At 63.2% G+C, this 57,062-nt stretch carries 51 protein-coding genes, 1 pseudogene and 1 riboswitch (2 of these 53 only partly in view); of the genes and pseudogenes, 24 read left to right on the top strand and 28 right to left on the bottom strand.

Going from position 1 to position 57,062, the window contains the following annotated elements; genetic code table 11:
- From BCA01S_RS20955 to BCA01S_RS20935, 5 genes are all read left to right on the top strand, one after another.
- A protein-coding gene (locus BCA01S_RS20955) for a YihY/virulence factor BrkB family protein (RefSeq protein ID WP_027778592.1) crosses the window boundary here: on the top strand, window positions 1-250 show its final stretch. It extends 653 nt beyond the left edge of the window; the window shows 250 of its 903 coding nt (coding positions 654-903); its start codon lies beyond the left edge, outside the window; the stop codon is at window positions 248-250.
- 136 nt (window positions 251-386) lie between these two features.
- On the top strand, window positions 387-1,190 hold the full coding sequence (locus tag BCA01S_RS20950) for an alpha/beta fold hydrolase (protein WP_027778591.1): 804 nt from the start codon (window positions 387-389) through the stop codon (window positions 1,188-1,190).
- Between the two features lie 4 nt (window positions 1,191-1,194).
- On the top strand, window positions 1,195-3,528 hold the full coding sequence (locus BCA01S_RS20945; protein WP_027778590.1) for a hybrid sensor histidine kinase/response regulator: 2,334 nt from the start codon (window positions 1,195-1,197) through the stop codon (window positions 3,526-3,528).
- A gap of 8 nt (window positions 3,529-3,536) precedes the next feature.
- Window positions 3,537-4,613 (top strand): cell division protein ZapE, encoded by a 1,077-nt coding sequence (gene zapE / locus BCA01S_RS20940; protein ID WP_027778589.1) that lies wholly within the window; start codon window positions 3,537-3,539, stop codon window positions 4,611-4,613.
- A 239-nt stretch (window positions 4,614-4,852) separates the two neighbouring features.
- Window positions 4,853-5,938, top strand: a complete 1,086-nt coding sequence (locus BCA01S_RS20935) for a hypothetical protein (protein WP_027778588.1) — start codon at window positions 4,853-4,855, stop codon at window positions 5,936-5,938.
- A gap of 138 nt (window positions 5,939-6,076) precedes the next feature.
- On the opposite strand, the gene tkt is transcribed toward BCA01S_RS20935, so the two are convergent.
- The 4 genes from tkt to BCA01S_RS20915 all read right to left on the bottom strand — a co-directional run bounded on the left by tkt (window position 6,077) and on the right by BCA01S_RS20915 (window position 9,574).
- Window positions 6,077-8,161, bottom strand: coding sequence for a transketolase (gene tkt, locus BCA01S_RS20930; RefSeq protein ID WP_027778587.1), 2,085 nt, complete (start codon window positions 8,159-8,161; stop codon window positions 6,077-6,079).
- A 197-nt stretch (window positions 8,162-8,358) separates the two neighbouring features.
- Window positions 8,359-8,904, bottom strand: coding sequence for a cupin domain-containing protein (locus BCA01S_RS20925; protein WP_027778586.1), 546 nt, complete (start codon window positions 8,902-8,904; stop codon window positions 8,359-8,361).
- A 211-nt stretch (window positions 8,905-9,115) separates the two neighbouring features.
- A complete protein-coding gene (locus BCA01S_RS38570) occupies window positions 9,116-9,286 on the bottom strand; it encodes a hypothetical protein (protein ID WP_020067861.1) in 171 nt (56 codons plus the stop codon).
- 27 nt (window positions 9,287-9,313) lie between these two features.
- Window positions 9,314-9,574, bottom strand: coding sequence for a hypothetical protein (locus BCA01S_RS20915; RefSeq protein ID WP_027778585.1), 261 nt, complete (start codon window positions 9,572-9,574; stop codon window positions 9,314-9,316).
- A gap of 187 nt (window positions 9,575-9,761) precedes the next feature.
- Between BCA01S_RS20915 and BCA01S_RS20910 the strand changes: the two genes are divergently transcribed.
- On the top strand, window positions 9,762-9,998 hold the full coding sequence (locus BCA01S_RS20910; protein ID WP_020067863.1) for a hypothetical protein: 237 nt from the start codon (window positions 9,762-9,764) through the stop codon (window positions 9,996-9,998).
- Window positions 9,999-10,018: 20 nt separating this feature from the next.
- Here BCA01S_RS20910 and BCA01S_RS20905 read toward each other — a convergent pair whose 3' ends face one another.
- Window positions 10,019-10,264, bottom strand: coding sequence for a DUF6723 family protein (locus BCA01S_RS20905; RefSeq protein ID WP_027778584.1), 246 nt, complete (start codon window positions 10,262-10,264; stop codon window positions 10,019-10,021).
- A gap of 186 nt (window positions 10,265-10,450) precedes the next feature.
- Between BCA01S_RS20905 and BCA01S_RS20900 the strand changes: the two genes are divergently transcribed.
- Window positions 10,451-10,663: a hypothetical protein gene (locus tag BCA01S_RS20900; protein ID WP_027778583.1), complete on the top strand. Its 213-nt coding sequence runs from the start codon at window positions 10,451-10,453 to the stop codon at window positions 10,661-10,663.
- A gap of 22 nt (window positions 10,664-10,685) precedes the next feature.
- On the opposite strand, the gene BCA01S_RS20895 is transcribed toward BCA01S_RS20900, so the two are convergent.
- The 5 genes from BCA01S_RS20895 to BCA01S_RS20875 form a co-directional block, all read right to left on the bottom strand.
- Window positions 10,686-12,002 carry a c-type cytochrome gene (locus BCA01S_RS20895; RefSeq protein WP_084166897.1) on the bottom strand — a complete coding sequence of 439 codons (1,317 nt, stop codon included), beginning with the start codon at window positions 12,000-12,002 and terminating at the stop codon, window positions 10,686-10,688.
- A gap of 2 nt (window positions 12,003-12,004) precedes the next feature.
- A complete protein-coding gene (locus BCA01S_RS20890; protein ID WP_027778581.1) occupies window positions 12,005-13,627 on the bottom strand; it encodes a GMC family oxidoreductase in 1,623 nt (540 codons plus the stop codon).
- Window positions 13,628-13,630: 3 nt separating this feature from the next.
- Window positions 13,631-14,080 (bottom strand): sugar dehydrogenase complex small subunit, encoded by a 450-nt coding sequence (locus tag BCA01S_RS20885; protein ID WP_088173701.1) that lies wholly within the window; start codon window positions 14,078-14,080, stop codon window positions 13,631-13,633.
- Between the two features lie 171 nt (window positions 14,081-14,251).
- Window positions 14,252-15,358, bottom strand: a complete 1,107-nt coding sequence (locus tag BCA01S_RS20880; RefSeq protein ID WP_027778579.1) for a porin — start codon at window positions 15,356-15,358, stop codon at window positions 14,252-14,254.
- Between the two features lie 242 nt (window positions 15,359-15,600).
- Window positions 15,601-16,281, bottom strand: a complete 681-nt coding sequence (locus tag BCA01S_RS20875) for a MarC family protein (RefSeq protein ID WP_027778578.1) — start codon at window positions 16,279-16,281, stop codon at window positions 15,601-15,603.
- A 387-nt stretch (window positions 16,282-16,668) separates the two neighbouring features.
- Between BCA01S_RS20875 and BCA01S_RS20865 the strand changes: the two genes are divergently transcribed.
- The 3 genes from BCA01S_RS20865 to glgA all read left to right on the top strand — a co-directional run bounded on the left by BCA01S_RS20865 (window position 16,669) and on the right by glgA (window position 20,212).
- On the top strand, window positions 16,669-16,884 hold the full coding sequence (locus BCA01S_RS20865) for a DUF3311 domain-containing protein (protein ID WP_027778577.1): 216 nt from the start codon (window positions 16,669-16,671) through the stop codon (window positions 16,882-16,884).
- A complete protein-coding gene (locus BCA01S_RS20860; RefSeq protein WP_027778576.1) occupies window positions 16,881-18,353 on the top strand; it encodes a sodium:solute symporter family protein in 1,473 nt (490 codons plus the stop codon). Before BCA01S_RS20865 ends, BCA01S_RS20860 begins: the two co-directional genes overlap by 4 nt.
- A gap of 272 nt (window positions 18,354-18,625) precedes the next feature.
- Window positions 18,626-20,212, top strand: coding sequence for a glycogen synthase GlgA (gene glgA / locus BCA01S_RS20855; protein WP_027778575.1), 1,587 nt, complete (start codon window positions 18,626-18,628; stop codon window positions 20,210-20,212).
- A 102-nt stretch (window positions 20,213-20,314) separates the two neighbouring features.
- Here glgA and BCA01S_RS20850 read toward each other — a convergent pair whose 3' ends face one another.
- The 6 genes from BCA01S_RS20850 to BCA01S_RS20820 form a co-directional block, all read right to left on the bottom strand.
- A complete protein-coding gene (locus BCA01S_RS20850) occupies window positions 20,315-21,475 on the bottom strand; it encodes a GGDEF domain-containing protein (RefSeq protein ID WP_027778574.1) in 1,161 nt (386 codons plus the stop codon).
- Window positions 21,435-22,256 carry a hypothetical protein gene (locus tag BCA01S_RS20845; RefSeq protein ID WP_027778573.1) on the bottom strand — a complete coding sequence of 274 codons (822 nt, stop codon included), beginning with the start codon at window positions 22,254-22,256 and terminating at the stop codon, window positions 21,435-21,437. The genes BCA01S_RS20850 and BCA01S_RS20845 overlap by 41 nt, the downstream gene beginning before the upstream one ends.
- A 716-nt stretch (window positions 22,257-22,972) precedes the next feature.
- Entirely contained in the window at window positions 22,973-25,141 is a 2,169-nt protein-coding gene (locus BCA01S_RS20835) for a M1 family metallopeptidase (protein ID WP_027778572.1), read from the bottom strand.
- A gap of 661 nt (window positions 25,142-25,802) precedes the next feature.
- Window positions 25,803-26,438, bottom strand: coding sequence for a glutathione S-transferase family protein (locus tag BCA01S_RS20830; protein ID WP_027778571.1), 636 nt, complete (start codon window positions 26,436-26,438; stop codon window positions 25,803-25,805).
- Between the two features lie 42 nt (window positions 26,439-26,480).
- Window positions 26,481-26,927 (bottom strand): SRPBCC family protein, encoded by a 447-nt coding sequence (locus BCA01S_RS20825; RefSeq protein ID WP_027778570.1) that lies wholly within the window; start codon window positions 26,925-26,927, stop codon window positions 26,481-26,483.
- Window positions 26,928-26,930: 3 nt separating this feature from the next.
- Window positions 26,931-27,263, bottom strand: coding sequence for an ArsR/SmtB family transcription factor (locus BCA01S_RS20820; RefSeq protein ID WP_020067880.1), 333 nt, complete (start codon window positions 27,261-27,263; stop codon window positions 26,931-26,933).
- Between the two features lie 129 nt (window positions 27,264-27,392).
- Between BCA01S_RS20820 and BCA01S_RS20815 the strand changes: the two genes are divergently transcribed.
- Window positions 27,393-28,166, top strand: a complete 774-nt coding sequence (locus BCA01S_RS20815) for a YkgJ family cysteine cluster protein (protein ID WP_042319059.1) — start codon at window positions 27,393-27,395, stop codon at window positions 28,164-28,166.
- A gap of 196 nt (window positions 28,167-28,362) precedes the next feature.
- Here BCA01S_RS20815 and BCA01S_RS20805 read toward each other — a convergent pair whose 3' ends face one another.
- Window positions 28,363-29,517, bottom strand: coding sequence for an epoxide hydrolase family protein (locus BCA01S_RS20805; protein WP_027778567.1), 1,155 nt, complete (start codon window positions 29,515-29,517; stop codon window positions 28,363-28,365).
- Between the two features lie 134 nt (window positions 29,518-29,651).
- Here BCA01S_RS20805 and BCA01S_RS20800 point away from each other — a divergent pair, with 134 nt between their 5' ends.
- Window positions 29,652-30,023 (top strand): CidA/LrgA family protein, encoded by a 372-nt coding sequence (locus BCA01S_RS20800; RefSeq protein ID WP_027778566.1) that lies wholly within the window; start codon window positions 29,652-29,654, stop codon window positions 30,021-30,023.
- Complete coding sequence (locus BCA01S_RS20795) at window positions 30,020-30,760, top strand: LrgB family protein (RefSeq protein ID WP_027778565.1); 741 nt, start codon at window positions 30,020-30,022, stop codon at window positions 30,758-30,760. The genes BCA01S_RS20800 and BCA01S_RS20795 overlap by 4 nt, the downstream gene beginning before the upstream one ends.
- Window positions 30,761-30,777: 17 nt before the next feature.
- Here BCA01S_RS20795 and BCA01S_RS37230 read toward each other — a convergent pair.
- Window positions 30,778-31,305, bottom strand: a pseudogene (locus tag BCA01S_RS37230) (porin); the annotation flags it as partial.
- 373 nt (window positions 31,306-31,678) lie between these two features.
- Between BCA01S_RS37230 and treA the strand changes: the two are divergent.
- Window positions 31,679-33,373: an alpha,alpha-trehalase TreA gene (gene treA, locus BCA01S_RS20785; protein ID WP_027778563.1), complete on the top strand. Its 1,695-nt coding sequence runs from the start codon at window positions 31,679-31,681 to the stop codon at window positions 33,371-33,373.
- A 146-nt stretch (window positions 33,374-33,519) separates the two neighbouring features.
- A complete protein-coding gene (locus BCA01S_RS20780; protein ID WP_027778562.1) occupies window positions 33,520-34,101 on the top strand; it encodes an alpha-ketoglutarate-dependent dioxygenase AlkB in 582 nt (193 codons plus the stop codon).
- Window positions 34,102-34,147: 46 nt separating this feature from the next.
- Here BCA01S_RS20780 and BCA01S_RS20775 read toward each other — a convergent pair whose 3' ends face one another.
- Both BCA01S_RS20775 and BCA01S_RS20770 read right to left on the bottom strand, forming a co-directional pair.
- Window positions 34,148-34,783 carry a carbonic anhydrase gene (locus BCA01S_RS20775; RefSeq protein WP_027778561.1) on the bottom strand — a complete coding sequence of 212 codons (636 nt, stop codon included), beginning with the start codon at window positions 34,781-34,783 and terminating at the stop codon, window positions 34,148-34,150.
- A 297-nt stretch (window positions 34,784-35,080) separates the two neighbouring features.
- Window positions 35,081-35,353 (bottom strand): DUF1488 family protein, encoded by a 273-nt coding sequence (locus BCA01S_RS20770; protein ID WP_006047020.1) that lies wholly within the window; start codon window positions 35,351-35,353, stop codon window positions 35,081-35,083.
- A gap of 212 nt (window positions 35,354-35,565) precedes the next feature.
- Here BCA01S_RS20770 and BCA01S_RS20765 point away from each other — a divergent pair, with 212 nt between their 5' ends.
- Window positions 35,566-37,059 (top strand): MDR family MFS transporter, encoded by a 1,494-nt coding sequence (locus BCA01S_RS20765; RefSeq protein WP_027778560.1) that lies wholly within the window; start codon window positions 35,566-35,568, stop codon window positions 37,057-37,059.
- A 74-nt stretch (window positions 37,060-37,133) separates the two neighbouring features.
- Here the strand turns inward: BCA01S_RS20765 and cobM are convergent, their stop codons facing one another.
- Genes cobM through BCA01S_RS20745 form a run of 4 tightly spaced genes read right to left on the bottom strand, consistent with a single transcriptional unit; the run spans window position 37,134 to window position 40,960 of the window.
- On the bottom strand, window positions 37,134-37,859 hold the full coding sequence (gene cobM / locus BCA01S_RS20760; RefSeq protein WP_027778559.1) for a precorrin-4 C(11)-methyltransferase: 726 nt from the start codon (window positions 37,857-37,859) through the stop codon (window positions 37,134-37,136).
- A 28-nt stretch (window positions 37,860-37,887) separates the two neighbouring features.
- Window positions 37,888-38,610 carry a cobalt-precorrin-6A reductase gene (locus BCA01S_RS20755; protein ID WP_027778558.1) on the bottom strand — a complete coding sequence of 241 codons (723 nt, stop codon included), beginning with the start codon at window positions 38,608-38,610 and terminating at the stop codon, window positions 37,888-37,890.
- Complete coding sequence (locus BCA01S_RS20750; protein WP_027778557.1) at window positions 38,607-39,695, bottom strand: cobalt-precorrin-5B (C(1))-methyltransferase; 1,089 nt, start codon at window positions 39,693-39,695, stop codon at window positions 38,607-38,609. Before BCA01S_RS20750 ends, BCA01S_RS20755 begins: the two co-directional genes overlap by 4 nt.
- 5 nt (window positions 39,696-39,700) lie before the next feature.
- Complete coding sequence (locus BCA01S_RS20745) at window positions 39,701-40,960, bottom strand: bifunctional cobalt-precorrin-7 (C(5))-methyltransferase/cobalt-precorrin-6B (C(15))-methyltransferase (protein WP_027778556.1); 1,260 nt, start codon at window positions 40,958-40,960, stop codon at window positions 39,701-39,703.
- A gap of 85 nt (window positions 40,961-41,045) precedes the next feature.
- Window positions 41,046-41,231, top strand: a riboswitch (cobalamin riboswitch).
- Between the two features lie 83 nt (window positions 41,232-41,314).
- Here BCA01S_RS20745 and cobG point away from each other — a divergent pair.
- From cobG to cobJ, 4 genes are read left to right on the top strand one after another with little or no spacing between them, the layout of a single operon-like run.
- The gene (gene cobG / locus BCA01S_RS20740; protein ID WP_169740538.1) at window positions 41,315-42,856 is read left to right on the top strand and encodes a precorrin-3B synthase; all 1,542 of its coding nucleotides are present in this window, start codon (window positions 41,315-41,317) and stop codon (window positions 42,854-42,856) included.
- A gap of 9 nt (window positions 42,857-42,865) precedes the next feature.
- Complete coding sequence (locus BCA01S_RS20735) at window positions 42,866-43,492, top strand: precorrin-8X methylmutase (protein ID WP_027778554.1); 627 nt, start codon at window positions 42,866-42,868, stop codon at window positions 43,490-43,492.
- A complete protein-coding gene (locus BCA01S_RS20730; RefSeq protein ID WP_027778553.1) occupies window positions 43,493-44,233 on the top strand; it encodes a precorrin-2 C(20)-methyltransferase in 741 nt (246 codons plus the stop codon).
- Window positions 44,230-45,987: a precorrin-3B C(17)-methyltransferase gene (cobJ, locus tag BCA01S_RS20725; RefSeq protein ID WP_027778552.1), complete on the top strand. Its 1,758-nt coding sequence runs from the start codon at window positions 44,230-44,232 to the stop codon at window positions 45,985-45,987. Before BCA01S_RS20730 ends, cobJ begins: the two co-directional genes overlap by 4 nt.
- A gap of 14 nt (window positions 45,988-46,001) precedes the next feature.
- Here the strand turns inward: cobJ and BCA01S_RS20720 are convergent, their stop codons facing one another.
- Window positions 46,002-48,626, bottom strand: coding sequence for an AAA family ATPase (locus BCA01S_RS20720; RefSeq protein ID WP_027778551.1), 2,625 nt, complete (start codon window positions 48,624-48,626; stop codon window positions 46,002-46,004).
- Window positions 48,623-49,765: a metallophosphoesterase family protein gene (locus BCA01S_RS20715; RefSeq protein WP_027778550.1), complete on the bottom strand. Its 1,143-nt coding sequence runs from the start codon at window positions 49,763-49,765 to the stop codon at window positions 48,623-48,625. The genes BCA01S_RS20720 and BCA01S_RS20715 overlap by 4 nt, the downstream gene beginning before the upstream one ends.
- A gap of 243 nt (window positions 49,766-50,008) precedes the next feature.
- Here BCA01S_RS20715 and BCA01S_RS20710 point away from each other — a divergent pair, with 243 nt between their 5' ends.
- The 4 genes from BCA01S_RS20710 to BCA01S_RS20695 all read left to right on the top strand — a co-directional run bounded on the left by BCA01S_RS20710 (window position 50,009) and on the right by BCA01S_RS20695 (window position 55,556).
- Complete coding sequence (locus tag BCA01S_RS20710; protein ID WP_042319054.1) at window positions 50,009-51,289, top strand: DUF445 domain-containing protein; 1,281 nt, start codon at window positions 50,009-50,011, stop codon at window positions 51,287-51,289.
- Between the two features lie 164 nt (window positions 51,290-51,453).
- Window positions 51,454-53,403, top strand: a complete 1,950-nt coding sequence (locus BCA01S_RS20705) for an AI-2E family transporter (RefSeq protein ID WP_027778548.1) — start codon at window positions 51,454-51,456, stop codon at window positions 53,401-53,403.
- Between the two features lie 189 nt (window positions 53,404-53,592).
- Window positions 53,593-55,365 (top strand): FAD-dependent oxidoreductase, encoded by a 1,773-nt coding sequence (locus BCA01S_RS20700; RefSeq protein WP_027778547.1) that lies wholly within the window; start codon window positions 53,593-53,595, stop codon window positions 55,363-55,365.
- Window positions 55,362-55,556, top strand: a complete 195-nt coding sequence (locus tag BCA01S_RS20695; protein WP_027778546.1) for a hypothetical protein — start codon at window positions 55,362-55,364, stop codon at window positions 55,554-55,556. The genes BCA01S_RS20700 and BCA01S_RS20695 overlap by 4 nt, the downstream gene beginning before the upstream one ends.
- Window positions 55,557-55,663: 107 nt before the next feature.
- Here the strand turns inward: BCA01S_RS20695 and BCA01S_RS20690 are convergent, their stop codons facing one another.
- On the bottom strand, window positions 55,664-56,638 hold the full coding sequence (locus BCA01S_RS20690) for a 2-dehydropantoate 2-reductase (protein ID WP_027778545.1): 975 nt from the start codon (window positions 56,636-56,638) through the stop codon (window positions 55,664-55,666).
- A 4-nt stretch (window positions 56,639-56,642) separates the two neighbouring features.
- Window positions 56,643-57,062 carry the 3' portion of a class II aldolase/adducin family protein gene (locus BCA01S_RS20685; protein WP_027778544.1) on the bottom strand. 372 nt of this gene lie beyond the right edge of the window, so only the last 420 of its 792 coding nucleotides appear in the window; its start codon lies beyond the right edge, outside the window; it ends in the stop codon at window positions 56,643-56,645.

Here is a 57,062-nt window from a genome sequence, read left to right as displayed (position 1 = left end):
GCATGCGCTGTTCGGCGGCATCGTCGCTGCGCTGTTGTGGGAGATCACGCGGCATGTGCTGGTCTGGTACTTCGCGACGCTTTCACAGGTTAGCGTGGTGTATGGTTCGCTCACCATGGCGATCGTCATTCTCTTCAGTCTGGAATGGCTCGCCACGTTGCTGCTTTTCGGCGCACAGGTGATTGCACAATACGAGCGCTTCGGCATCGAGCCGCAGAACGCGCCAAAGCAGCCGATAAAGACGGGATGAAACCTGCAAGCCGCAGCGCGGCGAATCGGCGCGGACGTGCAGTGGCGGCGGCGGCGCGAGACTGCGGTAACATTCTGACGGAGGCCGGACCGAGCGCATCCGCCGCTTCCATCCCGGCACGCTCCAGGACTCGACAATGAGCATCATCCAGCGCAACAACGTGAATATTTCCGGACGCGGCCCGAGCACCATGGTGTTCGCGCACGGCTTCGGCTGTGACCAGAGCATGTGGCGCCGCCTCGCACCGTCATTCCATGACGACTACCGCATCGTGCTATTCGATCACGTGGGCAGCGGCTCGTCGGACCTCGCCGCATACGACGTCGACAAATACGATTCGCTGCACGGCTATGCGCGCGACCTGATCGAGCTCGTGCGCGAAGTGGCCGACGAGCCGGTCGTGTTCGTCGGCCATTCGGTGAGTTGCATGATCGGCCTGCTCGCCGCGCTAGAAGCCCCGCAGCTTTTTTCCGCTCAGGCGATGGTGGCCCCCTCGCCCTGCTATGTGAACGTTGGCGATTACATCGGCGGCTTCACGCGCGAGGATATTGACGACCTGCTGCTCACGCTCGAGCACAACTACCTCGGCTGGTCCAGCGCAATGGCACCCGCTATCATGGGCGCGCCGGACCAGCCTGAGCTCGGCGTTGAATTAATTAACAGCTTTTGCCGGACCGATCCGCGGATCGCCGCCCAGTTTGCACGTGTCACGTTTCTCTCCGATCATCGCGGTCTGCTGCCTATGAACGTCACGCCCACGCTGATTCTGCAAGCAAGCGAAGACGTCGTCGCGCCGCGTCCGGTCGGCGAGTACATGCATCGCACGATGCGTAGCAGCACGCTTCGCGTCGTCGAGAACAATGGACACTGTCCGCACGTGAGCGCGCCTCGCGCGACTGCGGAGGCCATCAGCGCTTTCCTGCGGACGACGCCAACTTAACGCAATGCAAAGTACCGACCGCCACTTGCCGCTCGCCGACGCGTTGTTCGAGCACGCTGCCTGCGGCCTCGTCGTGACCGACACCGACGGGCGCATCGTGCGCGCCAACGCAACGTTTTGCGAATGGATCGGCTATGGCGCCGCGGAGCTTACGACCGGCATCAGCCTTCAGGACCTGCTGACAACGGGCGGCAAGGTGTTTTATCAGACGCATTGGGCGCCGCTTCTGCAAATGCAGGGCTCTGTCGCCGAGGTCAAGCTGAGCATGCTGCATCGCGACGGCCACACGGTGCCGACATTGCTCAATGCAGTGCGCCGCGTGCACGGCGAACATAGCTACATCGAAGTCGCGGTGCTCATCGTCGCAGATCGTCATAAGTACGAGCAGGAACTTGTGCTCGCGCGGCGTAATGCGGAGGCTTCGGTGGCCGCGCATCAGCGGGCGCAACGGGAATTGCAGGAAAGCCGCGACGTATTGAGTCTGGCCATGCGCGGCGCGCGCATGGGCGCGTGGTCGCACGAACCGAAGACCGGCAAGTTCTGGTGGAGCCGCGAACTGGAAGCGCTCGCGGGTTACGCCGAAGGACGCCTTGCCATTACAACGCGCGGTTTTTTCGAACTGATTCATCCGGGCGATCTGCTCGCGCTCAACGAAGCCGTCGATCATGCGGTGCGAACCCGCGACGACTACGTCGCCGAATTCCGCTTCCTGCATGCAAGCGGCGACTGGTGCTGGATGGAAGGCCGTGGCCGCGCCACTTACGACGAGCGTGGCGAGCCGCTGACGGTCTACGGGCTCGGCATCGACATCACCGAACGCAAGCAGGCGCAGACGGTGCTGCTGCGCCAGGCTGCAATCTTCGAGCACTTGAGCGATGCAATCGTGATCACCGATCTGCGCGGCAACATTACCGACTTCAATGTCGGCGGCGAACGCATGCTCGGTTACCGGCTGCGCGAGATTCTCGGCAAGCACGTCTCGATCTTTCATCCGCCTGAAGATGCGCTGCGCATTCGTCGCGAAGTGTTCGCGAGTCTCGGCGCGTACGGCACGTGGCGCGGCGAGTTGCCGTTCGTGCGGCGCGACGGTTCGCGCGGCGTTTGCGAAACCGTGGTCAAACCGCTCGCCAACGAGCGCGGCGACATTTACGGCGCGGTGAGCATCAATCGCGACATTACCGAGCGGCGGCATGCCGAGCAGCAACTCACGCGGCTTAACGCGGAGCTCTCGAACGCGGATCGCCGCAAGGACGAATTCCTCGCGACGCTTGCGCATGAGCTACGCAATCCGCTTGCGCCGATGCGCAATGTTCTCGAAATTCTGCGCGCGAAAGAATTCAGCGATCCGCAACTAAACTGGTCGCGCGACGTGTTCTCCCGTCAATTGCAGCACATGACCCATCTTGTCGACGATCTGCTCGAGGTCTCACGTATTACTCAAGGCAAACTCGAACTGCGCAAGCAGCGGCTCGAACTCGCGCGCGCGATGCAATCCGCGGTGGAAGCCGCGCGTGCGATCGTGCACGCGTCCGACCATCGTCTGAGCGTGACGCTATCTCCCGAGCCGCTTTTTCTTGATGCTGACCCGACCCGCCTTTCACAGATGATCCTCAATCTGCTGAACAACGCAGCGAAGTACACGCCGCCAGGCGGCAGCATTTCGCTCACCGCACATCGTGAAGGCAACCAGGCCGTGATTGCGGTGCGCGATTCGGGCATCGGCATTCCTCGCGAACATCTGAACAGCGTCTTCGAAATGTTCTCGCAACTCGCACCCGCGCTCGATCGCTCCCAAGGCGGACTCGGCATTGGACTCGCCCTCGTGCGCGGTCTTGCGGAATTGCACGGCGGCACGGTCGCGGCATTCAGCAACGGGCCCGGCGCCGGCAGCGAATTCGTAATCCGGCTGCCGCTGTCGAGTTCCGCCGATGCGCCCGCTGACAGCACGCAAGCCGACAAGCCGCCGGCCGCCGGACTGCGGATCGTGATTGTCGACGACAACGCGGACGCCGCCGACAGCCTCGCAATGGTGCTCGAACTGGAGGGCCACCAGGTGCGCACGGCGAGCGACGGGGTCGCGGGACTTGCTGTGATCGCCGAATTCGCCCCACAGGCGGTGATTCTTGACATCGGTCTGCCGCTCCTGAACGGCTATGAAGTCGCTCGACGGGTTCGCAACGACTATCCGGACGCCGGCATCCGCCTGATTGCGGTAACGGGCTGGGGTCAACAGCAGGACAAACAGACAGCGGTGGAGGCCGGCTTCGATCATCACTTCACGAAGCCGGTGGACCCGAGTGAACTGCAGCGCGTGCTCAGCGGACATCAGACCGAATGAGCGCGCGCATGTTCGAAGAAGCGGACATTACCAGCAGTCTCGCCGCGCGCGGCATCGTGCCGGATGCGAGGCAGCGCGACGCAATCGCGGCGCTCGGCGCTCTGGCTGGGTCCGCAGCAAGCTGCGTTGAATCGCGATATCAGGGTGTGTATTGCCATGGACTGCCTGGACGCGGCAAGAGTCTCGTGGTCGATACCGCGTTCGAACTCGCGGATTGCCAGAAGCGGCGCCTGCATTTTCACGAGTTTCTCCGCGAGATGAACCAGCGCCTCGTGAACAAACCGCGTGGCGACGACAGGCTCGGCTCCGTGTCGAAGCAATGGCTCGATGGCATAGAGTTGCTATGCTTCGACGAATTCCACGTGCACGATATCGCGGACGCGTTTCTGATGGGCCGCTTTCTCGACACGGCGATCAGGCTCGGCACGCGCATCATGCTGACATCGAACTATGCGCCCGACGGCCTTTTATCCGACCCCGAGTTTCACGAGCGTTTCCTGCCCACCATCGAGCAGATCAAGCGGCATTTCCGCGTGATCCATTTCGACGGCGCGCGCGACTATCGCTTCGGCGGCGAACAGCATGACACGCCGCACTTGTTCGCCCCGCTCGATGCAGCCGCTCACAACGCGCTGCGTGAAATCTTCCTGCGCTACGAAAGCAGCGGCGCATTCGAATCGACGAAAATCAGTGCCGCAGGACGTCCGCTCGCGGCACACGCGGTGGGCGCGGCGCTGCTGTGGGCCGACTTCGAAACACTGTGTGTGGCCAGCCGTTCGCATCTCGACTATCTGGACCTCGCCGAGCGATGGCATGGACTCATAGTCGATAACCTGCATACTGAATGGCTCACGAAAGCGCACACGTTGCAGCGGCTCGTGTGGCTGGTCGACATTCTTTACGACCGCAAGCGTGCGCTTTTCATCGCATCGGACGAGCCGATTCATGCGGCCTTGCGAGGACTCGAAGGCGCGCATGATCTATCGAGAACGCTGAGCCGGCTCGCGGAGATGCAATCGCGCGCTTATCGCAGCACGCTCGAAGAGGCGACGGACGCGTCCGCGGCGAGTGCGCCTGAGCGCTAACCGAGCAGGTTTGGCTATGCGCAAAGCGGGGCTGCAATTCTTGCAAAGGCCATGGTCGTTCGCGTCATTCGCCTAACCGGTTCGCGAAGCGTTCCTCACTGCGTAGTGCCGCAAATCGCGCTGTGTAGCCTCGATTACACCCTTCTTCACGCGCGCCCACCACGCGTCCGGGAACACGACCTGCTACCGCCGTTGCGCACTCATTCTTCAGCGGATATGCGTTCCGCCCTTTTATCAACATGGTAAGAACCGCTTCGGTCGCCGCCGCGCTTTGCGCGGCATGTCTTTCCTCTGCCTGCGTGCATATCGGACCCTCGCGCCTGAAAGCCGATCAGGTCGACTATGCGCGTGCACTCGGCGACGCGAAGAAACGCGAGATTCTTGCGGCGGTGGTCGGCCTTCGTTATGGCGACGCGCCTGCGTTTCTGACTGTCAGCAGCATCATCGCCGCCTACACGTTCGACGCCAGCGGCGGCGCGACCGCTAACGCGGGCTCCGGCAGCCAGCCGAACTACGCACTCGCCACCGGCAGCGTGTCGTATTCGAATCACCCTACCTTTACGTTCACGCCGACGACCGGCGAAGCGTTCGCCTCCGCTTACATCCGGCCGCTTGCGCCCGCACTCGTGCTGCCTCTCGCCGAAGGCGGCATTCCAATCGACCTGCTCTTGCGCATCACTGCGCAATCGGTGGGAGGCTTGCAGAACGGCAATGCGCTCGGCGGAGAAAACAGCGCGGGCGCGCCCGGCTTTTTCGAGTTGCTGCGTTCGCTGCGCCGCCTGCAACTAGCAGGCGAGTTGAACGTCGAATCGCGCAACGTGGGCACGAAAAACGAGCAGATGAGCGTGTTTCTGGTGATGGGAGCGACCACGAGCGGCGAGTCGCCGCAAACGGCGGCCGATCTGGCCCGCGTGCGCAAGTTGCTGCATCTGTCGTCGAAAACGCGGAGCTACGAGATCGTCTACGGGCCTTCTTCCGCATGGCAGAAAGCGGACAAGATTCCGATGGTGACGCGCTCGGTGCTAGGCATCCTGACCGATCTCGGTGCACAGGTGCAGGTGCCCGTCGAGCGCATAACCGACGGGTCGACGAAGCCGACCGTAGGCCTCATCGGCGGAGAAACGAGACCGACGATCATCATTCACTCGGGCGAGAGTGCGCCTGACAATGCGTACGTGATGATTCCGTACGGGACGTCGTCATACTGGGTCGATCGCAACGACTTCGACTCGAAATACGCATTCACGGTCGTGCAAAACCTGATGGCGCTCGCGGAGGCAGATACGAGCAGCAAAGCGCCTGTTGTGACGATTCCGGCGAATTGAATTGAGCTGAAGCGGGTCGGACACAACGGCTTGCGCCTTCTCACAGTCAGCGCCGACGCTCGATAAAAAGCCAGCGGTTTTCATACCGCCGGCTTTTTCGCTGCTGCTTCCGCCGCTGCTCAGGTTACAGCTTACGCACTACTCCTGGCTGCGCTTTGCCTGCACCCGCGCGATCTGCTGTTTTGCAGCTTCGTACACATGCTCGGGCGTGAAGCCGAATTTCTTCTTCAGATCGGAAAGCGGCGCGGACGCGCCGAACGTGTGCATCACCACTTGCGCGCCGAGCCGGCCGACGTATCGGTCCCAGCCCAGCGAGGCGGCCTGCTCGACGGCCACGCGCGCGTCGATGTCGGGCGGCAGCACCGCGTCCTGATAGGCTTCGTCCTGCCGCTCGAACAGATCCCATGACGGCATCGACACCACTCGCGCGGCAATGCCCTCGCTCTTCAGTTTCTCGTACGCGTCGACGCAAATCGACAACTCGCTGCCCGTCGCGAGCAGAATGACTTGCGGCTTCTGTCCGTCGGGCGCGTCGGCGAGCACATAGGCGCCCTTCTTCACACCCTCGGCCGATGCATAACGGCTGCGGTCGAGAGTCGGCAGCGCCTGTCGCGACACGACGATGCACGAAGGACGCCGCTTTTGCGTGACTGCGACGCGCCACGCTTCGGCTACTTCGTTTGCATCGCCCGGACGCAGCACCGTTAAGCCGGGAACGCCGCGCAGCGACGCCAATTGCTCGATAGGCTGGTGCGTCGGGCCATCTTCGCCGACGCCGATCGAATCGTGGGTGAACACATAGATCGACTCGACTTCCATGATCGCCGACAGGCGGATCGGCGGCTTCATGTAGTCGCTGAAAATCAGGAATGTCGAACCGAACGGCCGCAAATTGGACAACGCGAGGCCGTTGACCACCGCGCCCATTCCATGCTCGCGAATGCCGAAATGCAGATTCCGGCCGCCGTAATTGTCATGCTCGAAGCTGCCCGCGCCCTCGAATTTCAGATTCGTTTTCGTGGACGGCGCCAAGTCGGCCGCGCCGCCGAGCATCCACGGAACGCGCGCGGCAATCGCGTTGAGCACCTTGCCCGACGACTCGCGTGACGCCATGCCTTTGGCGTCCGCGTCGAAGGTCGGAATGTCGCTGTCCCAGCCAACCGGCAATTCATGCGCCTCGATCAGCGCGAATTCGCGCGACAGTTCCGGATATTGCTTGCTATAGGCGTCGTACTTCGCCTGCCATTCGGTGCGCGCCGCCTTGCCGCGCGCACCGATGCCCGCGGCGAAACGTTCGTGCACGCCTTCGGGCACGTAGAAGAATTTGTCTTCCGGCCAGCCGTAAAACTTTTTGGTGAGCGCGACTTCCTCGACACCGAGCGCCTCGCCGTGCGCCGCTGACGTGTCCTGCTTGTTGGGTGCGCCCCAGCCGATAATGCTGTTCACCACGATCAGCGTCGGCCGGTCGGTAATGCTTTTTGCTTCGACGAATGCGGCTTCGAGCGCCGCCGCGTCGTTCGCATCGTTCACATGCAGCGTGTGCCAGTTGTAGCCGCGAAAGCGGCTTTCGACATCGTCGCTATAGGCGAGGTCGGTATGTCCTTCGATCGTCACGCGATTGCTGTCGTAGATCCAGATCAGATTGGACAGCTTCAGATGGCCCGCGAGCGAGGCCGCTTCGTGCGAGATGCCTTCCATCATGTCGCCGTCGCCGCACAGCGCGTAGACGCGGTAGTCGAAGAGCGGCGCGTCCGGTTTGTTGAAGCGGTTCTCGTACCAGCGGGCCGCCATCGCCATGCCGACGCTATTGCCCAGACCCTGGCCGAGCGGACCGGTCGTGGTTTCGACACCCGTCGTCATCCGGTACTCAGGGTGGCCCGGCGTCTTGCTGTCGATCTGGCGGAAACGCTCGATGTCTTCCAGCGAGACAGCGGGCTTGCCGGTCGGCTTGCCGTCTTCGTCCACCGCCTTCACGTTCGCCAGATGCAGCAGCGAATAAAGCAGCATCGACGCATGCCCGACCGACAGTACGAAGCGGTCGCGGTTGGGCCACAACGGCTCGTCCGGGTCGTAGCGCAAATGGTTTTGCCACAAATGGTAGGCAACCGGCGCAAGCGCCATTGGCGTGCCGGGGTGGCCGGAATTGGCCTTCTGGACAGCGTCCATCGACAGCGTGCGGATCGTATTGATGCACAACTGATCGAGGGCGGGATCGTTTTGCATGGGACACTCCTTGTTCGGCCGTTGGAAACATTGCCGGCGCGCGCTGCCGCGACGTCGCCGGCAAGCGGTGTTCAGGGGAAACAACGCATGAAGAGCTCAGCAAGCCTCATGGATGATGCGCCGATGCGCGCAAATCTGCACGCGACGTGACATCGGGCTCGTTGCTGCAGCGCTAGCAGGCGCGCCGACGGGCGCGGCTAGGCCGCTTTCAGCCAATGCTCGCAAAGAGGGCCGTGCTTGCCGTCGACAGGGTCCATCTTCGGGAACGGCAGCGCGTGCATTGCGGCAAGCTCCTGCGGGGTCAGCGCTTCGCGGCGGATATCCCACTGCTGGCCTGCCGGATACGCCCCCACCACGCGGAAGCGGCCTTCGAACGATTGCAGGCAATGGCCGGTGCCGGCGGGTAGCAACAGGACGTCGCCCGCGGACACGCTGACTAATTTGCCGGCCGGACCGCCGACTATCACATCCGCGGAACCGTCCGACACGCCGAGCACTTCGTGTGCGGTCGAGTGAAAGTGGTGGTAGTCGAAGATGCCGTCGCGCCACTGCGGCGGCCATTCGTTGCGTGCGAACAGCAACTCGAACGCCTTGGCGAGGTCGCCGATCGCGGGGTCCACTGCCTGCCTGTAGATCACGACCGGCAGCTTGCTGTTATTCGGTACCCAGTCGTGCGGTTCGAGCATGAAGGCTTCGTACTCGGTCTGCGCTGCGTCGAATCCGTGCTTCGAATGTTCCTGCATGGTTGGCTCCTGTGGGTAGCGGGGCGCGTCCGGCGTGGTATGCCGCGAGGCGCGATATTGCAGCGCCGCATAAAGCGCGCCCGCTCCGGAGGCATAGCGCTGCCCAGGTCGGTCCCACGACGCATTTAACTCGCATGAAACCGCCGCGACGGGCGGCGGTCGCGCCCTCGCCATGCGATCACAACAACACAGCGACGCTCGAGCAAACCGCTCAGCCGCCGCCGATGCCCTGCAGCACTTTGCCGGTGCCGCCACACACGGTGCACTGTACTTCCTCTACTTTGCCGGTTCCCTTGCATGCCGGGCAGATATCTTCCCCGACGCCGGGCGCGTCGGGGGGCGCTTCATCGCCCGGGTTCAGGGGTTGGTTGTCCTGTTGCATATGTCTCTCCGTTCGCTGTTGACCGCATCAATTCTTGTGCGACGCGCGGCCGCCGCCGCCCGCAGGCTCGCCGTGAGTGCCGGTGCCGAGCGGCACCTCGGCGGTCTGCTCGGGATGTTCGTTCGAGCGCGGTGGATTGGTCTGCTTGTCGACCCCGGTCTGCGTGACCGGTTCGATGCCGAGGGGACTCGGCTCCACGTACTGCGTGCCGCTCGGTTTGTTGCGTTCTTTCACTTCCGGCGAAAGCTCGGGAGCGCCGGAATTCTCGCGCGGTGTGTCGGGCTGCATATCGCTCTCCTTTTATCGGCTACCTCGTGAGTGCAGCAACATACGGACCCTGCCGGACTGGATCGGAACGCACGCCGAGGGCGTCCCGTTACGGCCCGCAAGCGTCGCAACATGGGCAAAGTGGGCACGTGCATTGCGTCGCTAGAACTGAAGCTTCGGATTCATCTTTGTAAAAAGGGAGCACTTCATGACAGTGACGACCATTCGCATATCCGACACGGAAGTTCAGGTCGAGCGAACGCTATATACGTTCGCGCAAAAGAGCGATGCCGACGCGTTCGCGCAGTGCGTAGTGAACGATTCGATCGACACCTGCTATCGCAGTCATCCGCCGCTGTCGGCGCGGCCCACCGTACCCGACGAACATCCGGACGATCCGAATCGCGGCAGCACGATCTCGCCGTCGCTCGGTGGAATGCCTTGACGAGCGCAGACGCGCCGCAGTCAATGTTCTGGCGATTTGCGGTCGGCCGCGACGATCTGCTTGCCGTACTCGATGGCGGCACGGCGCGCCTGGTCGGCCGTCTCGTACGGCCCGATTTCCGGCGCACCGTCGAACGGAAAAAGAATCCTTCGATCCGCTCTGCGGACGACCTTCAGTCCACCTACGTAACGGCCGTCGCCTGTTCCGTGATAGCTGGCGAAAATCTCGAAGTCGTCGTCAGCAACGTCGGCCTTATGTCGCGCCATTTGTGTATTCCCTATCCCTTTCGATGCTCGATGAGCACCCCACGCTTAACTGCACAATGCCTGGTGCATTGCGCGCTGAATGACAGCAATGGCCGTTCCACGCGCGAAACGCATTACGCAAAGGGCGATCGGGGGCAAAGGGACATGCGCGTTGCACGCATGATCAGACAAAAGTTGGAGGTAACGATGGCCGGTTCAAACTCGCACGATGGGGTGGCGTTCGTCATGCACACGCCGATGCCGCCCGAGGTCGATCCGGAGGCGCCGCCGCCTCCGAACATCGATCCTGATCCGCCTGCAACGCCCGACGACGACCCAGGCGGGCTGCCGCCTGCCGCGCCGGAAGGCGACCCGCCCGCGAAGCCGCCGCCAATGCGTGCCTCGTCACGGCTCGCGTGACGAGGCGGTCATGCAGTCGCGCTCAGCGCAGCCGGGCAACGTCCTTCTCGCTCACGCGCGCAGCCGCGGGGTTGCCGAACTGCGTCGTCACGTAGTTCGTGAGCGCGGCAATCTGCGCGTCGTTTAGCTCTGCGGCGAAGGCCGGCATGCCGACGTCGTTGCCTGCGGCTTTGCGTTGCACGCCGTGCAGAATGACCTGCATCAGGTTGCCGGGATTCGACGCACCCACCGTCGAGTTATGCAGCAACGGCGGATAGTAGCCGTCCGGTGTTCCCTTGCCGCTCGCCTGGTGGCACGTCGCGCAATTGCCCAGATAGAGCCGCCCGGGATCGAGCGTGCCGTCGTTCAGCGCAACGCCTCGCAGGCGCGCTACGTCCGTCGACGGTTTGCCCCACGCGCTGCGCGAGCGCGAACCGCTCTGGCCGCCGCCGTCGTTGACCGGCGGCACCGTGCGCACATACGTCGCGATGGCGCCGATGTCGGCGTCGCTCATCTTCGAGAAGCTGTGCTCGACCGCCTCAGCCATCGGCCCCGCTGCCTGTGCGAGTCCGGGCACGCTGCCGGTTTGCAGATACTGCACGAGCTGCGTACGGCTCCATCCGCCAATGCCGCTGTCCGGCGACGACGTGATGTTGTAGCCGTCCCAATCCGCGAGCACCGAGCCGCCGAGGAAGCCGCTGCCGGTTTCATCGAGCGCCTGTTCCTGCATCGCGAAGCCGCGCGGCGTGTGACACGTGCTGCAATGCGCGAGCCCCTGCACGAGATACGCACCGCGGTTCCACTCGGTGCTCTGTTGAGGCTTCGCCTGATATGGGCCACTCTTCAGGAACATCCAGTTCCATACGGTGAGCGGCCAGCGCATGTTGAGCGGCCATGCAATGTCGCTCGCGCGCGTAGCCTGCTGCACCGGCGCCACGCCGTAGCGGAAGTACGCGTATAGCGCCTTCACATCGCCGTCGCTGACCTTCGCGTAGGAGACATACGGCATCGCCGGGTACAGATTATGGCCGTCCTTCGACACGCCCTTGCGCAGTGCGCGGTCGAAGTCTTCGAGCGACCACGTGCCGATACCCGTTTGCGGGTCGGGCGTGATGTTGCTCGAATAGATCGTGCCGAGCATCGGCACCTTGAGCGGCAGGCCGCCCGCGAACGGCTTGCCTTTCGCAGTGGTGTGACACGCCATACAATCGCCGGCGGTGGCGAGATATTCGCCGCGTTTGATCAACACCGCGTCGTTGCCGTCCACCGCCTTGGCGTCCTGCGCGAATGCGCAAACGGGCAGCGCCGAAGACAACGCGAAGGCGCCGGCCAGCATCCAGAAAAAAGTCTTCTTCAACACGTTCACACTTCCTTCTTCAACTGGTCGGCCATGCGCAGTGCTAGCGCGGCAATGGTCAGCGTCACGTTGACGGTGCCGACGGTCGGCATCGTCGCGCTGCTCGAAATGAACAGATTCGGGTGGTCGAACGTGCGGCAATGCTTGTCGACCACGGAATCGCGCGGATCGCTGCCCATGATCGTCGCGCCCGTGATGTGGTTGTTCGGCGCGAATTCGTCGTTGAACTGGATTTCGCTGCCGCCCAGTACCTTCGCCGCGTTCGCATAAACTTCGCGGGTGTGCGCGGCGCCGCGCTTCACGTAGTCGTCGATGCGATAAGTGATCTCGGGCCGCGCAATGCCGATCGCGTCGGTCTCGGTGCGGCTCGGTACGATGCGGTTTTCGGGCTGCGGCAGAATTTCATGGAAGCAGTCGAACTCGACGAAGCGCGCCGAGCGGTCGCGAATCTGCGCATCGAGCTCGGCGGGCTTGATGAGCTTGCCTTGCTTGAAGATTTTTTGGGTCTCCTGATCCACTCGCGACAGGTTCGACAGGTGGATTTTCTTGGCCGCTTCCGTCGAACGGAAAGCGCCGTCGCGAAAGCCGATCAGCGAGGTCATTTCCTGCGGGCCGCGCCCCGGCCACAGTTTTTCGTCAGCGTAAAACGTGACGCCCGTGCCCGGATGGTCCATCAGGTTGCGGCCCACCATGTCGGAGCTGTTGCCGACGCCGTTTGGAAAGTCGTGGCTCTGTGACATCAGCATGATCTTCGGCGTCTCGATGCCGTTCGCGGCGAGCACGAAATACTTTCCTTCCACGCGATGCTCGTTGCCCTGCGCGTCTCTGTACAGGGCCGCCGCGATGCGCTTGTCCGTGCCGACTTCGAGTTTGTAGACCACCGCGTTCGCGATCAGCCTGGCGCCGGCCTGCTCCGCTTTTTCAACGTGCACGATGCCGTTGTACATCGCACCGATCGGGCAGATCGGCATGCAGTTGTTATTGCCGCAGCAGGTCGGACGGCCATCGTACGGACGGCTGTTGCGCGCGACGGGTTCCGTCACGACGTGATAGCGCGGGTCGAACGCATTGAGCTTGCTTTTGATGGTCTGCTCGTTGTACGACAGCGGCAGCGGCGCCATCGGATAAGGCTGGCTGCGCGGCGAGCCGAGTTCTTCGTCAGTCGGGCCCCACACGCCGAGTTCTTCTTCGGCACGCTGGTAATACGGCTCCAGCTCCTCGTATTGCATCGGCCAGTCGCGGCCCACGCCATAGACGGTTTTCATCCTGAAGTCGTTCGGCATGAAGCGCCACGCGGACGCGGCCCAGTGCCATGTCGTGCCGCCGACCGCGCGAATGTACTGCGAGTTGAATTTGTGCTCGCCCTTGAGGATCAGATAGTTGTTGGGCGGATAGTACTCGGGATGCGGCGCCCATTTGCTCGGCGGATACGGCGCCATGAAATCCATCTTGTCCGCCTGATTGCGAAAGCGCTCGACGATCTCCCAGCGCGGCATGCGCGGCCCGGCTTCGAGCAGGATCACGGACTTGCCGGCCTGCGCCAGCTGATGCGCGACGATCGCTCCGGCGACCCCCGACCCGACCACGACGATATCGGCTTGCTCAGTGCTCTGTTGTTTATCGGCCATGGCTTATGCTTGCCTCTCGACGGGTTTGGCGGCCCAGAAGCCGGGCTTGTTCGGGCAATACGAGCGGATGATCAGCGTGTCGGATACCACGCCGAACATGAGCGCCTGCTCATAGGTAATGACGACGTCATCGACGGTGCCGAGATACCACGCTTCCATGATCTTCAGCGCAAGCGCTTGTTGAGCGGCATCGGCGGAACCGGCGGCGAGCGCGCCTGCGAGCTTCGGTAACTGCTGCGCGAGTTCGGGCGTGGACTTCTGCAGCGCGGCAAAGAGCCGGGTGCCGACGTCGCGATCGAGCGCGGACTTTTCGGTCAGCGATTGCGACAACGTCATGAAGGTGTCGATGGGAGCGGACGATGAGTCGTCGGCCAGTGCCTTGAGCGTGAGCGAGCCGGTCAGGCCAGCAGCCGTCAACGCGAGCGCGCCCTGCAGCCAGCGGCGGCGCGTCATGGTCGACGGCTCACCGCTCGCGGCGCGCTCGCCGAGAGAGTCTTGTGGAGTCAATGTTCTTATCCCTTGTGAGGCGTGGTTCAAAACTTGTTGATACGGTAATGCCGGTAATGAAATGAAGCGTGTGATATGCGATTAACGAAAGGCGCTGCCTGACAATCACGCCGCGCTTCAGAACTGATGCAGCATGCCGATATAGGCGCCCGTCTGCGACTCGCCGACGAGCGGGCTCGTGTTGCCGGTCGAATCGCGCGGCGAGGCTTCGAGCGAGAAGTTCGCGTTGCTGCTGTTGCGCACGTAACCTACGGTGCCGTAAAGGAATGTTCGCTTCGAGAGGTTGTACGTGGTGCCGAGCACGTACATCATCGCGTGGCCCGAAGGATCATGCGCGGCGTCGCCACTGCCGTCGCCCACCTTCACGTAGTAGCCGCCCGCGGTGACGGCCCAGCGCGGCTGGAAGCTGTACGTCGCGCCAAGCCAGTAGTGGTCGGCCGTGTCGGCGACGCCGGCCGGCGAGTCCGGCGCCGAGTAATGCGTATAGGCGCCCTGAATCTTCACCGCGTCGAAATGCACGTTCGCGCCCACGAAGTACTCGCGCGAACTCTGGAAGATGTTCGAGAAGCGGCCGTTGCTGTCGCGCAGTTCGTCGTAGATGCCGCGCACGTCGAAGAGCTGCGAATGGTAGGTCAGCATGATGCCGTCCGAGCGGCCGAACTCGCCGCTCGCGCCGCTGTTGAAGGCACCCGGCTGATTGCCGAACGCGTACTGCGCCTGCACGTCGAAGCCCCAGAACACCGGGCTGTGATACTCGACGTTATTGCTGGTCTGCTGCCAGTTGCGACCCCGCACGAGCGACGCCGACGAAAACGCCTGCTGCACGAACGGATCGAATTCCCAAACGCCGTCGCTGTCGATAAAAAGATTACGCCCCGCTTGCAACGTGCCCCATTGCTGGCTGCTCAATCCGGCGAAGGCGCGCCGCGACCAGAGCCGTCCGTCGCTCGTCGTGCCGTTCATCACCTGCAGACCGGTCTCCAGTGTGAAGATCGCTTTCAGTCCGCCGCCCAGTTCTTCATTGCCCTTGAGACCCAGCATGCTGGTGCCCCAATCGCCGCCTTCGGCGCGCCAGCGGTTGGAGCTTCCGCCCGTGCCGTTGTTGATGTGATTCAGATATTCGACGCCGGCATCCAGACGGCCATATAGCGTTACGCTTGTTTGACCATATGCAAGCGGACTTGCCACCGCAAGAGCGGCCACCAGTTTTGTGTGTAGTCTCATTGTATTGGCGTGAGTTACGTGTGACGCGGTATGGGGCAAAGCATGAGCACTGCATGACGCAATGCGAACTGCGGACGGCTCGAAGTGATGCGGCTCGACGCCAGGTGCTGCCAGAGGAGATGGCACGCGCGATGTTGTAAAACTACACGCAGTGCCGCCGAACTATAGGCGATGCGCGCCTGGCTAACTACCCGTTTCGCGCAATAGACTTTTGCGACGCATGCACTCGACTACGCGTCTGCTTACCGGTTCGCCGCCGGCTGCATCGTCGCGATCGGAATGAGGAACTCCGAAAAGCCGGTCAGCATGATCTGCACGCCGATGCACAGCAATAGAAAGGACGAAACGCGCATCGCCACCTTGGTACCTTCCACGCCGAGGTACCGCGCGAAGATGACAGCACGGCTGTAGATCAGGTAGACGGTGAGCGCGACCGCGAGTGAGATCACAACCGACGCGATGCTCGACAGCACGAACTCCGATAGCTTATGCGTGCGGTTCGCGGTCAGCGCGACGGCCGTGGCAATCGAGCCCGGTCCGGTGGTCAATGGAATGGTCAGCGGGAAGAACGCTCGCGCCTTGGCGTTCTCCGCATCCACGCGCTTGACGGTCGGCTGTTCGGCCGGCTGTGTATCGGGTGCATTCAGCATTTGCCAGCCGCCGACCGCCACCGCAAGGCCGCCGCCGATGCGCAGCGCCTGCATCGAAATGCCGAAGAAATGCAGAATCGGCGTCCCGATAAAAAACGCCACCAGTAGCACGCACACGACATTGATCGCGATCTTTCTTGCGAGTGCGGTGCGTTCCTCGGTGGTCAGTGAGGCGGTCCGGTCGAGAAAAACAAAAGCAATGCCGATCGGGTTGATGATGCTGATCAACCCGGTAAAGCCGAACAGAATGTCCGAGATCAGACTTTCGACCATATGCGATCCGTGTCGAGCGGCGGCCCAGGCACTGCGACTGCTGCACACTGGTGCGCCGCGCCGTGTAGTTGAACTGAAGCGCCGAAGCCCCCCAGACCTGCGCGCGTTGCGTGGCGAGATCATAGCGCGGCGCGATATGAACCCGGTAGAAACGCGAACCTGCATAGAAAGGCGTGAATGTTCTGGATGCACCGCGACGCCCACTCGCGCGCGTCGCACATTGCGGCGCAACACGAGCACACATTTGAAGTGCCGATCGATGCGTCCGCAACTTTCGAAAAGCCTACACTTTTTTGACTTACTTTACGGGACCGAAGCATCCGGCATACAGTCGCCAGCGAAGCCGCACTTTCAACGAGACGTACCTACAGTTCGAGGAGTTGCCCCATGTTGCTTCGTGTACTCGCCGCGCTGCCGTTCATCGGCATTTTGCTCGGTGTCCCGTTTGTGAACCGGGTCGAGCCGCTTGTGCTCGGCATGCCGTTCGTGCTGGGCTGGATCGTCGCGTGGGTGGTGTTGAGTTCGATCATTATGGCGATCGTGTATCGGCTCGACGCGTCGAACCGGTACGTCGCCGCTGACGGCGAGGAGGTCCGGCCATGAGCGCACTCGTCATCATTGCAGCCATTACGCTCTTTGCGCTCTTTCTCGGCGTGCGCGCGAAGCATGGCCATGACATGAGCCTCGAACAGTGGACTGTGGGCGGCCGCAGCTTCGGCACCGCCTTCGTGTTCCTGCTGATGGCCGGCGAAATCTATACGACCTTCACGTTCCTTGGCGGCAGCGGTTTTGCATATGGCAAGGGCGCGCCTGTCTATTACATTCTCGCCTACGGCACGCTCGCATACATCCTTTCGTACTGGATGCTGCCGCCGATCTGGCGCTACGCGAAACAGCACCGTCTCGTTTCGCAGCCGCACTTTTTCAGCCGCAAGTACGATAGCCCCGCGCTCGGCACGCTTGTCGCGCTGGTTGGCGTGGCCGCGTTGATCCCTTACCTCGTGCTGCAGTTAAAGGGCCTGGGCATCATTGTCGCAACGGCTTCGTATGGCGCGATCTCGTCGACCGCTGCGATCTGGATCGGCGCCGCGGTGGTCACTGTGTATGTGATTGTGTCGGGCGTGCGCGGCTCGGCATGGAACTCGGTCGTGAAGGATCTGCTGATTCTCGCGATCGTGCTGTTCCTTGGCATTTATCTGCCGCTGCATTACTACGGCGGCCTCGGCGAAATGTTCCATGCAATCGACGCCGCCCGTCCCGGCTTTCTGACCTTCCCCGCCAAGGGTTCGAGCGTCACGTGGTTCCAGTCCACCGTGCTGCTGACGGCGCTCGGCTTCTTCATGTGGCCGCACACTTTTGGCTCGATATTCACCGCCAGGGACGAGCGCATCTTCCGCCGCAATGCGATGGTGCTGCCGCTCTACCAGCTGATCCTGCTGTTCGTGTTCTTCGTGGGCTTCGCCGCGACGCTGAAGGTGCCGGGTCTGAAGGGCGGCGACATCGACCTGTCGCTGTTCCGCCTGTCGCTGCAGACCTTCGACCCCTGGTTCGTCGGCGTGATCGGCGCGGCCGGCATTCTGACGGCGCTCGTGCCGGGCTCGATGATCCTCACCTCGGCATCCACGCTGCTCGCCAACGACGTCTATCGCGGCATGGTGAACCGCAACGCGACGGACGCCACGGTCGCCAATCTCGCGCGAATCCTGGTGCCGGTCGTCGCGCTCGTGGCGGTTGCCTTCACGCTGCACGGCGGCGAAACCATCGTCGCCTTGCTGCTGATGGGCTACAGCTTCGTCACGCAACTCTTCCCCGCGGTTATCTGCAGCCTTTTCCCGCGCAACCGGGCGACCAGGCAGGGCGCGTTTTGCGGCATCGTTGCGGGCGTCGCCGTGGTGGCGATCACCACGACCATGCATCTGACGATCGGGCAATTAATGCCGTTCCTGCCCGACGCGCTGAAAGACGTGAACATCGGCTTCGTTGCGCTGGCGGTCAACATCGTCGTATTCATCATTGTCAGTGCGATGACGCAAAGCGGACGCGTCGAGCATACGCACGCATCGGCGCATTGAATCGAGCGCACCTTGCGCTTACTGAAGCCGTCGCTCCGCGCGACGGCTTTTTTGTTTCCGCCCGGCAATTCAGGAGGTCAAAACTACATTCGCATGAAGAAACGCGCGCTCAGAACGAACCGGGTGCCCCGACGCGCGAGCGGCACGCACTGCAGCATGGCGGTCAGCCGGCCGCAAACTCAATGCACGCGCCGGGCACACGGCTTGCTGTTAGATGGCCCTGTGAATCCGCCGCACTGCACAAGTGCAAAACGCGTCCTCTGGGGGCCACCTTGCCGCTTAACGTACTACTTGTCGCTTCCGAAGCCCTACCGCTCGCCAAATCGGGTGGACTCGGCGACATGGTCAGCGCCTATGCCGCAGCTTTGCGCGATGCCGGCGTCGACGTTTCGATTCTGATGCCCGCTTATCCGGACGCCCTCGAGCGTGCCGTGGATGTTAGTTACGTTGCGCGGATGACCGGCCTGCCAGGCGGCGACGCCCGTTTGCTTCGCGCCCGCATGCCCGATAGCGGCGTGACGGTGCTGCTGCTTCAAATGGATCACCTCTTTGCGCGCGAAGGCTTATACCGTGACCCGCAAGGACACGATTATCTCGACAACCTCACGCGATTTGCTTCGCTGGCGGCGGCGGCCACGCGTGTCGCGCGCGGCGTTCGCAACCTGAAACGCCCTCATATCGTGCACGCGCACGATTGGCATGCAGGTCTCACGCCGCTTTACATGCGGCTCGCAGGCGTCGCCGCGAAAAGCGTCTACACGATTCACAATCTCGCGTTCCAGGGCAATCATCCGCTCGCGATGGGCGGCTGGATCGGTGTGCCGCCGGAGTTGCTCGCGCCGGCACTGAGCGACGAGCGCAGCATCGAGTTCTATGGTTCGCTCAGCATGATGAAGGCCGGGATCGTGCATGCGGATCGCGTGACGACCGTCAGTCAGCGCTATGCACGCGAGATTCTCACGCCGCACTTCGGCCACGGAATGGAAGGCGTGCTGCAGGCACAGATAGGGAAACTGAGCGGCATCGTGAATGGCATCGACACGTCCGTGTGGAATCCGGCCACCGACGAATACATCGCCCGCCCCTATTCCGTCGACGACACCGCCGGCAAGCAGGCGTGCAAGCGCGAATTGCAACAGGCATTTGGCCTGACGCGCGACCCGTTCGCGCCGCTCGTCGCGATAGGCAGCCGTCTCACCGAACAGAAACTGGCCGACGTGGTGGTACACGCGCTGCCCCGACTACTCGAAGAGCATCCGCGTCTGCAGTTCGCAATTCTCGGACAAGGCGAACGCGGGCTCGAACATGCGATGCAGGAACTCGCCGCCGCGTGGCCGGGGCGTGTAGGCGTGCAGATCGGTTATGACGAGCCGCGCGCGCACATGCTGCACGCGGGCGCGGACATTCTGCTGCACGGCAGCCGCTTCGAGCCGTGCGGACTCACGCAACTCTATGCGATGCGTTACGGCACGATCCCGGTGGCCTCGCGGGTGGGCGGGCTCGCGGATACGATCGTCGATTACGCGCCGCACGAAGCGCGAGACGAAGATTGCGCGACCGGCTTCCTGTTCGATGGTGAGAATCCGCACGACGTCGTGCATGCGCTCGGCCGTGCGTTGGCCGCGTTCGTGCGGCCCGCGTCGTGGCATGCGTTGCAGCGCAATGCGATGAACCGCGACTCGGGCTGGGAAGTGTCGACATCGAACTATCTTGCGTTATATGCAGGTCTCGTCGACGCACATCCTGCGGTGCCCGATACGCATGTTCGGGCGAGAACTGCAGCCCCTGCGAACTCACGGCGAGTTCGCAGCGAAGATACGTTCAATGCCGGTGTGGGCGAGTTGGCGCGAACCGCGTGACGGCGTGATGGCTGGAGCGGCGGTAATGAATGGCCTGCGCCGTGAAGGCGCAGCCGCATCATCAAAGGTGCAGCCGCTTCGCTTGAGGGCGCAACGCCCAGGCTAGCCGGCGCGCGCCTCAGCTGCGCGCGAGGCAAACGCGAAGCCGTCCTTGCCGCTGCGCTTGACCCGATACATCGCTTCGTCGGCGGCGGCGACGAGGCGGCAATAGTCGTCGACGAGATCGGGGTAGCTCGCTATACCGATGCTCGCGCGAACCATGCCCATGCCCATCTGTTCGTCGGTGCGAGCCACGCAGGCGATCAGGCGCTGCGCGATCTGCCGCAACTCCTCCTGCTCGGCGAACTCCTGAACCAGCACTGCAAATTCGTCTCCCCCAATGCGCGCGACAACATCCTCTTTGCGCACCGATTCGCGAAAACGCCGCGACACCGCGACCAGAAATTCGTCGCCCACACGGTGACCGCGTGAATCGTTGACCTTCTTGAAGCCGTCCAGATCCACATACAGCACGGCCATCTTGCGCGGACTCGCCGACATCGACGCCTGGGCAGCGGCCTCCTCCAGCGCAGCGAAAAGCTTGCGCCGGTTCGCGAGCCCGGTCATCGGATCATGCAGCGCCGCGTGCTTGAATTCATGCGACTGGCCGGCCAACTGCCGGTTGCGTTTGGCGTACATGCCCAGCGCCGTGATGAGCAGGCAGAAAAGCAGCGCCGCCACTGCGATGAGCATGTGCGCGACGCCGGTGATTCGCTTGCGCATGTCCGCGCTATAGGTATCGCGTTGTGTATGCCAGTAGGACGACGCGTCGCCGAGCAACCTGTCCATTTCGGCGAACGTCGCATCGGGCAACAACACCGACGACGGAATACGCGGCGCATTCGCAGGACTCGCGTTCACGAGCGCGGCGAGCGACGCGAGACGCCGCGTCAGTTCGGCGCGCGCCTGCCCGTAGCCCTCCGCTGCGGCATCGCGGGCGTGCGGCACCTGGTCCCATACGCCGACGCGCGCGCGCGCGGTCTCGGCTCGCTCGACGGCTTCGAGCACGAGGCCCGCATATTCCTGTTTGACCTGATCCGCGAACACCGTTCTGATCTGCAACGCCAGATACAGCAGGCCGATCAGCAGGCACAGCAGCGACGCCACGGCGACGGTTGCGGGACCGGGCGTGAGACGCCATCCGTTGGCGCGGCCGGATTCCCGGGGCAACGCAAAAAGCGTTTCAGGGATGCGAGTAGGGGTCTTGCTGACTTCCGCTGCCATGTTGTCGGTAGCTTACGCGTCGAAAGAAGGAGCCCATCCTTGCAAACAGGTTGGGCTTGCGTCGTGCGCTGGTCGCTGAAGCGCGGCGCTCCTGCTGCGCGTATTTCGCCGCTCGCCCGGGACGCTCTGCCGCGCCGGCAGTACGTTGCATTGAGCGAGGCGAAACGGCCGGGCCGGTTGCCGTGCCCGACGGCACGGCCTCGGCATTATCCGCGAGCACTTCCTCCTCGTCCTCCGGACGGCTGATCTGTCCAGACCACACCGACGGCTTGCGGCTCTCCGCACTCGACACCGGCGACTTCGCGGGCACCGCCGGCAGATCAAGCAGTGCAATCGGGTCCGCGGGCGAACTGGTGACGGGACCGGGACTCTGTGTCGGTGCGAGTAACGGTGCCGGTGCCTGAGCGCTGATCGCGGATGTCACGAGCGGTGCTCCCACGATAGCGGCTGCGGGCGGCGCAGCCTGCGCGCTGGTCGCGAGCGCAGTGTCCGCCTGCGCGGACGCTTTCGCGAGCGCCGACGCCATGTTGTTCGGCGTGGGCATGCGCAACGCCTGGCGAGCGCGGGCGATGGCCTCGGCATAGGTCTGCTGGTCGCTATTGAACCAGACGCCGTAGGCCACGGTGCCCACCACGCCGAACGCGAGCGCGCTCGCCGCCGCCACGCATAGCGCGAGGCGTCCGAAGCGGGGCGTCAAGCCTGTGTCTTCCACATCGCCGCTCTCGAAGCGCGCATCGTCTCCATGTCCGCGGACAGGAGGCAAGTCGGGATCGTTGTACATCGCAATACGCTCCGGAATTCTTCCGTCTGACGCTCCATCAGGCTGGGTCTCACAATTTCGCACGGTCGATGCAAACGCTGCTGGAAGAATGTAACTCGCTCATCCGGTAGCGACAACAACACGCGGCGCGGCTCCCGACGTCTGTTCGGCAGCGCGCATTCGCGGCTGGAAACCCGGGTAAAACGTTCAACGTCCATGCATATACAACAACGCAGTGGCCTTTCAACTGACGTATGAGCGGGCGCAAAGCGCCGCCAGCCTTGATGATCGGTCGGCAGAATGCGCCAGGGGACCACTCCTACGCAATTTTCGCGCCTTGACGTCGGGCACATGAAAGACCGGCACGTTCACCTCCTATGCGTCGCATCGAATGGTTGCGCCGAGCGGCGCCAGAAATGGTTGCGCCATCCACTAAACGAGGAATGTTTGACGCCACGTCCGGCGCACACAAGAGTCACACATTCTCATCGGAGCGGCTGTGAGCGGCCATGCGCCCTTTGCTATTGCGGACGTGCGCGAAGTGGCGTACATCGACGAGATTTCGGCGCTATTGCGCTATCGCCTGGCAGAGCCGCTTGCCCATCCGTTAAGCGGATCTGGCCGCTAATGCGGTAATGCTGACGTCGCAAAAGCGCAGTGGCCCGCATCGCGTGAACGATGCGGGCCACTGTACTGCCGCCGACTAACACGCTGGTGTTCGCCGCCGGCTTGGTGCGTTACTGCCCTTGCGCCTTTTGCCGCAATTTGCCTTGGTAGCGGATCGTCGGACGCAGCGACTGCGTCGTCGGCGTCGGCGTCTTCAGCAACTGACGGGCAACCATGGCGTTAGCGGAACTGAACGAGCCGATGCTGGTTTCACGCGACGGGTCCGCAAGACCGTGTGCCACGAGCAATTTCGCTTCGAGTTGCAAGCTCGTCAGCAGGACAGGATCCTTCAGCGCATTACCCTGTGCGAGCAACTGACTCCACGCGTTGTTGCTGTAGTTCGTTACGTAGTAGTCGAGACCGCTCGGGTCCGCGAGCACCGCTGAGCAGCCGTTGAGCCGCACCTGCGTTTGCGGGTCTTTCAGCGCGAGCGTTTTGCGCGAGGTCAGTCCATCGCCATAAGCGAGCGTCAGCGGAACGGTCCACTGCGTCCCCGGATACTGGTTCTGATTCGGGAACGGCGACTGTTTCAGCGTCACGATGGTCTGGTTCGTCGTCAGATCGCATTGCGTGTCGAGCGAAATCAACGGAACGCCGGTTTGCCGCACGAAGCTGTCGCCGATCGCGACCATCGGCTCGCCGCTCGCCTTTGCCAACTCATCCCACAGACGCTTCGGCGTGACGTTGCCAAGCGAATAGTCGGCGAGATACTGCTGCAGACCGCGGCGCATGGTTTCCTCGCCGAGATAGTTTTCGATCATCTTCAGCACATGGCCGCCCTTGTCGTACGTGAACGCGCTCGCGCTCAGCACGAAGTCGTTGGACGCCCAGCCGTTGAAGTTCGGCTGCACCGGGAATGAGGTCGACTTCAGGTCCGCGTTGATCACCGCATACTTGTTCTTCACGTCGTCGACCCAGCTGAACCGGTCCGGGAAGAAACGCACCTTGGTCTTGTTTTCGAAGAACGTTGCGAACGATTCGTTCAGCCACACATCGTCCCACCAGTCGAGCGTGACCAGATCGCCGAACCATTGGTGCGCCGCCTCGTGCGTGAGCACGGTCACGCCATAGTCGGACATGGTCGTGCCCGGCGCGGGCAGGATGTCATCGGCGAATTCGAGAATGGCGCCCCAGTTCTCCATACCGCCGAAGTTCAAGTCCTTCTCTTCCTTGAACGCGTCATTGGCCGCCACCGTGTCGAACTTCGTGAGCGGCAACGGGATGCCGGTGTAGCGATAGTAGTAATCCAGCGCCTGCTTGGTCTGCTGCATCGCCGGCTTGGCCCAGTCCCGCATGCCCGGCGGCGTGAAAATGCGCAGATGCAGCCCCTTGCCGTCAGGCAGCGGACTCGTGAAATCGTCTTCGAGAATGTCGAACTGGCCGCCGCCGAAGAAGAGCAGATACGACGGCATCGGCGGCGTCTTTTCGAACGACACCAGTTTGTAGCCGCTATCCACATTCACCGCGGGCTTTTCCGCCGCGTTCGACACGACGTTCCAGTTCTGCGGCACCTCCGCGCTCACCTCATAGGTGGGCCGGAAAGCCGGCTCGTCCCAGCCCGGGAACCACTGCCGGGCCAGATTCGACTCGCCTTGCGTGAGGATCGCGCCGCTCGTGGTGCCGTCGGTCGCCTTCAGATCGACGCGGAATACGCCCTCCGCTGCAGAGCAGCCGGGGTAATGGTCGTCGCCGCAACTGCCGCCCGTCTTCGCGACCGGATCGTCATAACTCTTGAAGTTGATGATGCCGCTCCACTCCATGTGGAGCGAGTAGTTGCCGGCGGCGATCTGACCGCTCACGGGTCGAAGCTGATAGAAGTCGCCGTCGTCTTGCGGCGTGGCGATCAGCGCGATGTTGCCCGGTTGAAGCGTGATGGTGCCGTTGGTGAACTTGACGCGATGGCCTGCGATCGTGATCGCATTGACGGCTTTGAGCACCTTGATCTGCACGTCTGCGCGACCGTCGAACGACGACAGCGCCGGGTTGGGCCGGAACCACAGTTTGTAGTTGACCGGCATGACAGTGTTCGGCAATTCGACCGGCTGCACGGTCTTGTCGATCGACGTATCCGCGAGCACTGCACTTGCAGGCGGCACCTGGGCGACTTCGGACGCGCCCGCCGGCCCTTGTGCGGATTTACTCGTCAATGACGAGGAGCCGTCTCCTCCACCGCACCCGGCTGTTACCATGATTCCGGCTAACGCCAGGCACTGCACCTGCGATCGGAAATTTATACGCATTTTAATCCTCGACTGACAATATCGGTATAAAGAAGTGCGTTGAGCCACTTGAGCCGTGTTTCTTTTTTTTCAGCGACAAAGGTCTCCCGCACTAGCACCGAATTGCTAGCCAGAATATGGACGTGTTACGTCCTCAGCACTAATTGGCTGATTTTAAGATTCAAATGCTTATTTATTACAAAACTTTCATAAGCGTAATAGCTACGCTCTGATGATCGCCGGACAAAGCGCCGCCCACCGGACCTCACAGGCAGAACCGGAAATCAGGATCAGTTTTCGACGACAGTGCGTAGCCTAGTTTGGCAAACGTTATCGTGTCAACTTCCTTTCACAATCTTTCCCGAATTGCCACACGATGTATGCGAACTGGATGCGTGACGTAATCAACCTGAGTTAAAACTCTAAATAGCGGTTTTTCCGGATTGGACTACGAAAATCTTTTTTATTTTTCAATGCCGGATGTGCTAAGGCGAGCGTGACGCAGATAACGAATTGCGAATCGATTTTGTACTAGCTATTGAGTTCAACGCAGCGCACGAAAAGACGGCGTGCAAATGTGTCATGGGACACATGGCCGCGAGTCGGCGCATTGCCGACTCGGGCTAAGAACAGACGTGGCGCACGTCACCGTCGATGTAACGTCGCACAACACCTGAACGTCTCAGGCCGCAACCGCTTGGGCCTGCCTCAAAGGAAACGGATCGCGCCACGCCTCAAGCTCGCTCAACTGATCATGCCAGCGCATTACCTCGGGAAACTCGTCTAGCGGCATGTTCGCGCTTGCCGCATAGGGCAGCGTGACGCCGACCGAGAAGTCAGCGATGCTCAACTGATCGCCAAGCAACCATTTACGCCCTTTCAGATGCTGGTCGAGAACTCCCGCATGCTTGCGGAACCACCCTTGAGCTTCCGCGACTTTCGCACTGTCAGGCGCGCCCAGACCGATTGCGGGCTTGATCAGGTGTTCGAAGTAAAGCAAGCCGCCGTGGCGGTAAAAGTGCTGGCTATTCCAGCTTAGCCAACGCAGCACGTCGGCCTGCCGCTCGTCATTCTGCGGCCATAACGGTGATTGCCCGCGTTGCGCGAGATGGCAAATAATCGCGTCCGCTTCCCAGATGCTTCTTTGCCCATCGACGAGGCACGGCACCTTGCCGTTCGGATTGAGCGCCAGGTAAGCGGGCTCAGTGTGCTCGCCTTTGCCAAGATCTAAATAGACGTATTCAATTGGCAAACCTAAATATTTAGCCACTGCGCAGGCCTTGCGCGGCGCTAACGATTCCGCATAGTAAAGCTTCATTTGACGTCTCCGTGCTGGTTCACTTCATTCGATGCTGCCTCTTCAAAGTTCCGTGTTGCCCAGTTCCGCAATCAGTGCATCCATCTTCTCAAACGCGCCCTTCCACCCGGCATCGTGACCGTCGCGCGCGGCTTCGTCGAAGAACTGCGAGTGTGTGAAGTTCATTTCCGTGCCCTCGTCGATCGGCCGGAACGTGATGCTGACAAGTGAGCGCCGCTCGGGCAACGTCACCCATTCCCACGTAAAGACGAGCTTACGGTCCGGCTCGACTTCCTGATATTCGCCGCGGCAGTCATGCGTTTCGCCGTCGAGCGTCTGGAATACCACGCGAAACCGGCCACCCACACGCGGATCGGCTTCGGCGCTCAACACCGGGCCGGCGTCAGGCCCCCACCAACGCGCCATCAACTCCGGCCTCGTCCACGCTGCGTACACTTTCTGCGGCGGCGCCTTGAGGCGGCGCACGATGGTTAGACTGGGCTTCTGCATCGCTCACTCTCCTCCTTCGACAAAATCGGCAAGCCGGTCGAGGCTCGCGGACCAGAAGCGTTCATAGCGTTTGAGCCACGCCATGGCCTCTTCCATGGGGCCGGCAACGAGATCGACTGACACGGTGCGACCATGCTTGGCGCGCGTGATGAGGCCGGCGTCGCTCAGCACGTCGAGATGTTTCATGACGGCCGGCAGCTTGAGCGGCAACGGGCGCGCGATTTCCGTGACGGAAAGGCCCGGCTCCCGCTCCAGACGAGCGAGGATGGCCCGCCGCGTCGGATCTACCAGCGCGGAAAAAGTACGATCGAGTTGACTGACTGGACACTTCACCATGTGGTGAACTATAGAGATTCGACGAGCGGTGTCAAGGATTTTTACGCGATACTTTTTTCCGCAGTCTGCTGTCAGAAGTTCGCCGTTCGCGCGACCAAGCCGAACGTCGAATTAAAAAAGGAATTTCGCGTGGACGACATCGACTTCGAATGCACCGCGTGCGGCAAGTGCTGCCACGACTTGCGCTTGCCGCTGACATTGGCCGAGGCGAGCGACTGGCTCGCGCGAGGCGGGCAGATGGAACTGATTTGCGAGGCGATTCCGTGGCCGGCCGATCCCGAGCCGCCCAACGCTCAAGCGGACTACAGAAAAGCGCGCTCGACACCCGCGGAGAGCGGTTCGCTGCCCGTGCGCGTGTCCATCATTCTCGCGGCCGCGTTCGCGGGTCCATGTCCCAATCTTCGCGCCGACATGCTGTGCGGCATCTATGAAGAGCGGCCGCTCGTGTGCCGTATCTATCCGGCGGAGATCAACCCTTTCGTCTCGCTGACGCCTGCAAACAAGGCGTGTCCGCCCGAGGCATGGAATAACAAGCCGTTGCAGCGGCACGGTGTGTTGGTGGACGAGACGACGCGTCGACTGATCGAACTATCGCGCCGCACGGCGGAAAATGAAGCGCCGCTTCGCATGCGTTTATGTCACGAGTTGGCAATCAATCATGCGTCGCTCGCAAACGAGGGGTTCGTTATTTATGCGCCGCGAAGCAGCGAACTGCTTCCGGCTCTCGAACGAATTCGCGCGACGCCGGATGTGCTACCCGCTTCAGCAGAATGGACGTTCGTATCGAACCGCGGTGTTACGGTGGAGACGCTGCTGTCGGTGGGCGCCGCCGTCCGCCTCGATGAACCGGTGGACGCGCGCGACTTCCGCTATCACGGCTTTCATGAGGCATCGTCTGCGTAGAGCCGTGCATGCCTGCCCGCATCGACGCGGCGTCGAGACGCCGCCCGCAGGTTTCCGGCGGTTTCACCGGCCTTGCTGAACCTCGCACAGTGTCTGTCCACGAGCACGCGGCGCATGTTTCGTTGAACATTCAGCGCGGCTATCCGATGAACTGCCACGACAGCCACGCGCGGCTCTTCGCGCATCGTTCAATGCGTTAAGTCCGCAGCGGCCTGAAGAACGCGCGGATTTCGGCGGCGAGCAGGTCAGGCTTCTCCATGGCTGCGAAATGCCCGCCGCTCGCCATGTCGGTCCATTGCACCACGTTGAAGGTTCGTTCGAGCCAGCTGCGCGGCGGACGACTGATCTCTTTCGGGAAACGCGCGAAGCCGACGGGCGGCACGACACGTTGTCCATCGGCAAAACGCATCGGCGCGAAGCGGTTCTCCCAATACATCTGCATCGCCGGGCCAATGCTTTGCGTGTACCAGTAGAGCGATACGTTGGTCAGCAAATCGTCTTTTGGAAACACCCGTTCGACGTCGCCTTCGCAATCGCTCCATGCGCGGAATTTTTCACCGATCCATGCGGCGAGCCCTACCGGCGAATCGTTCAGCGAAGCCGCCAGCGTCAACGGCTTCGTCGCGTGCATGTGCGCGTAGCCGCCTTCGAGCGCTACCCACTCGTTTCTCTCGCGCAGAAAGCTCTCTTCTTCCGGCGTCAACGGTTGTTGGGCCGCTCCGATTGCGGGCTCATACGACCCTGGCAGGAAGTTGAGGTGAATGCCGTCGACCATCTGCGGATGCCGTGCCGCGAGCGCAACCGACACACCCGCGCCGAGGTCGCCCCCTTGCGCGCCGAAGTGCTGATAACCGAGGCCGCGCATCAGCGACGTCCAGAGATCCGCGACCTGAAACGCGGACATGCCGGACTGCGCGGGCGGCGGCGAAAAAGCGAAGCCCGGCAGCGAAGGCACGACCACATCGAACGAATCGGCGGGATCGCCGCCGAACGCTTCCGGTTCGCAGAGCCGCTCGATCAACGCCTCGAACTCCACGAACGAGCCCGGCCAGCCATGTGTAACGACAAGCGGATAAGGTGCCGGTCCCGCACCGCGCCGATGCAGGAAGTGCACGCGCTGTCCGTGAAGATCGGCCACGAATTGCGGCTGCTGGTTCAGGCGCCGTTCCGACGCGCGCCAGTCGAATTGGCCGGCCCAATAGTCGGCGAGCTCACGCAACCAGTTTGAATCGACACCCTGCTCCCACGCTGAGGAAGGCGTAGCGGGCGCCCAACGTGTCGCGCGAATGCGTCGACGCAGATCGTCGATGTCCTCGTCAGGTACGGCGATTTGAAACGGCTCGATTTGCATGGCTGTCGTCCTGCAACAAGTCATTGATGGAGAACTTTCTGTACGCAAGGCTCTCCGCAATCCACTCGCGGGGTCCACGAAACTATCCGCATGGTACACAATGGCCGCATTTCCGTTTCCTGCTGGAGATCTACATGCTTGCCGCGCTGGCTGCCCTGCTTACTTTTCAATGCCTCGGGGAAGGTGTGTCTTACGTGTTTCATTTGCCGGTGCCGGGTCCCGTGATCGGCATGCTGCTGCTATTCGGCTTTGTCATGATGCGTCCGCAAACAGCCGATGCGATCGAACCCACCGCGCTCGAACTGCTGCGGCATCTGTCGCTGCTGTTCGTGCCGGCAGGCGTCGGCATCATGGTCTCGGCAAGCCGCATTCGCGGCGACGCCATTGCGGTGATCGTGTCGATTGCCGTCAGCACGACTCTGGCGATTGCGGTGGCCGCGCTCGTCACGCGCGCGTTGATGCGCCGGCAGTTGCACACTGATGCCGACCGCGAGGCCGCACAATGACCGCCTTACCCAAGCTCGGCGCACTCTGGGTCTATCTCGCAGCAAGTCCTTTGCTCGGCCTGACCATCACGCTGATCGCGTACCTGATCGCCCAGACGCTGTATGCGAAGGCGCGCTTCAATCCGCTGGCCAACCCGGTGTTGATCGCGGTCGCGTTGCTCGTCGCGCTGCTCGAAATCACGGGCACTCCGTACGCCACCTACTTCGAGGGCGCGCAGTTCGTGCACTTCCTGCTCGGCCCCGCGACGGTCGCGCTTGCGTTGCCGCTTTATCGTCAATGGCCGAAGCTGCGCCGCTTTGCGTTTCCGCTGATCGGCGGACTCGTCGCCGGCTCGTTGACGGCGATACTGTCCGCGGTCGCCGTGGCTGCGCTCTTCGGCGCCTCGCATCAGACGGTTGCGTCGCTCGCGCCGAAATCCGCGACAACGCCGATTGCAATGGCCGTCGCTTCCGAAATCGGCGGAATTCCTTCGTTGACGGCTGTACTCGTTATCTCGACGGGGGTATTCGGTGCAGTGTTCGCCCGCGCCATTCTGAACGCGCTGAAAATCGCCGAGCCCGAAGTGCGCGGCTTCGCACTCGGCGTTGCGTCGCATGGCATCGGCACGGCGCGCGCTTTTCAGGTCAGCGAGCAAATGGGTGCGTTCGCGGGGCTCGGCATGGGTCTGAACGGTGTGTTCACCGCGTTCGTGGTTCCCGTGCTGATGCCGCTCATTGCGCGCTGGCTCGGCACCTGAGCGCAAGGTGCTCGCTTTACCTTCAGGCCGCCGAACACATACGACGCACCGACGCTGTACGCGCGGCTATCGGCGAAGCTGCCCGCCGCGTTCGAGAATCCGTATAACGCGCCGAATTTGAAGCCGGCGTAATCGACGCTTTGGAATTTGACAGCGTTGTTGATACGCACCGAGTTGTTCAGGTTGTCGTTGTCGTACGGGTGTGACGCCAGCGTGCCGCCATACTGCGTGCCGTTTAGAGCAAGCGGCGCGAGATAATCGACCACGCTGTCGTACTGGCGACCCAGCGTGACGGCGCCGTACTGGTTGCTCGACAAACCGACGAACGCCTGCCGCCCGAACTCGCGACTGTTCTGACCGAGCTTGCCGGTAGACAGATTGAAGCCGTTTTCAAGCACGAAGATTGCCTTCAGGCCATTGCCGAGATCTTCCGCACCGCGCAGGCCCCAGCGATTGCCGTTCAGAATGCCGCTTGCCTGCTGGAAGTTGCTGCTGCCGCCGGAATTGCTCGTATAGGTCAAGCCTGTATCGATCAGGCCGTAGAGCTCTTCCACATTATTCCATGGGCAAGTTATTGAAATAATGAATCATAGATTTAAACAATTCCATTGGTTATTCGTTCAACAGCAAAAGACATTTCGCCTGATTCGAAAAGCGGCGAAAGATGTGGGCACGTCAGTGGCAGCAGCTGCGCCGTCGATCAAAGTTCGCTGACACAGACACTCGACGCAATCGTTTCGACATCCGAACTAACTGACCATTAACCATGACTCTTCGAGGATGCGCGAAGCGCATTCACCATGCATAGTTTGAAGCGCGCCCGGTTTTATGCCATGCTAGCCACGCCCCAACGCGGGCCATGAAAACAGAGGGCGTAAGAGGCAGACCAATCCTGTTGTCCATTCCTGAGGAGGAGACATGATTGTGTCATCGCAAGCGCGCAGCATTAGCCGTGCCGCCGGCGTGTCCGGCGTTCCCGGCGTCCTGGTTCAGCCCTCCCTCCCCGTTGCGCGATTGAAGCACTTGCATCGCGCGGTTGCTGTCTCGGGCTTCGCCTTCCTCGTTGGGCTGTCATCCGTCTGTCGAGCCGACACGTTAGTAGGCGGAACCCTGCCGCCCGCGCCCGATATCCTGTACGGCGACCTCTTCGTTGCCGTGCAGACCGCGCAGATCTATCCGGACCAGAAGACCTTCGTCGATGCAACGCCAAATGCGGACCCTGCCGTCATCGTGCAGCTTTATCAGCAGCAGCGAGGCAAGCCCGGTTTTTCGCTGGCGAACTTCGTGAACCAGTACTTCACGCCGCCGAGCGAGCCGGTCATCACGCCGCCCGCCAATCAGACGCTGCGTGAGCACATCAACTGGTTATGGCCTGCCCTCACCCGCACGACCACGAGCGCACCGCCGAACAGTTCGCTGATTCCGTTGCCGAAGCCCTATGTCGTGCCGGGCGGCCGTTTTCGGGAGGGCTACTACTGGGACACCTATTTCACGATGCTCGGCTTGCAGGAAGCGGGCCGTGAGGACCTCGTCGACAACATGCTCGACAACTTCGCGTACATGATCGACACGTTCGGCCATATTCCAAACGGCAATCGTACCTACTACCTGGACCGCTCGCAGCCGCCCTTCTTCTCGCACATGGTTGAACTCGCGGCGAAGGTGGAAGGCCACGGCGTCTATCAGAAGTATCTGCCCGCGCTGCGCAAGGAATATGGCTATTGGATGCAGGGCGAAAACTCCACGCCGGCGGGCTCGGCGACCCGCAATGTCGTAGTGATGCCCGACCGGACCGTACTGAACCGCTACTGGGACGAACTCGACACGCCTCGCGACGAATCGTACCTGGAGGACATACAGACTGCGCAGAAAGCCACCGGCCGCAATCCGAACGACGTCTATCGTGAACTGCGCGCCACTGCGGAAAGCGGTTGGGACTTCAGCTCGCGCTGGTTCGGCGACAACATGACGCTCGCGACGGTGCGCACGACGTCGATTATCCCTGTCGATCTGAACAGCCTGATGTTCCACCTGGAGATCAGCATTGCCAAAGGCTGCAGCGAGACGCGCGACTTCCGCTGTGTCGGCGAATTCGCAGGACGCGCCGCGAAACGCGCGCTCGGCATCAATCGCTACCTGTGGAACCCGAACGGCTACTACGGCGACTATGACTGGCAGCTCGCGAAACCGCGCGACAACAAGACCGCCGCCATGGTGTTCCCGTTGTTCGTGGGCGCGGCATGGCCGGAGCGCGCGCAAAAGACCGCGCAGCAGGTGCAATCGACGTTATTGCAGCCTGGAGGCCTCGCGACGACAACCTACAACACCACCCAACAGTGGGACGCGCCGAACGGCTGGGCGCCGCTGCATTGGGTCGCGATTCAGGGCTTGAAGCGCTATGGCCACGACGCTCTCGCACAACAGATCGGCACGCGATTTCTTTCCGACGTGAAAGGCGTGTATGCGTCGGATAAGAAACTGGTCGAAAAATATGTGGTCGAGGGAGCGGGCACGGGCGGCGGCGGTGGCGGTGAATATCCGCTTCAGGACGGCTTCGGCTGGACCAACGGCGTAACGCTCAAACTACTCGACCTGTATAGCCCCGGCGAGTAGCAGCGTTCCGGCGACGCAAACAGGCTAAAGCGCGGACGAGGGCACGAGGTACGGCCACAGGCAGAAATACTGTATAAAAACACAGTATAATGCCTTGCATGAACCCACTATTTGCCGGCCGGGCCGCTCGCGCCCGGCATTGAACCATGGCGTCCCAGCAAGGCCTGTTTGCCCCCGAGCCCGTCGCGCTATTCGGCGACAGCGACGGCGGAATACGCTACCTGCCCGACTCTATCCCGCCCGAGCTCGCGCAACGGTGGTTTGACGAGACGTTGCGCAACATAGGCTGGAGCAGCTATCAGCGCATGATGTACGAGCGCGAAGTGCTCGTGCCCCGGCTGATCGCCACCTTTCTGCGCGAATCGGCGGATTTGCCCACGCCGCTTGCGGAAGCGTTCGAGATGGTGCGTTCGCTGGTCGGCGCGCCGTTCAATCGCGTGGGGCTTAATCTTTATCGCGACGAGCACGACAGCGTCGCGCCGCACAGCGATAAAACGGCGAATCTGGTGCCCGGCGAGCCGATCGCGATCGTGTCGCTTGGTGCAAGCCGCCGCATGACCGTCCGCCCAAAGAAAGGCCCGGCCCGCGCAATGCATGTCGACCTCGAACCCGGCAGTTGCCTCGTCATGAGCTACGCGTCGCAGTTCACGCATGACCACGGCATTCCCAAGCTCAATGAACGTGTTGGGCCGCGCATCAGCCTTGCGTTCCGCTGCTACAGCGGCTAGCGGCACGAGCTACATGCCGCATGCGCGGCGAAGTCAGACCCGTCAATCACACCGCGTAAATGTTCGGATTCTCGAGCAGCGGCACGAATTGACCGGTGCGGCCGTCGAGTGCAAGCATCACGCCGCTTTCAATCTGGAAGATCCAGCCGTGCAATTGCAGCGTCTTGTTCGCTAGCCCGACAGCAACCGACGGATGCGTGCGGATATTGGCCAGTTGCGCGACCACGTTGTCCTTGACGAGCGCGTCCAGACGCTCCGTGGGCGACTGATAGGTGCGCGACGCATTGATCGCCTTCGCCGCATCGGCGTGACGCAGCCAGCCGGCCACTGCGGGCAAATGTTCAAGGTTCGTATTGGTGGTGATCGCGGTCATCGCGCCGCAGTTCGAATGGCCGCATATCACGATGTCGCGCACGCCGAGCACGGCCACCGCGTACTCGACTGTCGCCGATACGCCACCAGGCTCCGGACCATACGACGGCACGATGTTGCCCGCGTTGCGGATCACGAAGAGCGCGCCCGGCTCCGCCTGCGTCAGCAGTTCGGGAACCACGCGGCTGTCCGAACACGTCACGAAAAGCGTGCTCGGACTTTGCGCGGTCGAAAGGCGCTTGAACAAAGCACTTTGCTGCGGAAACACTTCACGTTGAAAGCGGATCAAGCCCTCGATGATTTCCTGCACGATGTTCTCCCGATAATCGAAGATACGCGGCGCGCCTTGCATGGCCGCGGCGGTTCGCGCGAACTATACCGCGTTGCGCCGGCTTCGGCAGGCGTTGCGGTGCTATCGGGACGGCGCAATCGGCCAGGCACCCGTGAACTCACCGGCGCGGCACGTGGACCAGCTACGAGTGCTGCAACGGCTCGCGGCACGAGCGCCGCCGAGCCGCCAGGCCGCCGCAGATTTATCGGCGAGAACAACCGTCGAGCCCGGCGCATGCCGGACCCGTCGACGGCAATGACCGCGGCAGCGCCAATGCTAAGGCCCCGTCTTGTCGAAGTCGCGCGTCTCCAGTTCCACCGACTGCCCGCCGTTCTTTTCCAGCACCCGTTTGGTAGCGTTTTCAATCTGCGCGCGATTGGCTTCGAACGTACCTACGAGATCGTGAGCCGACGGCCCGCCGTTACCGAAATGGTCGTTTAGCGCGTCGAGCGAGACGCTGCACCAGACGTCTTTTCCATCGACATTGGCTTCGAAGGCGACGCGTGCCGCCGCCACCACTTCACGGCGTCCGGTGAATTCGATCCTCATAATGACCCTCCATGTGTCGAAAGAACCTTGCAAGTCGCAAGTGCTGTGCCAAACGGCGCAGGGCGCCGATGGCGCCGCTCGCATGCGAAGATTCTGTGCAAGGTGCATACTCGGGGTCGGCCGCCTCCGAACGGCCGTGCTCATGCGTCGCCGCGTGCAGTTCGAGCGCCAGGCGGCCGGACGCACCCACTATTCTGATCCAACTTCGCCCCATGTCCCGCAATCCGCAATCGTCGCGTCCTTTGGTCATTGCCGCCGTGATGGCTTCCATGGCGATGGTCGCCATCGAAGCCACCATCGTTTCCACCGCCATGCCGCAGATCGTCGCGCAACTCGGCGATCTGCATCTGTATAGCTGGGTATTCTCTTCGTTCCTGCTCACGCAAACGGCAATGACCGTGGTGTTCGGCAAACTCGCCGACCTGTACGGCCGCAAGCCGGTCATGCTGGCCGGCATCGCGATCTTCCTGATCGGCTCCGTGCTCGCGGGCTTCGCATGGTCGATGCCGGCCATGATCGCGTTCCGGCTGATTCAAGGCATCGGCGCGGGCGCGATCCAGCCGGTCACGCTGACCATCGTCGCGGACCTCTACCCTGCGCGCGAACGCGGCAAGGTGCAAGGTTATCTTGCAAGCGTGTGGGCGATATCAGCGGTGGTGGGACCGATGGTCGGCGGCTTCATCATCCACAACTTGTCGTGGGCGTGGATTTTCTGGATGAACGTGCCGATCGGCCTCGCATCCGCAGCAGGGTTTATCGCGTTTCTACGAGAGTCCGAGCGGCATGCGCGCCCTTCCATCGACTTCGCGGGCGCGGCGCTTTTCATGGCCGCGATAGCCGCGTTGATGACCGCGCTGACCTGTGCCGGCGACGACGACCTTGCGCACGCATCGATGGCCGGCGGTGCATTCGTCGTGTGCCTGCTGCTGTTCGTGCTGCAGGAGCGCCGCGCAAAAGAACCGATGATCTCATTCGCGCTCTGGAGCCGTCGCCCGATTGCCGCGAGCAACGGCGCGACCTTGCTGTCCGGCATGATCCTGATGGGCTCGACCACGTTCCTGCCGATGTATGTGCAAGGCGTGCTCAATCGCTCGCCGGTGATAGCGGGCCTCGCGCTCACGATGATGATGGTCGGCTGGCCGGCCGGCGCCACGCTCGCCGCCAAGTCGTTTCACCGCATTGGCCTGCGGCGCATGCTGATTGGCGGCAGTGCGTTCATTCCCATCGGCGCGGTGCTGCTGCTGTTTCTTGCGCCTGGCGGCTCGCCGCTCGTCGCCGCATTCGGCTCGCTGATCATGGGTTTCGGCATGGGCACGTCGAGCGTCAGCTGTCTCATCCTGATTCAGGAAATCGTGAAAATGGACGAACGCGGCAGTGCAACGGCGTCGAATCTGTTCTCGCGCAATCTGGGCAGCACGCTCGGCGCCACGCTATTCGGCGCTGTGCTCAACTTCGGGCTTAGCCACTCGCAAGGCGTCGCCGTCGTCACGTCGGACCAACTGAAAAGCCTGCTGCAAAATCAGGCCGCGAGCCTCGGTGGTGGCGAAGCAATCCGCATGGTGCTGCATCAATCGCTGCATCTCACGTTCATTTCGATCTTCGCAATCGCCATTTTCGTGGTGCTGCTGCTGACTCTCGTGCCGGCCATCACCATCGGCGCGGAGAAAAAGATGCCGGTCGAAGCGCTCGCGCCGCTCGAAGACTAGCTGCTACCGGTAGATGGGTCGACGTGTATGTCGAATGGCCGACGCGCGAATTCAAGCGACCGCCTTCCGATACGTCAGGCTTTCGCGTACAGCGTCGAATTTGCAAAGCCTTCACCCGAGAGCACCTGTCCGACCAGAATCAACGCGGTGCGCTCGATCTGCGTGGACTGGACCTTCCCAAGAATGTCGTCGAGTGTGCCCGTGATCTGTTCTTCGTCGGGCCAACTCGCGCGATAGATCACCGCGATCGGACATGCGCCGCCATAATGCGGCCGCAGTTCTTCGACGATGCGCGCAAGGTGCCGCACGCCGAGATGAATGGCCATCGTCGCGCGATGCCGCGCCAGGTCGGCGAGCTGTTCGCCCTCGGGCATCGTCGTTTTCGTCGCGTAGCGCGTGAGAATCAGCGTCTGCGAAATGTCGGGCAATGTGAGTTCGCAGCCGAGCGCCGCCGCGCAAGCAGCGGTTGCGGTCACGCCCGGGACGATTTCGTAGGGAATCGATAGCTCGCGCAACCTGCGAATCTGTTCGCCGATCGCGCCGTACAGCGACGGGTCGCCGGAGTGCACGCGCGCCACGTCCTGACCTTTGTCGTGCGCGCTTTTCAGTAACGCCACGATCTGGTCAAGGTCGAGTTCGGCCGTGTTCACCACCTGCACCGCCGAATGCCCTTCGAGCACCGCAGCCGGCACTAACGAACCTGCATAGAGAATCACGGGGCAACTGCGTACGAGACGCTGCCCCTTCACCGTGATCAATTCCGGATCGCCAGGGCCCGCGCCGATAAAAAACACCGTCATTCAATACTCCATGTTTCAAGCGGACGACTCAACGTGACAGATGCAGCGCGTCAAGCAACTCCGCCACGCTTTCGAATTCACGATCCGCGGCGGGCAATGAAGGCCGGCGCAGCATCACGACAGGCAGGCGGCGCTCACGTGCGACTTCGAGCTTGGCCTCGGTCGCACTGCCACCGCTATTTTTGCTGACCACGACGTCGACGCGTTGCAGCGCGAAGAGCGCACGCTCGCCTTCAGGCGTGAACGGTCCGCGCGCCGCGAGTATGCGGGCGCGTTCCGTGTCTTCGTGCGAGTCGAGACAGCGCACGAGCCAGAATTGATGTGGCGGGATCTCGTCGAGATGCGAGAGCGGTTCGCGTCCGAGCGTGAAGAGCGGTCGCCTGAACGGCGCGAGCGCCGTTGTGAGTTCGTCCCAGCCGTCGACCATGCGCCAGTCGTCGCCGGCGCGCGGTTGCCACGCCGGTCGACGCAGCGCCCAGCACGGCACGCCCGCGTGACGAGCCGCATTCACTGCGTTCGCGCTGATCTGTGCCGCGTAAGGATGCGTCGCATCGATCACGAGGCCGATCTCTTCATCTGCGATATATCGTGCCATGCCTTCGCTACCGCCGAAGCCGCCGACCCGCACGCTGCATGGCAGATCGTCGGGCACCTTGCCGAGTCCCGCGAGACTGTACACGTCGACGGAAGTAAGTTGCCGGGCGATCCGTAAAGCGTCGCCAGTGCCGCCGAGCAGCAGAACCTTTGTCATCGAGCGACTCCGATCAGCTTGCCCGCACGGTCGATCGCGAACATCTCCACGTTCACCTGCGGCGGCACGATTTCGCGTGCGACGGCAAGCGCGTGCGCACAGACAATGTCGCCGAGCGGCACCCGCTCCGCGTGCGCTAGCGCGACCGCTTGCTGACTCGTATTGGCCGCGCGGATCGCGGATTGCAATGCATAGTTGGCGCCCTGTTCGGCGGCCCATGCGGCGAGCCGTTCCAGATCGATACTCGAGTTGCGGCTATGCAGATCGAGATGGCCCGCCGCGAGCTTGCTCAGCTTGCCGAAGCCGCCGCAAATACTCAGGCGCTCGACCGGCGCGCGCTTCACATGCTTGAGCACCGCGCCGACGAAGTCGCCCATTTCGATCAGCGCGATATCGGGTAATGCGTAGTGTGAGCGCATCGCGTCTTCGCTCGCATTGCCTGTACACGCGGCGAGATGCATGTAGCCGTTAGCGCGCGCAACGTCGATGCCCTGATGAATCGACGCGATGTAGGCCGAGCATGAAAACGGCCGCACGATGCCGGTCGTGCCCAATATCGACAGGCCGCCCACGATCCCGAGCCGCGGGTTCATCGTTTTAAGCGCGAGCGCTTCGCCGTCCTCAACGCCAATCGTCACTTCGAAACCGCCGCCATAGGCATGCTCGGCGGCGAGTTCTGCAAGATGCTCGCTCATCATTTTGCGCGGCACCGGGTTGATCGCCGGCTCGCCGACGGCGAGCGTCAAGCCCGCACGCGTCACCGTGCCCACGCCCGCCCCGGCCCGGAACACAACGCCTGGCTCGGGCACGAGACGCACGCGCGCGAACACCACCGCGCCGTGCGTGACGTCGGGATCGTCGCCGGCATCCTTGATCGTGCCGGCTTCGGCGCCGTCATCGGTCAGCCGGCAGAAGACGAGCGGCATCGGCACATGCTGGCCCTTGGGCAACACGATTTCGGCCACCTCGCTGACCACACCCGCGAGCAGCAGACGCGCGGCCGCCAGCGACGTGGCGGTTGCGCAACTGCCGGTCGTGTAGCCGCTGCGCAGCGGTGCGGATTGTTCAGGCGTTTCGTCGCGCATGAGCGTCACGCCGATGAAGCAGCATTGAGGTTATCGGCAACACTATGGACACCATCGGCAGCGCAACGCTTCACCACATCGTACAAGGTGATCGGCAGCGCTTGCCGCCACGTATCGAAGCCACCGAGCGGCTGAGCGTCCGCAAGCGCGATTCGCGTGAGCGTGCCGCCATGTTTGTCACGCCATGCGGCGAGCGCCGCCTCGCCTTGCAGCGTGACCGCATTCGCGACCAGCCGGCCGCCGGCGCGCAAATTGTCCCAGCACGTTTCGAGCACGCCGGGCACCGTCACGCCGCCGCCGATAAACACCGCGTGCGGCGCGGCCAGCCCTTCGAGCGCTTGCGGCGCGCGGGCCGCTACGAGTTGCAAGCCCGGCACGCCCAACGCATCGCGATTGTGCTCGATGAAGCGCTGACGCTCCGCGTGCCCTTCAATGGCGATCGCCCGGCAAGTCGGATGCGCGCGCATCCATTCGATGCCGATCGAGCCGCTGCCCGCACCCACGTCCCACAACAACTCGCCGGGCGTCGGTGCGAGTCGCGCGAGCGTGATCGCTCGCACATCGCGTTTGGTGAGCTGGCCGTCGTGACGGAAGGCGTCGTCGGGCAGGCCGCAGGTGAGCGGCAGGCGCGGCGCGCCTTCGGTGGCGCGGCATTCGAGCGCGACCAGGTTCAGCGCGGCGACATCGCCCGGGGACCATTGATCCGCACGACCGTCGATGCGCCGCTCGTCGTCGCCGCCGAGATGTTCGAGCACGGTCATCCGCGTTGCGCCGAAACCTCGCGCGTTCAGCAGATCGGCAAGCACGGCGGGTGTGCGCCCGTCCGCGCTCAGCACGAACACGCGTGCGCGGTCATGCAAATAGGCGTTCAGCGTCGGCAACGGCCGCCCAACCAGCGACACCGTGGCCACGTCCTGCAACGGCCAGCCGAGCCGCGCCGCCGCGAGCGATAACGACGACGGCGCGGGCAACACGCGCAGTTCGCTGGCCGGCAACTGTCGGGCAAGCGTCGCGCCGACGCCGAACAGCATCGGATCGCCGCTCGCCAGCACACACACAGAGCTGCCGCGCTCGGCCAGAAGCGGCGCGAGATCGAATGGGCGCGGCCACTCGGCGCGCCGAGCGGCCAGCCGCGCGGGCAACATCGACAGATGACGTTCGCCGCCGTAAATCACCGACGCCTCGAGCAACGCACGCCGTGCGGGCCGCCCCAAACCGGCGAAGCCGTCGTCGCCAATGCCCACCACCGTCAGCCACGCCGACATGCACCCTTCCTCATTTTGTATCTCAAACAATGCACTGCGCCACGCCGGTCAAAGCGTCCAGCCTCGTTGTGCTATCCGAAAAAAGGCATAATACAGCCGCCGGTGCCCTTCGGGGCCTAACAGGGAACACAGCGGGAAGATTGCCGCTGTAGCTGCCCCCGCAACTGTATGCAGCGAGTCCGCCTGCGCTTGGCGCCACTGGTTCAACCGGGAAGGCCGCGGCGGACGACGACCTGCCAGCCAGGAGACCTGCCGGCCAGACTGTTCGTGCCAGCCAACATCGGGCGGGGTGTACCGATGCCGCAGCAATGCCGTTTTGACCGCTTGCTCGGGCCGTCGCGCGACGCTAACCCGGTGTCCGTCTTGAATCAAGCTTCGCCCTCCACTGTCTTGCCCGACGCGGCATCTGCGCTGCGGCCCTCGGCGTGTCCGGGCCTGCTGCGGATCGTGGCGGCGCGCGACGGCGGCATTTGCCGGATCAAGCTGCCAGGCGGCGAATTGAGCGCGGCTCAGGCCGAGGCGATCGCCAACGCGAGCGCGCGGCATGCGGCGGGCGTGATCGAGCTGACGAATCGAGCGAATCTGCAATTGCGCGGTGTCCGGGCCGGACATGAAGCTGCGCTGGTCGCCGCACTGATCGATGCGGGGCTCGGACCACAAGCTGCAAGCGGCTCTTCCGGAATGGGCGGTACAGCGCCAACCGATTCCTCCGGAGAAGATCGGGATCGCGATCGTGACGCGCACGCCCTCAATGCAGCCGCTGCTGACGACGTGCGCAACGTCATGATCAGCCCAACTGCCGGACGCGACCCGTGCGCACTGTTCGACACCAGACCTCTGTGCAGCGCGCTTCTCACGCTGCTGCAAAGTGAAGCGCGTTTCGCGGCGCTATCGCCGAAATTCGCGTTGTTGCTCGACGGCGGCGAGCGGCTCGCGAGAGTGGACCACCCGCATGACGTGTGGCTCGCGGCAGCGCAAGATTCTGCCGGTGTGGTGCGCTTCGTGTTCGGGCTAGCAGGCTGCCCGACCGTTGATGCAAGCGCGAGCGCAAACACGCACATCGGATCACCATCGTCAGGCAAAGCCGCAGACTTGTCCGAAAGATCGAATGCGGATGCGACAGGCGCGTTGGTCTCGGTGCTGCCGTCGCAAGTTCCGGCGCTCGTGCGCGCGCTGCTGCATACGTTTCTCGATCTTGCCGCCGCCGACGCCACGCGTATGCGCCATCTGCTCGACACGCATTCGGCGGACGCGCTATTGCAGCATGCGCAAATCTACGTGGATTTTCCATTGGCACGCGACGCGACGCTCGCCGACTGGCGTCGCAGCACGACCGCCGATGCCTCGTTGCGCCTCGGCGCACACGCGCAACGCGCCGCGGATACGTGGCATGCCGGCGCTCAACCGCCGCTTGGCCGCATCGATGCGGCCATGCTGCACGGCCTCGCCGCACTCGCGCAACAACATGGCGACGGCACGCTGCGCATCACGCCGTGGCAAAGCGTGCTGCTGCCCGACGTCCGAACGCTCTCAGTGCCCGTCGTGCTTGCCGCGCTGAACGCGCTGGGCCTCGCATGCGATAGCGCCGATGCCATCACACACCTGATCGCGTGCGCCGGTTCCACTGGCTGCGCGAAAAGCCTCGCGGATACCAAAGCCGACGCATTGGATCTCGCGAAGCGCCTGCCCGCCGGCGTCGACGTGCATTTGAGCGGTTGCCCACGCTCATGTGCTGCCGCGCATTGCGCGCCGTTCACGCTGCTCGCCGCGGCGCCCGGCATGTACGACCTTTTTCGACGCGACCAGGGCCCCGGCTTCGGTCAATGCGTCGCGCGCCAACTGACAGTCGAACAGGCCGCCGATACGATCGCGCGCCTTGTTCGAAGCGACACATGAGTGACACCGATGCTTGATTACATTCGCGACGGTCAGGAGATCTATCGTCAGTCTTTCGCGACGATCCGCGCCGAAGCCGACCTGTCGCGCATTCCTGCCGACCTCGAAAAACTCGCGGTGCGCGTGATCCACGCGTGCGGGATGGTCGATGTGATCGACGATCTCGCGTTCTCCGAACATGCCGGCACAGCAGGCCGCACGGCGCTCGCGCAAGGCGCGCCGATTCTCTGCGACGCCGGCATGGTCGCGCAAGGCATCACGCGCGCGCGGTTGCCGGCGAACAACGACGTGATCTGCACGCTCACACATGAACGAGTGCCCGCACTCGCTCGCGAACTCGGCAATACGCGCTCCGCCGCCGCACTCGAATTGTGGCGCCCGCATCTGGGCGGCAGCGTCGTCGTGATAGGCAACGCGCCGACTGCCCTCTTTCATCTGCTCGATATGCTCGACGCCGGTGCGCCGAAGCCCGCGCTGATTCTGGGTTTTCCGGTCGGCTTTGTCGGCGCGGCGGAATCGAAAGCGATGCTCGCAGAGAATAGCCGTGGCGTGCCGTATGTCGTCGTGCATGGCCGGCGCGGCGGCAGTGCGATGGCTGTGGCCGCTGTCAACGCGCTCGCAACGGAGATCGAATAAATGACGGCGCAACAATGTGCAGGGCGTCTGTATGGGCTCGGTGTCGGTCCAGGAGACCCGGAACTCATCACGCTGAAGGCATTGCGTCTGCTCAAGGCAGCGGCCGTGGTCGCCTACTTCGTTGCGAAGGGCAAGAAGGGCAACGCGTTCAGCATCATCGAAGCGCATTTGCACGACACGCAGCAGCAACTGCCGCTCGTGTATCCCGTCACGACCGAAGCGCTGGAGCCGCCGCTGTCATATGAAGCGATCATTGCCGACTTCTACGACACCGCAGCCGACATAGTCGGGGCGCATCTGGATGCGGGGCGCGACGTCGCCGTGATCTGCGAAGGCGATCCGTTCTTCTACGGCTCGTACATGTATCTGCACGACCGGCTCGCGGCGCGCTATGAGAGCGAAGTGGTGCCGGGCGTCTGCTCGATGCTAGGCGGCGCGGCCGTGCTCGGTGCGCCGCTCGTGTATCGCAACCAGAGCCTGTCGGTGCTCTCAGGCGTGCTGCCGGAAGACGAACTGCGCCGCCGTCTTGCGGATGCAGACGCCGCAGTCGTGATGAAACTCGGGCGCAATTTCGACAAGGTGCGGCGCGTGCTCGGCGAACTCGGGCTCGCGCACCGCGCGCTGTACGTCGAGCGGGCGACAATGGGCAACCAGCGTATCGTCCCGCTCGCCGAAGTGGACCCGATGGCGTCGCCGTATTTCTCGCTGCTCGTCGTGCCGGGGGAAAAATGGCAAGGATGATGCCGCCCGCCATCGTCATTCTCAGCGCGGGCGCGCTGGATACCGCGCGGCGCATTCAAACGCTGTATGCGGATTCGCAGGTGCATGCGCTGCAAGGCCGCGTTGAAGCCGATGTCGCGTACGCCGAACTGAGCCCCCATCTGCGCGACCTGTATGCACGGGGCACGCCGATTGTCGCGCTGTGCGCGGCCGGCATCGTGATTCGCTGTGTGGCGCCGCTGCTGTCGAACAAAGGCGCCGAGCCGCCGGTGCTCGCCGTCGCCGAAGACGGCAGCGCCGTCGTGCCGTTGCTCGGCGGCCTCGCCGGCGTCAACGTGATGGCGCGCGAGATTGCCGCGGCACTTGCCATATCGCCTGCAATTACCACGAGTGGCGAGCTGCGGTTCGGCACCTGTGTGCTCAATCCACCCGATGGTTATGCGCTTGCCGATATCGGCCAGGGTAAGCGTTTCGTGTCGGATCTGCTCGCGGGCGAAAGCACGCGTATCGAGGGCGACGCGCCGTGGCTCGACGACGCGCAACTGCCGCGCTCGCCGTCGGCGCGGCTTGCTATTCGCGTCACGCCTCGCGCGTGGAATGGACGCGACGACGAACTGGTGATTCATCCTCGCAGTGTCGTCGCGGCAGTGACGCCCGAGGCTGTCGCTTCAACGCCCGCACAGGCAAACACCGCCGCGACATCAACCGCAGACAAGAACGCCGCCGCCGAAATCGCGGCTCGCGTGCGCGCTTCACTCGACGCCCACGGCCTCGCCTCTCTTTCGCTTGCTGCATTGCTTGGCTCATCGGAACACATGGCAGAACCGGCGCTCGCCGAAGCGGCCGCGCTGCTGAATGTGCCGCTGCGTTTTACGGACTGCGACGCAGAAATCGGCGAATCGCCGGCCAACCTTTTACGCGCCGCCCTGCGCATTCCCTACGAGACCCTGCACGACGATCATGTGCAAGGCATCGCCCTCGCTCTATCGCCGCTCGCGGTCGATCCCGACACGATAGGACGGGCGCGCGGCCGGCTGACGGTAATCGGCCTCGGCCCCGGCAGCGCGGAACTGATGGTGCCCGCGGCGCATAAGGCGCTCGACCAGGCCACCGATATTCTCGGCTACGAGACTTACGTGAAAATGGCCGGCCCGCTGCGCGCCGGCCAACGCGTGCACGGCACCGATAATCGCGAGGAAATGCAGCGCGCCCGCCATGCGTTCGAACTCGCGAGCGCGGGACGGTCAGTCGTGATGGTGTCGTCCGGCGACCCCGGCGTATTCGCGATGGCCGCGGCCGTGCTCGAAGCGCTCGACGCCTCTGCGGACAGCGCGTGGGCCGCTGTTGAGCTTAGCATCGTGCCGGGGGTATCGGCGGCGATGGCTACCGCCGCGCAAGCCGGCGCGCCGCTCGGCCACGACTTCTGCATGCTGTCGCTGTCGGATAATCTGAAGCCCTGGAGCATCATCGAAAAACGCTTGCGACATGCCGCGCAAGCGGACCTCGTCATGGCGTTCTACAACCCGATTTCGCGCGCACGTCCGTGGCAACTCGATAAGGCGCTCGATATCGTTCGCGAGTATCGCGCGGCAAATACGCAGGTCGTGCTCGGCCGCGACATTGGCAGGCCGGGCGCAACGCTGCGCACGGTGACGCTGGGCGAACTGCGCTCAGCGGATGTCGATATGCGCACGATGCTCATCGTGGGCTCCTCCACCACGCGCCGCTTCACCAGGGGCGCGCAGTGGGTCTACACACCGCGCTGGTACGAGTAAGCCCCGACGGATAGCTACGCCGCGGCCTTCATATCGTCGATCGCGCGCTGCCTCACGCCCAGGTCGTCCCACAGTTCCGGATGGCACGTGAACACCAGAATCTGATGCCGCGTGGCAGCGTCGATCAGCGCCCGCTTGATCGCATCCCGCCGTGCGGCGTCGGTATGCACGGCCGCATCGTCGAGCATCAGCAACGTGGGCCGGCCGGACGCCTTCAGCAGATCGGCATACGCGAGCCGCGTGAGAATGCCGAGTTGCTCGCGCGTGCCGAAGCTCAGCGCTTCGAGCGTGTCTGCGCGGCCATAACGATCGAGCGTCGCGGGACTCAGATCGTCGCCAAGCGCGATGGTCGATTGCGGAAAGATCCGCTTCAGATAATGGCCGAGCCGTTCCGTCAACGGCGCACGCAACTGCGCGACCGCCGCATCGCGTTCCGCGACGAGCACTTCGTCGAGCAGACTCAATGCGCCGGCGCGCAAGCTCAGCTCCTCTTTGCGGCGGGTGGCCTGCTCCACTTTTGCGTCGAGCGCTGCAAGACGCTCGCCGAGCCCTGACGCGCCCACTGTCTCCAACTGGCTGCGCAAACGCGCGATGCTGACCTGCCGCTCGTGCTGGTCCTGACGCGCAAGTTCCGCCGACGCGCGATAGCGCTTCGCCTCGGCCGCCGGGTCGTCCAGACGCACGGCTTCGAGTTCGCGCGCTCGCGCTTCGCGCTGCTTCGTCAGCGCCTCGACCTGCACACGTTGCTCGACGATCTTCGCCTGCCACTGCGCGCGGTTGCGGCAGAACGCCGGGTCGCCCAATTGCGCTTCCTTGCGCTCCAACTGAAGCGCGAGTGATTCAGCCGTCGCAATGCCGGTGGAACGCTTCTCGGTTGCCTCGTTCAGTATCTTGCGGGCGCTCTCCAGCGCGGAGGCTGCGATTTCGGCGCTGCGCCGCGCTTCGTCGAGCGGCAGCGCAGCCGAGACATCGGGCAAACTCGTCAAACGCTCGTTGGCGGCCTGCGAGCGCGCGGCGGCCGATGCCAACGCGGCGCGCAGCGCGTCGATGCCCTGCGGCGCGTACGCTTCGAGTACCTTCGCGTAACTCTTCTGCTGCGCGACAAGCGCCTTCCACTGTTCGTGCCTCGATTCGGCTTCGGCAAGCGAAGCGACGCCGAGCGCTTGCAGCAACTGCGCATGCTGCGCTTCGAGCGCGGCGAGTTCCGACAACCGTGCGGACAGATCCGAAACGCCCGGAATCACGCGCAATTCACCAAGCTCGCCCAGGCCAATCCGCTTTTCTTCGTCGACACGCAATACGCCCGCGCCGCTGATGGACGCCTCGCCCACCGTAATCGGCCCACTCAACCGATATTCGATGCGGGTCATCGCCGCTTCGGTGCGCGCACGCAACACGGTCAGCGACGCATCGAGCGATGCGAGGCGCTTGAGCTTCGCCTCGTCTATTTCAAGGGCGGCTGCGGCGCGCGCGGTTTCTACGAGCGCTTCGTTGGCTTCGCTCGCGGCAGCAATCGCCGCTTCGAGCCGTTCCAGTTCCGCGTGATGAAGACCGATCTGGTTGCGCAGATCCGCGGCGCTCACCGCCGCATTCGCCAGTTCGAGCGCGCGGTTCGCATCGGTAAAAGCCTGCTCCAGTTGCGCGACGCGGGTTGCCGCCTGTGCATATCCGGTTTCGACCGCCGCCACGTTCGCGTGCGCCGTGTCGAGTTGCTGACGATCGCGCGTCACCGCTGTTTCCAGTTCCACCGCGGCCTGTTCGTGCTGCAACGGCAGCGCGAGTTCAGCCTCGCTGACTTTCAACGCCTGCGCGAGTTGGTCTACGCTGCGCTCGAGTTCCGCAGCCGCATCGGCGCGCTTTTGCGCGAGCACGGCCTTCTGCTCGTGAACTTCCCACGGCCGCTTGCGCTCGGTTTCCTCGAAGGCCTGCTGCTGCGCGGCAAGTCGTGCGATGTTTTCCTCGAACTGTTCGCGCTGCCGGTTCAGATCGTCACGCTCCGCGATCAGCGCGGCGAGCGCGGCTTCGGCTTCGGCGAGCGGCCCGGTGGATTTCTGCGTGCGCGCGGTCAGCAGTTGCCGAAGCTCGCGTTGCACGGCGGCGATCAACGCATCCTCGCCCGCCGATTCGCGGCTGCCGGACAATTGCGACAACGCATCGCGCAGATACTGCGCCGCGTGACCGGTCGAGTCGCGCATGTCCTGCGTGCCGCCCTGCTGCACCCACAAGAGACCTGGAACGCCCGCGTTTTCCGCCTTCAACGGCCCGCGCGCGGCACGCGAAAAGCCGAGCAGTGCGGCGAGCTTGTCTTCCGCTTCGTCTTCGCCGAATACGGTCTGGCCGATCTTCAACTCACAGCGCTGACGCGTGACGAACTGCTTCGACAGGCGGCATGTGACGCCGTCGAGATCGAAGCTGACTTCGACCGACGGCTGCCCGCTCGCCTTGCCCCAAGGCAGCAATTCCTTGAGATGCGAGGCCTTGTAGCGTTCGAGAAACACCGCACGCACGGCCTCGGCAATCGTGCTCTTGCCGGCCTCGTTTGGTCCCACGAAAAGATTGAGACCGGGCTGCAGGTCGTCGATAAAGAGACGCCCGGTGAACTGTTTGAATTCCTCTATCGCGATGCTCTGAAGCTTCATGCGGACCTCGCCTCACGCGGCAATTCACGTTGGAGACGCGCCAGCAGCAATAATGCCTCTGCCGCGCGCTTGACCTGTTGCGGGTCGGACTGCGGATCCTCCTGCATGCCTCGCAAACGCGCGACAACTTTTGCCAGATAGCCGCTCTGCGCGCCGAGTTCGGCGAGATCCTCTGTAGTGGGCAGCACCTGCAAACCGCTCAGATCCACACGCAAGGCACGCACGCGCGCGCGGGTCTCTTCGACGGCGACATGAACCGCCTCAGCGTCGGCCAGCGCGACCGTGCCGCTCACCGAGACGCGCAGCACGTCGCTGCCGCTCAACGTGGCGAGGCGCGTCTTCAGCCAATCCACATCGGTCGGCACGGAAATCGTTTCGTCCCAGCGATGCCACTGGTATTGCCCGACTCGCACCGCCTCGACCGCGGGTTGTGCGCCGGGCTCGCTCAGCGTGACGTCGAGCATGAAGCCGGGATCGTTCGCGCGAAAACGGTCCTGCTCGTGCGTGCCCGCGTACCAGGTGCGCTCGTCGACGCGAAAGTGGCCGTGCCAGTCGCCGAGGGCCAGATAGTCGAGGCGCGCGCTTGCGGCGCGCGTCGGCGAGATCGGGTTCGAGGAGTCGATGCCTTCCTGCAGAATGCCGCTCACGCTGCCATGTGCGAGCCCCACACGGTGATACCCCGGCGGCGTCTCGACGGTATCGAAAAAGCCGGTGGTGTCGTCGTAAGTAATACGCTGCGTGAGCGGCGCGCACAGCACCGCGCAACGGCATGCGTCCAGCAACACGACGCCGGGCGCGAGCACGAGGCGCACGTTCGGCGGCACGCAATTGAGGCGCTGCGCACGCCTCCAGACGCTTTCCACGAGCGCCGCGTCGTGATTGCCAGGCAGCATGATCCACGGGCCCGCGAAGGCTTGCAGTGCGGCGAACAGGCGGCGGATTACCGTATCGGACACCGTCTGCAGATCGAACACGTCGCCTGCCACCAGCACCGCGTCGACCTGGCGCGCGGCTGCTTCGTCGGCGATGCGGCGCACGGTGTCGAAGCGCGCCTGTGCCAGATGCGCGGCCTCCTCCGGCTCGAACTGGCCGAACTGCGTGCCGATTTGCCAGTCCGCCGTATGCAGAAACCTGATCACTGTGCCTCCATTGCGTTCAAATGCATTGCCGCGTGGCGCACGCTGCTCACGCCGCCGCCGCGGTTCAACCCTCGATGTTACCGTGCCGGCGGCTCAAACAGAGACCGATACGGCCGGATCGCGGTCAAGCGGCGCGATGCCGCGCTCTTCACCATCATTCAGCATCGTTCACCGCTGCTCGCCCTGCACACTGCGCGGCGCGCAGCGCTAAACTCGCGTTTCCGGACCCTGGCTCTTTCGCCGATGAATAAAGCACTCGAACTGAAGAAGGCCAAACGCACGCCGCTGTTGCTCCTTGCCGCGGCGGCCTGCGTTTTCGTCGTCACGGCATTGATGCCGCGCGGCGTGTGGATCGACGGTATCAAGGCAGTGGCCGAAGCCGCGATGATCGGCGCGCTCGCCGACTGGTTCGCAGTCGCCGCGCTGTTCCGGCGCGTGCCGATTCCGGTGGTCTCGGCCCACACGGCGATCATTCCGCGCAACAAGCACAAGATTGCCGACAACCTCGCCGTGTTCGTGCAGGACAAGTTTCTCGACGTGCCGTCGCTCGTCGGTCTGATCAAGAAGCACGATCCGGCACAGAGCATCACGCGCTGGCTGACCGAGCCCGCCAACACCGCGCGCCTCGGCAATTACGTCGTGAAACTGACGAGCGGCATTCTCGATCTGACCGACGACGTGCGCATTCAGGTGTTCATCAAGGACGCATTGCGCGACGTGCTCGCAAAGGTCGATCTCTCGCAGTCAATGGGCGCGATTCTCGACACGCTCACCAAGGACGGCCGCCACCAGGAGCTTCTCGACGCGGGCATCGAACAGGTCGTCGCATTGCTGCGCGAACCGCAGGCGCGCCAGTTCATTGCGGAACGTATCGTCGATTGGGTAAAGAGCGAGTATCCGAAGATGGAGAAAATCCTGCCCTCCGCGTGGCTCGGCGAGAAAGGCGCCGAGACTATCGCGAATGCGGTGAACCGGATGCTCGAACAGATCAGCGAAAACCCCACGCACCAGTTGCGCCAGAAGTTCGACGACGCCGCGCACAAGCTGATCGTAAAGCTCAAAAGCGATCCGGCCTTTCTGGAAAAAGGCGAGGAATTCAAGCGTTATCTGGTGGAAGGCGAAGCGCTCGCCTTGTATGTGAAGGACATGTGGGGCGAACTGCGCGCGTGGCTCAAGCGCGATCTGCAAAGCAGCGACTCGGCGTTGCATGCGCGAGTCGTTGCGGCGGGCCAATGGGTGGGCCGCGAACTTGCGAACGATCCGGCGCTGCGCCAGTCGCTCAACGATCACCTCGAAGACGCAGCACGCGCAATGGCGCCCGAGTTCGCGCAATTCCTCACACGGCATATCAGCGATACCGTGAAGAACTGGGACCCGCATGAGATGTCGCGGCAGATCGAATTGAACATCGGCAAGGACCTGCAATATATCCGCATCAACGGGACCGTAGTCGGCGGCTTCATCGGCTTGCTGCTCTATGGAAGCTCGCTAGTATTCGACTTGCTGCGCATGCATATCGGCTGAGCGGGCCATACTGGCGAACCGCGACGCAAAGCGCCTACAATCCGGGCATAGGGTTTGCTCAGCCGCAGTGGCCCATACGGCACCGTGCCGCCGCCGCATCTACCGCGCGCGAGACTACAAGCGACCGCGGAAGCGGCCGCGCCACTCAAACGGACAGTGTGCTCATGAAAATATCCTTACCGCCGCATGGGCGGTCGAACCGCGTTTATCCGCCCGCCGCTCCGAGTTTGCATGGTCTCGCGTCGGTGATTACCGGCGTGGTCGTGGTTTGCGCGCTTTACTTCGGCCGCGCGGTGCTGATTCCCATCACGCTCTCCGTGCTGCTCAGTTTTCTGCTCGCGCCGCTCGTGCAGATGTTGCGGCGGCTGCATATGGGCCAGTTGCCGTCCATTTTCATCGCCGTGCTGTTCGCCTTGGCCGCACTGCTTGCCGTGGGGGCGCTGATCGGCGCGCAGCTCGTTCAACTGGCGGGCGACCTGCCGCAGTACCAGGTCGCCATCGAACGCAAGATCGAAACCGTGCAGGAGAAAACGATCGGTCGCGCCGATTCGCTGATGAGCCGCGCGGCCGCCACGCTGCAACGCGTCGCGCCTTCGAAGCCGCCGCCGCGACCCACTGGCCGGGCGGCGCGCAACGCCCCCGCTGTGCCCACACCCGTCGAAGTTCACGAGCCTTCGCCCACGCCGTTGCAACTCGCGCAGCGTGCGTTGTCGCCAGCCATCGCGCCGATTGAAACCACCTTCATCGTGCTGGTGGTGACGATCTTCATTCTGCTGCAGCGCGAGGACCTGCGCGACCGATTGATCAGTCTCTTCGGTTCTCGCGATCTGCATCGCACGACGACAGCCATCAACGACGCCGCGGTGCGCCTGAGCCGCTATTTCGTCGCGCAACTCGGCGTGAACCTGAGCGCAGGCGGTGTGATCGCGATCGGGCTCGCGATCATCGGCGTGCCTGGCGCGTTGCTGTTCGGCGTGATAGCGGCGCTGCTGCGCTTCGTGCCATATATCGGCATCTGGATAGCGGCGATTCTCGCGGTGTTTCTCGCCGCAGCCATCCAGCCGCAGTGGACGATGGCGGTCTACACACTGATTCTCTTTATCGTCGTGGATGTGGTCGCCGGGCAGATCGCGGAGCCGCTGCTGTATGGCCACCGTTCGGGGCTGTCGCCGCTCGCAGTGGTCGTCGCGGCGATTTTCTGGAGCTGGCTGTGGGGGCCGATCGGCCTCGTGCTGTCCACGCCGCTCACGCTGTGCGTCGTGACGCTTGGGCGCTACGCCGATCGTCTGAACTTTCTCACGGTGCTGCTCGGCGATCAGCCGGCGCTCACGCCCGCGCAGAACTTCTATCAGCGGCTTCTTGCGGACGATCCGCATGAGGCGATCGTGCAGGCTGAGCGTCTGCTGCGCGAGATGTCGCTAATCGATTACTACGACACCGTCGCGCTCGAAGGCCTCAAACTCGCACGCAATGACGCGATGCGCGGCGTGCTGATGCCGGACCAGTTGGCCCGCGTGAACGAAGCGCTGGTGGACATCGTCGAAAATCTGGAAATCGCCGATGGTTTGCCGGACCGGCTGATCCGCGCCGAGTCTCCAGAAGCGCTCGTCGCTGCTTCGACAGCGGATCTTTCCGAGCAGCACGACAGTGCGACGCGAGCGCATGCTTCGGCGCAGGGTAACAGCGAAAAAACGGCGGTGCTCTGCGTGCCCGGACGCGGCGCGTTCGACGAAGTCACGACGGCCATCGCGGTGCAACTGCTCGGACGCTTCGGCTTTGCACCGATCATGGCGACGCACTCGGGCTACCGCAGCGCGCACGCCGACGAGCCGAGCTACAAGAATGCGCCGATCATCTGCATCGTCACGCTCGACGCTCCGGAATCGCCGCCGTATCTGCGCAATATGCTTCGACGCACACGCCAATGGCGGCCGAGAGCGGCGCTCGTGGTCGGCGTCGGCGGCACCGCGGAAAACGGGCATGAGACAGGAATGGGTGCGACTGCCGCTTCACATTCGGCACCGACCTTCCGCGCGATGATCGAGGAATGCCAGCTGGCCGCTTCGTCGCTGCACACGCGTCAGCATTCGCACGTGACGAGCAGCGCAGATTGAGCACGGTTATGGGCCAACCGCGCGCCCCGTTAGCGTGGATCGAATCGTGGCGCGCCTGTACCCAAAATGAGGACAGGCGCGCGTAAGCTCTCCTCCATACTTCGCTCATCGCTTTTTCGTGTCGCCGCGCGTCCAGACCACTTACAGCGCGGCGCACCCGAAAACGCGGCGAACATCGAGGAGACATGCATGACGCGCAGTTTCAAACCCTACCCCTTTGCGCCGCGCCATTACGAGGGCGCGGCGCCCCCGCTCATCGACGGACACGATCCCGTGCGGCGGCCCGTGGCGATTGTCGGCGGCGGGCCGGTCGGCATGACGCTCGCGCTCGCCCTCGCCCGGCAAGGCGTGCGCTCGGTGCTGATCGAGGCCGACGACAGCGTATGCACCGGCAGCCGCGCAATCTGCATTTCGCGGCGCAGCCTGGAAATACTCAAGCGCCTTGGCGCCGTGCAAGGCTTCCTGCAAAAGGGTCTGCCGTGGACGGGAGGCCGTAGCTTCTATCGCGACACCGAAGTGTTCCGCTTCACGATGCATCAGGACGACGAGCAATCGTTGCCGCCGATGATCAACATCGCGCAATATCAGATCGAACAGTTCCTGCTCGACGAACTGGAGCGGCATGCGGATCTGATCGACATCCGCTGGCAAACTCGCGTGACCGGCATCGAGCAATCCGACGGTTCCGACGTGCAGCGCGGCGCAACGCTCGCGCTGCGCACCGGCGACACCGCGTGGCGCATGCACGCCGACTGGGTCGTCGCGTGCGACGGCGGGCGCAGCACCGTACGTGAAACGCTCGGTCTGAAGCTCACCGGCACCACGTACGAAGGCCGCTACGTGATCGTCGATATCGCCTTGCACAGCGAGCGCGCGACCGAACGTCTCGCCTATTTCGATCCGCCGTCGAATCCGGGTTCCACGGTGCTCGTGCACAAACAGCCGGACGACGTATGGCGTATCGACTACCAGCTTCGCGACGACGAAGACCCGCAAGCGGCCATCGAGCCGGACAACGTGATCCCACGCGTTCAGAGCGTGCTCGACGCAATGGGCGAAACGGGCGAATGGTCACCGATCTGGATCACTGTCTACAAGGCAAACGCGTTGACATTGGAGCGTTATCGCCACGGCTCGGTCCTGTTCGCCGGCGACGCGGCGCATCTTGTGCCGATCTTCGGTGTGCGCGGCGCCAATTCGGGCATTGACGACGCCGACAACCTCGGCTGGAAACTCGGCTGCGTGGTCAACGGCATTGCATCGCCCGACCTGCTCGACAGTTATAGCGACGAGCGCGTGTTCGCCACGCGCGAGAACCTGAGCTACGGGATGAAAAGCACCGAGTTCATGGCGCCGCCCACGTTCGGGTTCGAGTTGATGAGAACAGCGGTGCTGGGGCTCGCCGAACATCATGCCGCCGTGCGGCCGCTGATAAATCCGCGGCAAACGCACCCGATCGCGTATGTCGAATCGCCGCTCAATCGCGTTGCGGCAGACGGCGTGCAGGCAGCCGGCGCGATACCCGTGGCGAGCCGATTTGCCAGCGGTCCCGCGCCGGGCAGCGTGTTACCGGAGTGCAGGCTACAGCGCATTAGCGACGGCAAGACGGTCGATATGCACGTTACCGATCTGCTGGCACCCTGCTTCACGGCGCTGCGCTTCGGTACGGATTCTTCGCAAGATGCCGAGTGGCAGCACATACAGGACGATCTGGCGAGCCGTGCGATTGCATTCAAAACGATCACCGTGGTCGACACGAACGTCAAGCTGGGCGCAGACAGCACTGCCATTATCGATTACAGCGGCCGCCTGCATCACATGCTCGACGCAACACCGGGCACGGTCTATCTGATCCGCCCGGATGGCCATGTGCTCGCGCGCTGGCGCGACGGCAGCGCAGCCGCGACACACAGCGCGCTTATCGCCGCACTGAACATTCGGAGCAAGGAGAGACAGTCATGACCGATAGCGATCTCGAACGCATCTATACGACGCTTTGCCAGAACATCACTGCCGAAGGTGAAGCGCAGGCACCGCTCTATCTCGCCCGCCTCGCACTGCTTTGCATAACCGAACTCGGCGACATGCAACGCGCTATGTCCCTGATCGAGGCAGCTCGCCTGCCTTCGGGAGCAGTCACGGCGGCGACATAGGTTGAAGAGAGCACGACGAACAAGGCGCAAAAAAAAGCCGCCGCGAGTTGACCCGCGGCGGCTTTCTGCTTCAGCGAAGCACTACTGCTTTATCTGCTAGATCGGCTTCAGTACAAACCCAGCGTGCTCGCATGCAAACGCGCGAGACCGAGCAGCGCGTCCGTGTATGGCGTTTGAACACCGGTCAGTTGTCCGAGTTCGCGCACCGCGCTCACGAGTGCGTCCAGTTCCACGGGCTTGCGCGCCTCTACGTCCTGCAGCATCGACGTTTTCATCGCACCGAGTTTGAGCGTGACCGCATGCCGGTCCTGCGGCGCCTGATCGATCGGAATGCCGAAGCGCGCGCCGATCTCCTTCGCTTCGAGCATGACGCTCGTGACGAAGTTGCGCACCAGCTCGTCGCTGAGAATGCGGTCGGTGGTCGCGCCGGTCATTGCGCTGATGGGGTTCATTGTCATGTTGCCCCAGAGCTTGTACCAGACGTCGCGCTGGATCTGCTCCGACATCGACGCATTGAAGCCGGCGGCGACGAGCGCTTCGGTCAACGCCTTCACGCGTTCGCTCGGCCGGCCGGCAGCCTCGCCGACGATCAACCCATTGCCCTGATGATGCCGGATCACGCCGGGCGCCTCGACGAGGCAGCTCGCATGCACCACGCAGCCCACCGTCTGCGCGCCCGGAATGGCCGCGGCGATGGCGCCGTCGGGATCGACCGACTTGAGCCGCTTGCCCGCAAAACCGCCGCCGAGCCCGTCGCAGAACCACCACGGCACGCCGTTCATGGCGGTGAGCACGAGGGTTTGCGGCCCGAGCAGCGGCGCGATATGCGCGGCCACCGACGCCATGGCCGGACCCTTGACCGCCACCACCACGAGATCCTGCACGCCGAGTTCCGCGGGATCTTCGGCCGCTCTTACGCGAACCGTCTGCGTCTCGCCGCCTTCGATCAAACGCAGACCATGCTCGCGCAACGCGGCGAGCGTCGCGCCGCGCGCCACCACACCGATATCGTGACCCGCTTGCGCGAGCTTCACGCCCATCCATCCGCCGATCGCGCCTGCGCCGTATATCACTGCTTTCATTGATTCATTCCTTGTAACTCGCGTCGATGCGCTCCACGCGACGCACCAGGGCATCGTACACATCCTGCCCCGCGCCGTGACGCGGATCGAACTGGAGCGCGTCGCGCGAGCAGCGGATCGCCACTTCTTCAGGGACCGGCCGCGCCTTGCCCATCGAGAACGTCGCCATCTGAATTTCGCACGCGCGGTTCAGTGTCCAGAGAATCGCAAAAGTCTGCGGCAACGTGCGGCCCCACGCAAGCAGACCGTGGTTGCGCAGAATCACCGCCTGCCGGTTGCCAATATGTTCGACGAGCCGTGGCCCTTCTTCCGCATGCACGGTGATGCCCTCGAAATCGTGATACGCGATCCGGTCGTGCAACTGCGCGCTGTAAAAATTGGTCTGCTGCAAGCCGTCTTCGAGACACGCCACCGCGACGCCCGC

The organism is Paraburkholderia caledonica NBRC 102488 (assembly GCF_000685095.1).
In the GTDB taxonomy this organism is placed as follows: Bacteria; Pseudomonadota; Gammaproteobacteria; order Burkholderiales; family Burkholderiaceae; genus Paraburkholderia; species Paraburkholderia caledonica.
Note: the sequence above shows the minus strand (reverse complement) of the source record. Positions and strands in the feature narration are given on the sequence as shown.

Bases quoted from the DNA above. Each gene is read 5' to 3' on its own strand.
- BCA01S_RS20950 (WP_027778591.1), top strand. From the start codon at position 387: ATGAGCATCATCCAGCGCAACAACGTGAATATTTCCGGACGCGGCCCG.
- BCA01S_RS20945 (WP_027778590.1), top strand. From the start codon at position 1,195: ATGCAAAGTACCGACCGCCACTTGCCGCTCGCCGACGCGTTGTTCGAG.
- zapE (WP_027778589.1), top strand. From the start codon at position 3,537: ATGTTCGAAGAAGCGGACATTACCAGCAGTCTCGCCGCGCGCGGCATC.
- BCA01S_RS20935 (WP_027778588.1), top strand. From the start codon at position 4,853: ATGGTAAGAACCGCTTCGGTCGCCGCCGCGCTTTGCGCGGCATGTCTT.
- tkt (WP_027778587.1), bottom strand. From the start codon at position 8,161: ATGCAAAACGATCCCGCCCTCGATCAGTTGTGCATCAATACGATCCGC.
- BCA01S_RS20925 (WP_027778586.1), bottom strand. From the start codon at position 8,904: ATGCAGGAACATTCGAAGCACGGATTCGACGCAGCGCAGACCGAGTAC.
- BCA01S_RS38570 (WP_020067861.1), bottom strand. From the start codon at position 9,286: ATGCAACAGGACAACCAACCCCTGAACCCGGGCGATGAAGCGCCCCCC.
- BCA01S_RS20915 (WP_027778585.1), bottom strand. From the start codon at position 9,574: ATGCAGCCCGACACACCGCGCGAGAATTCCGGCGCTCCCGAGCTTTCG.
- BCA01S_RS20910 (WP_020067863.1), top strand. From the start codon at position 9,762: ATGACAGTGACGACCATTCGCATATCCGACACGGAAGTTCAGGTCGAG.
- BCA01S_RS20905 (WP_027778584.1), bottom strand. From the start codon at position 10,264: ATGGCGCGACATAAGGCCGACGTTGCTGACGACGACTTCGAGATTTTC.
- BCA01S_RS20900 (WP_027778583.1), top strand. From the start codon at position 10,451: ATGGCCGGTTCAAACTCGCACGATGGGGTGGCGTTCGTCATGCACACG.
- BCA01S_RS20890 (WP_027778581.1), bottom strand. From the start codon at position 13,627: ATGGCCGATAAACAACAGAGCACTGAGCAAGCCGATATCGTCGTGGTC.
- BCA01S_RS20885 (WP_088173701.1), bottom strand. From the start codon at position 14,080: ATGACGCGCCGCCGCTGGCTGCAGGGCGCGCTCGCGTTGACGGCTGCT.
- BCA01S_RS20880 (WP_027778579.1), bottom strand. From the start codon at position 15,358: ATGAGACTACACACAAAACTGGTGGCCGCTCTTGCGGTGGCAAGTCCG.
- BCA01S_RS20875 (WP_027778578.1), bottom strand. From the start codon at position 16,281: ATGGTCGAAAGTCTGATCTCGGACATTCTGTTCGGCTTTACCGGGTTG.
- BCA01S_RS20865 (WP_027778577.1), top strand. From the start codon at position 16,669: ATGTTGCTTCGTGTACTCGCCGCGCTGCCGTTCATCGGCATTTTGCTC.
- BCA01S_RS20860 (WP_027778576.1), top strand. From the start codon at position 16,881: ATGAGCGCACTCGTCATCATTGCAGCCATTACGCTCTTTGCGCTCTTT.
- BCA01S_RS20850 (WP_027778574.1), bottom strand. From the start codon at position 21,475: ATGGCAGCGGAAGTCAGCAAGACCCCTACTCGCATCCCTGAAACGCTT.
- BCA01S_RS20845 (WP_027778573.1), bottom strand. From the start codon at position 22,256: ATGTACAACGATCCCGACTTGCCTCCTGTCCGCGGACATGGAGACGAT.
- BCA01S_RS20835 (WP_027778572.1), bottom strand. From the start codon at position 25,141: ATGCGTATAAATTTCCGATCGCAGGTGCAGTGCCTGGCGTTAGCCGGA.
- BCA01S_RS20830 (WP_027778571.1), bottom strand. From the start codon at position 26,438: ATGAAGCTTTACTATGCGGAATCGTTAGCGCCGCGCAAGGCCTGCGCA.
- BCA01S_RS20825 (WP_027778570.1), bottom strand. From the start codon at position 26,927: ATGCAGAAGCCCAGTCTAACCATCGTGCGCCGCCTCAAGGCGCCGCCG.
- BCA01S_RS20820 (WP_020067880.1), bottom strand. From the start codon at position 27,263: ATGGTGAAGTGTCCAGTCAGTCAACTCGATCGTACTTTTTCCGCGCTG.
- BCA01S_RS20805 (WP_027778567.1), bottom strand. From the start codon at position 29,517: ATGCAAATCGAGCCGTTTCAAATCGCCGTACCTGACGAGGACATCGAC.
- BCA01S_RS20800 (WP_027778566.1), top strand. From the start codon at position 29,652: ATGCTTGCCGCGCTGGCTGCCCTGCTTACTTTTCAATGCCTCGGGGAA.
- BCA01S_RS20795 (WP_027778565.1), top strand. From the start codon at position 30,020: ATGACCGCCTTACCCAAGCTCGGCGCACTCTGGGTCTATCTCGCAGCA.
- treA (WP_027778563.1), top strand. From the start codon at position 31,679: ATGATTGTGTCATCGCAAGCGCGCAGCATTAGCCGTGCCGCCGGCGTG.
- BCA01S_RS20780 (WP_027778562.1), top strand. From the start codon at position 33,520: ATGGCGTCCCAGCAAGGCCTGTTTGCCCCCGAGCCCGTCGCGCTATTC.
- BCA01S_RS20770 (WP_006047020.1), bottom strand. From the start codon at position 35,353: ATGAGGATCGAATTCACCGGACGCCGTGAAGTGGTGGCGGCGGCACGC.
- BCA01S_RS20765 (WP_027778560.1), top strand. From the start codon at position 35,566: ATGTCCCGCAATCCGCAATCGTCGCGTCCTTTGGTCATTGCCGCCGTG.
- cobM (WP_027778559.1), bottom strand. From the start codon at position 37,859: ATGACGGTGTTTTTTATCGGCGCGGGCCCTGGCGATCCGGAATTGATC.
- BCA01S_RS20755 (WP_027778558.1), bottom strand. From the start codon at position 38,610: ATGACAAAGGTTCTGCTGCTCGGCGGCACTGGCGACGCTTTACGGATC.
- BCA01S_RS20750 (WP_027778557.1), bottom strand. From the start codon at position 39,695: ATGCGCGACGAAACGCCTGAACAATCCGCACCGCTGCGCAGCGGCTAC.
- BCA01S_RS20745 (WP_027778556.1), bottom strand. From the start codon at position 40,960: ATGTCGGCGTGGCTGACGGTGGTGGGCATTGGCGACGACGGCTTCGCC.
- BCA01S_RS20735 (WP_027778554.1), top strand. From the start codon at position 42,866: ATGCTTGATTACATTCGCGACGGTCAGGAGATCTATCGTCAGTCTTTC.
- BCA01S_RS20730 (WP_027778553.1), top strand. From the start codon at position 43,493: ATGACGGCGCAACAATGTGCAGGGCGTCTGTATGGGCTCGGTGTCGGT.
- cobJ (WP_027778552.1), top strand. From the start codon at position 44,230: ATGATGCCGCCCGCCATCGTCATTCTCAGCGCGGGCGCGCTGGATACC.
- BCA01S_RS20720 (WP_027778551.1), bottom strand. From the start codon at position 48,626: ATGAAGCTTCAGAGCATCGCGATAGAGGAATTCAAACAGTTCACCGGG.
- BCA01S_RS20710 (WP_042319054.1), top strand. From the start codon at position 50,009: ATGAATAAAGCACTCGAACTGAAGAAGGCCAAACGCACGCCGCTGTTG.
- BCA01S_RS20705 (WP_027778548.1), top strand. From the start codon at position 51,454: ATGAAAATATCCTTACCGCCGCATGGGCGGTCGAACCGCGTTTATCCG.
- BCA01S_RS20700 (WP_027778547.1), top strand. From the start codon at position 53,593: ATGACGCGCAGTTTCAAACCCTACCCCTTTGCGCCGCGCCATTACGAG.
- BCA01S_RS20695 (WP_027778546.1), top strand. From the start codon at position 55,362: ATGACCGATAGCGATCTCGAACGCATCTATACGACGCTTTGCCAGAAC.
- BCA01S_RS20690 (WP_027778545.1), bottom strand. From the start codon at position 56,638: ATGAAAGCAGTGATATACGGCGCAGGCGCGATCGGCGGATGGATGGGC.